This is a genomic window from Streptomyces sp. NPDC051322 (genome assembly GCF_040689485.1).
GTDB lineage: Bacteria > Actinomycetota > Actinomycetes > Streptomycetales > Streptomycetaceae > Streptomyces.
Window position 1 is genome coordinate 228,152 of sequence record NZ_JBFBAK010000007.1, and the last position, 57,671, is coordinate 285,822.

The 57,671-nt window shown below is 68.6% G+C and carries 43 protein-coding genes and 1 pseudogene (2 of these 44 running past the window's edge); 22 read left to right on the forward strand and 22 right to left on the reverse strand.

Features of this window, described 5'->3' with window-relative positions; genetic code table 11:
* A protein-coding gene (locus AB0436_RS18455) for a GH92 family glycosyl hydrolase (RefSeq protein ID WP_366468940.1) crosses the window boundary here: on the forward strand, nt 1-3,701 show its 3' portion. 124 nt of this gene lie to the left of the window's left edge; the window shows 3,701 of its 3,825 coding nt (coding positions 125-3,825); its start codon lies beyond the left edge, outside the window; its stop codon occupies nt 3,699-3,701.
* A 71-nt stretch (nt 3,702-3,772) separates the two neighbouring features.
* Here the strand turns inward: AB0436_RS18455 and yicI are convergent, their stop codons facing one another.
* Entirely contained in the window at nt 3,773-6,025 is a 2,253-nt protein-coding gene (yicI, locus tag AB0436_RS18460) for an alpha-xylosidase (RefSeq protein WP_366468941.1), read from the reverse strand.
* Nucleotides 6,026-6,247: 222 nt separating this feature from the next.
* Between yicI and xylA the strand changes: the two genes are divergently transcribed.
* The 5 genes from xylA (at nt 6,248) to AB0436_RS18485 (ending at nt 12,084) form a co-directional block, all read left to right on the forward strand.
* Nucleotides 6,248-7,417: a xylose isomerase gene (xylA, locus tag AB0436_RS18465; protein ID WP_366468942.1), complete on the forward strand. Its 1,170-nt coding sequence runs from the start codon at nt 6,248-6,250 to the stop codon at nt 7,415-7,417.
* Between the two features lie 192 nt (nt 7,418-7,609).
* Nucleotides 7,610-8,872 (forward strand): sugar ABC transporter substrate-binding protein, encoded by a 1,263-nt coding sequence (locus AB0436_RS18470; protein WP_366468943.1) that lies wholly within the window; start codon nt 7,610-7,612, stop codon nt 8,870-8,872.
* A gap of 13 nt (nt 8,873-8,885) precedes the next feature.
* A complete protein-coding gene (locus AB0436_RS18475; RefSeq protein ID WP_366468944.1) occupies nt 8,886-9,842 on the forward strand; it encodes a sugar ABC transporter permease in 957 nt (318 codons plus the stop codon).
* A gap of 5 nt (nt 9,843-9,847) precedes the next feature.
* Nucleotides 9,848-10,696, forward strand: coding sequence for a carbohydrate ABC transporter permease (locus tag AB0436_RS18480; RefSeq protein WP_366468945.1), 849 nt, complete (start codon nt 9,848-9,850; stop codon nt 10,694-10,696).
* A gap of 8 nt (nt 10,697-10,704) precedes the next feature.
* Nucleotides 10,705-12,084 carry a GH1 family beta-glucosidase gene (locus tag AB0436_RS18485; protein ID WP_366468946.1) on the forward strand — a complete coding sequence of 460 codons (1,380 nt, stop codon included), beginning with the start codon at nt 10,705-10,707 and terminating at the stop codon, nt 12,082-12,084.
* A gap of 67 nt (nt 12,085-12,151) precedes the next feature.
* On the opposite strand, the gene acnA is transcribed toward AB0436_RS18485, so the two are convergent.
* Nucleotides 12,152-14,866, reverse strand: a complete 2,715-nt coding sequence (gene acnA / locus AB0436_RS18490; RefSeq protein ID WP_366468947.1) for an aconitate hydratase AcnA — start codon at nt 14,864-14,866, stop codon at nt 12,152-12,154.
* A 299-nt stretch (nt 14,867-15,165) separates the two neighbouring features.
* On the opposite strand from acnA, the gene AB0436_RS18495 reads away from it, so the two are divergent.
* The 6 genes from AB0436_RS18495 (at nt 15,166) to AB0436_RS18520 (ending at nt 21,308) form a co-directional block, all read left to right on the forward strand.
* The gene (locus AB0436_RS18495; RefSeq protein WP_366468948.1) at nt 15,166-16,695 is read left to right on the forward strand and encodes a UDP-N-acetylglucosamine 1-carboxyvinyltransferase; all 1,530 of its coding nucleotides are present in this window, start codon (nt 15,166-15,168) and stop codon (nt 16,693-16,695) included.
* Nucleotides 16,696-16,758: 63 nt separating this feature from the next.
* Nucleotides 16,759-17,166, forward strand: a complete 408-nt coding sequence (locus tag AB0436_RS18500) for a VOC family protein (RefSeq protein WP_366468949.1) — start codon at nt 16,759-16,761, stop codon at nt 17,164-17,166.
* A gap of 208 nt (nt 17,167-17,374) precedes the next feature.
* Entirely contained in the window at nt 17,375-18,181 is an 807-nt protein-coding gene (locus tag AB0436_RS18505) for a lysozyme (protein WP_366468950.1), read from the forward strand.
* Between the two features lie 467 nt (nt 18,182-18,648).
* Nucleotides 18,649-19,362: a hypothetical protein gene (locus AB0436_RS18510; protein WP_366468951.1), complete on the forward strand. Its 714-nt coding sequence runs from the start codon at nt 18,649-18,651 to the stop codon at nt 19,360-19,362.
* 235 nt (nt 19,363-19,597) lie between these two features.
* Nucleotides 19,598-20,260 carry a HEAT repeat domain-containing protein gene (locus AB0436_RS18515; protein WP_366468952.1) on the forward strand — a complete coding sequence of 221 codons (663 nt, stop codon included), beginning with the start codon at nt 19,598-19,600 and terminating at the stop codon, nt 20,258-20,260.
* A gap of 7 nt (nt 20,261-20,267) precedes the next feature.
* The gene (locus AB0436_RS18520) at nt 20,268-21,308 is read left to right on the forward strand and encodes a HEAT repeat domain-containing protein (RefSeq protein WP_366468953.1); all 1,041 of its coding nucleotides are present in this window, start codon (nt 20,268-20,270) and stop codon (nt 21,306-21,308) included.
* Here the strand turns inward: AB0436_RS18520 and AB0436_RS18525 are convergent.
* The 9 genes from AB0436_RS18525 to AB0436_RS18565 all read right to left on the reverse strand — a co-directional run bounded on the left by AB0436_RS18525 (nt 21,286) and on the right by AB0436_RS18565 (nt 31,927).
* The gene (locus tag AB0436_RS18525) at nt 21,286-22,182 is read right to left on the reverse strand and encodes a sucrase ferredoxin (RefSeq protein WP_366468954.1); all 897 of its coding nucleotides are present in this window, start codon (nt 22,180-22,182) and stop codon (nt 21,286-21,288) included. The two genes, AB0436_RS18520 and AB0436_RS18525, sit on opposite strands and share 23 nt — an antisense overlap.
* Nucleotides 22,183-22,192: 10 nt before the next feature.
* Nucleotides 22,193-23,398 carry a cupin domain-containing protein gene (locus AB0436_RS18530; RefSeq protein ID WP_366468955.1) on the reverse strand — a complete coding sequence of 402 codons (1,206 nt, stop codon included), beginning with the start codon at nt 23,396-23,398 and terminating at the stop codon, nt 22,193-22,195.
* Nucleotides 23,395-23,658, reverse strand: a complete 264-nt coding sequence (locus tag AB0436_RS18535; protein WP_366468956.1) for a BatC protein — start codon at nt 23,656-23,658, stop codon at nt 23,395-23,397. Before AB0436_RS18535 ends, AB0436_RS18530 begins: the two co-directional genes overlap by 4 nt.
* Nucleotides 23,659-23,943: 285 nt before the next feature.
* Nucleotides 23,944-25,797: an RICIN domain-containing protein gene (locus AB0436_RS18540; protein WP_366468957.1), complete on the reverse strand. Its 1,854-nt coding sequence runs from the start codon at nt 25,795-25,797 to the stop codon at nt 23,944-23,946.
* Between the two features lie 69 nt (nt 25,798-25,866).
* On the reverse strand, nt 25,867-27,606 hold the full coding sequence (locus tag AB0436_RS18545) for a trehalase family glycosidase (protein ID WP_366468958.1): 1,740 nt from the start codon (nt 27,604-27,606) through the stop codon (nt 25,867-25,869).
* Between the two features lie 78 nt (nt 27,607-27,684).
* Nucleotides 27,685-28,509: a carbohydrate ABC transporter permease gene (locus AB0436_RS18550; protein WP_366468959.1), complete on the reverse strand. Its 825-nt coding sequence runs from the start codon at nt 28,507-28,509 to the stop codon at nt 27,685-27,687.
* Complete coding sequence (locus tag AB0436_RS18555; RefSeq protein ID WP_366468960.1) at nt 28,506-29,492, reverse strand: sugar ABC transporter permease; 987 nt, start codon at nt 29,490-29,492, stop codon at nt 28,506-28,508. The genes AB0436_RS18550 and AB0436_RS18555 overlap by 4 nt, the downstream gene beginning before the upstream one ends.
* Before the next feature lie 21 nt (nt 29,493-29,513).
* A complete protein-coding gene (locus AB0436_RS18560; protein WP_366468961.1) occupies nt 29,514-30,755 on the reverse strand; it encodes an extracellular solute-binding protein in 1,242 nt (413 codons plus the stop codon).
* 143 nt (nt 30,756-30,898) lie between these two features.
* Nucleotides 30,899-31,927, reverse strand: a complete 1,029-nt coding sequence (locus tag AB0436_RS18565) for a LacI family DNA-binding transcriptional regulator (protein ID WP_366468962.1) — start codon at nt 31,925-31,927, stop codon at nt 30,899-30,901.
* 478 nt (nt 31,928-32,405) lie between these two features.
* Here AB0436_RS18565 and AB0436_RS18570 point away from each other — a divergent pair, with 478 nt between their 5' ends.
* A complete protein-coding gene (locus AB0436_RS18570) occupies nt 32,406-36,077 on the forward strand; it encodes a LamG-like jellyroll fold domain-containing protein (RefSeq protein ID WP_366468963.1) in 3,672 nt (1,223 codons plus the stop codon).
* A 105-nt stretch (nt 36,078-36,182) separates the two neighbouring features.
* Here the strand turns inward: AB0436_RS18570 and AB0436_RS18575 are convergent.
* Nucleotides 36,183-36,374: pseudogene (locus AB0436_RS18575) on the reverse strand (carbohydrate esterase); the annotation flags it as partial.
* A gap of 276 nt (nt 36,375-36,650) precedes the next feature.
* Here AB0436_RS18575 and AB0436_RS18580 point away from each other — a divergent pair.
* Entirely contained in the window at nt 36,651-38,327 is a 1,677-nt protein-coding gene (locus AB0436_RS18580; protein ID WP_366468964.1) for a rhamnogalacturonan lyase B N-terminal domain-containing protein, read from the forward strand.
* Between the two features lie 34 nt (nt 38,328-38,361).
* Here AB0436_RS18580 and AB0436_RS18585 read toward each other — a convergent pair whose 3' ends face one another.
* From AB0436_RS18585 to AB0436_RS18605, 5 genes are all read right to left on the reverse strand, one after another.
* Nucleotides 38,362-39,552, reverse strand: a complete 1,191-nt coding sequence (locus AB0436_RS18585) for a mandelate racemase/muconate lactonizing enzyme family protein (protein WP_366468965.1) — start codon at nt 39,550-39,552, stop codon at nt 38,362-38,364.
* 43 nt (nt 39,553-39,595) lie between these two features.
* A complete protein-coding gene (locus AB0436_RS18590) occupies nt 39,596-40,885 on the reverse strand; it encodes an MFS transporter (protein WP_366468966.1) in 1,290 nt (429 codons plus the stop codon).
* Nucleotides 40,886-41,172: 287 nt separating this feature from the next.
* Nucleotides 41,173-42,027, reverse strand: coding sequence for a TIM barrel protein (locus tag AB0436_RS18595; RefSeq protein WP_366468967.1), 855 nt, complete (start codon nt 42,025-42,027; stop codon nt 41,173-41,175).
* Nucleotides 42,028-42,176: 149 nt separating this feature from the next.
* On the reverse strand, nt 42,177-43,097 hold the full coding sequence (locus tag AB0436_RS18600) for a sugar phosphate isomerase/epimerase (protein WP_366469115.1): 921 nt from the start codon (nt 43,095-43,097) through the stop codon (nt 42,177-42,179).
* Between the two features lie 5 nt (nt 43,098-43,102).
* Nucleotides 43,103-44,326 carry a Gfo/Idh/MocA family oxidoreductase gene (locus AB0436_RS18605; protein WP_366468968.1) on the reverse strand — a complete coding sequence of 408 codons (1,224 nt, stop codon included), beginning with the start codon at nt 44,324-44,326 and terminating at the stop codon, nt 43,103-43,105.
* Nucleotides 44,327-44,499: 173 nt separating this feature from the next.
* On the opposite strand from AB0436_RS18605, the gene AB0436_RS18610 reads away from it, so the two are divergent.
* The 5 genes from AB0436_RS18610 to AB0436_RS18630 all read left to right on the forward strand — a co-directional run bounded on the left by AB0436_RS18610 (nt 44,500) and on the right by AB0436_RS18630 (nt 50,043).
* Nucleotides 44,500-45,723: an ROK family protein gene (locus tag AB0436_RS18610; RefSeq protein WP_366468969.1), complete on the forward strand. Its 1,224-nt coding sequence runs from the start codon at nt 44,500-44,502 to the stop codon at nt 45,721-45,723.
* Nucleotides 45,724-45,957: 234 nt separating this feature from the next.
* On the forward strand, nt 45,958-46,914 hold the full coding sequence (locus AB0436_RS18615) for a hypothetical protein (RefSeq protein ID WP_366468970.1): 957 nt from the start codon (nt 45,958-45,960) through the stop codon (nt 46,912-46,914).
* 157 nt (nt 46,915-47,071) lie between these two features.
* Nucleotides 47,072-47,914 (forward strand): DUF1080 domain-containing protein, encoded by an 843-nt coding sequence (locus AB0436_RS18620; RefSeq protein ID WP_366468971.1) that lies wholly within the window; start codon nt 47,072-47,074, stop codon nt 47,912-47,914.
* 212 nt (nt 47,915-48,126) lie between these two features.
* On the forward strand, nt 48,127-49,500 hold the full coding sequence (locus tag AB0436_RS18625) for an MFS transporter (protein WP_366468972.1): 1,374 nt from the start codon (nt 48,127-48,129) through the stop codon (nt 49,498-49,500).
* A gap of 84 nt (nt 49,501-49,584) precedes the next feature.
* The gene (locus tag AB0436_RS18630; RefSeq protein WP_366468973.1) at nt 49,585-50,043 is read left to right on the forward strand and encodes a VOC family protein; all 459 of its coding nucleotides are present in this window, start codon (nt 49,585-49,587) and stop codon (nt 50,041-50,043) included.
* Nucleotides 50,044-50,461: 418 nt separating this feature from the next.
* Here the strand turns inward: AB0436_RS18630 and AB0436_RS18635 are convergent, their stop codons facing one another.
* The 4 genes from AB0436_RS18635 to AB0436_RS18650 all read right to left on the reverse strand — a co-directional run bounded on the left by AB0436_RS18635 (nt 50,462) and on the right by AB0436_RS18650 (nt 53,789).
* A complete protein-coding gene (locus AB0436_RS18635; RefSeq protein WP_366468974.1) occupies nt 50,462-51,385 on the reverse strand; it encodes an acetamidase/formamidase family protein in 924 nt (307 codons plus the stop codon).
* 64 nt (nt 51,386-51,449) lie between these two features.
* Nucleotides 51,450-52,283, reverse strand: coding sequence for an alpha/beta hydrolase (locus AB0436_RS18640; RefSeq protein WP_366468975.1), 834 nt, complete (start codon nt 52,281-52,283; stop codon nt 51,450-51,452).
* Between the two features lies 1 nt (nt 52,284).
* A complete protein-coding gene (locus tag AB0436_RS18645) occupies nt 52,285-52,683 on the reverse strand; it encodes a RidA family protein (RefSeq protein WP_366468976.1) in 399 nt (132 codons plus the stop codon).
* Nucleotides 52,680-53,789 carry an acyl-CoA dehydrogenase family protein gene (locus AB0436_RS18650; RefSeq protein WP_366468977.1) on the reverse strand — a complete coding sequence of 370 codons (1,110 nt, stop codon included), beginning with the start codon at nt 53,787-53,789 and terminating at the stop codon, nt 52,680-52,682. Before AB0436_RS18650 ends, AB0436_RS18645 begins: the two co-directional genes overlap by 4 nt.
* An 81-nt stretch (nt 53,790-53,870) precedes the next feature.
* Here AB0436_RS18650 and AB0436_RS18655 point away from each other — a divergent pair, with 81 nt between their 5' ends.
* From AB0436_RS18655 to AB0436_RS18665, 3 genes are all read left to right on the forward strand, one after another.
* Entirely contained in the window at nt 53,871-55,526 is a 1,656-nt protein-coding gene (locus tag AB0436_RS18655; RefSeq protein ID WP_366468978.1) for an AMP-binding protein, read from the forward strand.
* A gap of 86 nt (nt 55,527-55,612) precedes the next feature.
* The gene (locus tag AB0436_RS18660) at nt 55,613-55,960 is read left to right on the forward strand and encodes a VOC family protein (RefSeq protein WP_366468979.1); all 348 of its coding nucleotides are present in this window, start codon (nt 55,613-55,615) and stop codon (nt 55,958-55,960) included.
* Between the two features lie 57 nt (nt 55,961-56,017).
* Nucleotides 56,018-56,839, forward strand: coding sequence for a GNAT family N-acetyltransferase (locus AB0436_RS18665; RefSeq protein WP_366468980.1), 822 nt, complete (start codon nt 56,018-56,020; stop codon nt 56,837-56,839).
* Here AB0436_RS18665 and AB0436_RS18670 read toward each other — a convergent pair.
* On the reverse strand, nt 56,826-57,671 hold the final stretch of the coding sequence (locus AB0436_RS18670; RefSeq protein ID WP_366468981.1) for a bifunctional salicylyl-CoA 5-hydroxylase/oxidoreductase. 1,455 nt of this gene lie beyond the right edge of the window; 846 of the gene's 2,301 nt are visible here — the last part of the coding sequence; its start codon lies off the right edge, out of view; it ends in the stop codon at nt 56,826-56,828. The genes AB0436_RS18665 and AB0436_RS18670 overlap by 14 nt on opposite strands.

Consider the following 57,671-nt stretch of genomic DNA (forward strand, 5'->3'; position numbering starts at 1 on the left):
AGGAGTTCAGCTCCTCGTTCGAAGCCGACCAACCGCAGCCGGATTGGCGCAATACCGTAGACATCGGGCCGGACGGGAAGAAGCGCGCCTCCGGGATCGACGGCAACGTCACTTCCGGCATACCGGGCGATGTGACCGACCATGTCGTCGCGGTGCGCGCCAGCGACGAGAACGCAGGAAGCGGCGAGGGCAAGGGAAGCCTCGTCGACGGCGACTCGTCCACCAAATGGCTGGCTTTCCACCCGACCGCCTGGGTGGAGTTCGATCTCGACGAGGCGGTCAAGATCACGCAGTACGTGATGACGTCCGCCAACGATCACGACGAGCGGGACCCGAAGGACTGGACCCTGCAGGGGTCCACCGACGGGAAGGACTGGAAGACCCTGGACACCCGGCAGGGCCAGAGCTTCGACAAGCGTTTCCAGGCCAAGACGTACGACCTCACGGACGCGTCCACCGCCTATGCGCACTACCGGCTGAACATCACGGCCAACAACGGCGCGACGGACGCCACCCAGCTCGCCGACGTTCAGTTCTCGAACGGTGACACCAGCACGCCGGCGCCCCAGGATATGACCACCAGGATCGACAGCGGCCCGCTGTCCTCGCCGACCGCGAAGACCGGTGCGGGTTACACCGGAGTCCGGTCGCTGCGCTACGCCGGTACGCAGAAGGGTGACGGCCGGGCCTACTCATACAACAAGGTCTTCGACGTCAACACCCCCATCGTCCGTAATACCGAGCTGTCGTACATGCTCTTCCCCGAGATGAAGAAGGGCGATCTCAGCTACTCCGCCACCAATGTCTCGGTCGATCTGGCCTTCACCGACGGTACGTACCTGAGTGACCTCAAGGCCACCGACACCAACGGCGGACTGCTGACCCCGCAGGGGCAGGGGGCGGCCAAGCGGCTCTACGTCAATCAGTGGAACCAGGTCCGGGCGAACATCGGCCAGGTGGCAGCCGGCAAGACGGTCGACCGGATCCTGGTCGCCTACGACTCCCCCAAGGGCCCTGCGACCTTCCGGGGCTGGATCGACGACATCTCGCTCAAGGTGAAGGCCCCCGAGAAGCGGCTCAAGCATCTCTCGGACTACGCACTCACCACCCGTGGCACCAATTCCAGTGGGTCGTTCTCGCGCGGCAACAACTTCCCGGCGACCGCCGTCCCGAACGGTTTCAATTTCTGGACCCCGGTCACCGACGCCGGCTCCACCAGCTGGCTCTACAACTACGCGAGCCGTAACAACGACGACAACCTGCCCACCATCCAGGCTTTCAGCGCCAGTCACGAGCCGAGCCCCTGGATGGGCGACCGACAGACCTTCCAGCTGATGCCCTCGGTGGCCGCCGGCGTCCCGGACGCCTCGCGCACCCAGCGGCAGCTGCCCTTCAAGCACGAGAACGAGGTCGCGAAGCCCCACTACTACGGGGTCACCTTCGAGAACGGCCTCAAGGCGGAGATGACGCCGACCGACCACGCGGCGATGATGCGGTTCACCTATCCCGGTGACAACGCGTCCATGATCTTCGACAACGTCAACAACGACGGAGGGCTGACCCTCGACCCGAAAACCGGGTCGTTCAGCGGTTACTCGGACGTCAAGAGCGGCGGCTCCACCGGAGCCACCCGGCTGTTCGTGTACGGCGTCTTCGACACCCCGGTCACCGAGGGGTCCAAGCTCAGCGGTGGTGGCGGCGACAACGTCACCGGCTACCTGCGCTTCAAGCCGGGCAAAAACCGTACGGTCACGCTGCGCATGGCGACCTCCCTGATCGGCCTCGACCAGGCGAAGGCGAACCTGGCCCAGGAGCTCCCCGCGTCGGCCACCTTCGCGGGCACCGAGGCGAAGGCGCAGTCGCAGTGGGACAAAATCCTCGGCAAGATCGAGGTACAGGGCGCCGACCACGACCAGCTGACCTCGCTCTACTCCTCCCTCTACCGGCTGTACCTGTACCCGAACTCCGGGTCCGAGAAGGTCGGTTCGAAGGTCCAGTACGCGAGCCCGTTCTCCGCGCACACCGGTGAGAACACCCCCACCCACACCGGCGCGAAGGTCGTCGACGGTTCGGTCTACGTCAACAACGGCTTCTGGGACACCTACCGGACCACCTGGCCCGCGTACTCGTTCCTCACCCCGAAGAAGGCCGGGGAGATGGTCGACGGCTTCGTCCAGCAGTACAAGGACGGCGGCTGGATCTCCCGCTGGTCGTCCCCCGGCTACGCCGACCTGATGACGGGCACCAGCTCGGACGTGGCCTTCGCGGACGCCTATGTGAAGGGCGTGAAGTTCGACGCGAAGGCGGCGTACGAAGCGGCTCTGAAGAACGCGACGGTCGTCCCGCCGAGCTCCGGCGTCGGCCGCAAGGGAATGGACACCGCGCCGTTCCTGGGCTACGCGTCCACCGCCACCAACGAGGGCATGTCCTGGTCGATGGAGGGCTACGTCAACGACTACGGCATCGCCCAGATGGGCAAGGCCCTCTACCAGAAGACCCACGAGGCCCGTTACAAGGAGGAGTCCGACTACTTCCTCAACCGGGCGCAGAACTACGTCAAGCTCTTCGACCCCGAGGTCGGCTTCTTCCAGGGCAAGGACCTCAACGGGAAGTGGCGGCTGCCGGCCGACCAGTACGACCCGAGGGTCTGGGGCTACGACTACACGGAGACCGACGGCTGGGGCTACGCCTTCACCGCCCCTCAGGACTCCCGCGGGCTGGCCAACCTCTACGGCGGCCAGGCAGGTCTCGCGAAGAAGCTGGACACCTACTTCTCCACCCCGGAGACGGCGTCCCAGGAGTTCGCGGGTTCGTACGGCGGAATCATCCACGAGATGACCGAGGCGCGTGACGTACGGATGGGCCAGTACGGCCACAGCAACCAGGTCGCGCACCACGTCACCTACATGTACGACGCGGCCGGTCAGCCCTGGAAGGCCCAGGAGAAGATCCGCGAGGTGCTGGGGCGGCTCTACACCGGCAGCGACATCGGCCAGGGCTACCACGGCGACGAGGACAACGGTGAGCAGTCGGCCTGGTACATCTTCTCGTCCCTGGGCTTCTACCCCCTGGTGATGGGCAGCGGTGAATTCGCCATCGGCTCACCGCAGTTCACGAAGGCGACCGTCCACCTGGACAACGGCCGCGACCTGGTCGTGAAGGCTCCGAACAACAGCAACGAGAACATCTATGTGCAGAGCCTGAAGGTCAACGGCAAGACCTGGAACTCCACCGCCCTGCCCAACGACGTGCTGACGCACGGGGGAACCCTGGACTTCACCATGGGCTCCAAGCCGTCGAACTGGGCCACCGGCAAGAAGGCGGCCCCGGTCTCCATCACCAAGGACGACAAGGTGGCGACGCCGCGCGAGGACGCGATCAGCGGGCCCGGTGCGCTCTTCGACAACACCTCGGCCACCAGCGCCTCGTTCACCTCGGTCGACCTGCCGGTGAACTCCGCGACCCGTCCGGTGCAGTACACGCTCACCTCGGCGGACAAGGCGAAGGCGCCGGCCTCCTGGGTGCTCGAAGGGTCCAACGACGGCGCGCAGTGGACATCGTTGGACAAGCGCTCGGGAGAGGCCTTCTCCTGGGACAAGCAGACCCGGGTCTTCACGGTGGACCACCCGGGCACGTACACCAAGTACCGCCTGGTGAGCACGGACCCGGCGACTCTCGCGGAGGTGGAACTGCTGTCCTGATCGCACTGTCGTGAAGGGGGGCCGGTACGCAATGCGTACCGGCCCCCCTTCGTTCGTCCCGCCCCGGTGTGTCAGTCCTGCTCGATATCGAGCCGTTCGCCCACGACCGAGACCCGGTAGGGCCGGTCGGTGTCGGCGGTGACCCGGACCGTGCCCCCCGCGCGAACCACCCGGTAGGTCGCTGCAGTGGCACCGGTGAGGTCCGGGACCGTCACCGTACGGATGAAGTCACCGCTCCCCTCCGGGGCGAAGACCCGCAGCTCCGGACCATCGGTCCAGTCACCGTCGGGGCGCGAGACGTCCGCGCCCAGCGCGAGCACCGCGCCGGGGCGGACCAGCAGCGGCAGGCTGTCGAAGCCGTACGTATCGTCGCGCCAGGCCGGACCGGTGACGGTCTCGCCGGACAGCAGGTGGGTCCAGGTGCCCTCGGGCACGTAGTACTCGACCCGGCCTTCCTCGCTGAACACCGGGGCCACCAGCAGGTCCGGGCCGAGCAGGTACTGCCGGTCCAGGGTGCGGCTCGCCGGGTCGTCGGGGAACTCCAGCAGCATCGGGCGCATCACCGGCACCCCGGTGCGGTGCGCCTGCACGGCCGCGCCGTACAGGTACGGCATCAGCCGGTGCTTCAGCTCGGTGAACTGCCGGGCCACGGCCACCGCTTCGTCGCCGAACTCCCACGGCACCCGGTAGGACGACGAGCCGTGCAGCCTGCTGTGCGAGGAGAGCAGCCCGAAGGCCAGCCAGCGCTTGAACACGGCGGGGTCCGGGGTTCCTTCGAAGCCGCCGATGTCGTGGCTCCAGAAGCCGAAGCCGGACAGCGAGAGGGAGAGTCCGCCGCGCAGCGACTCGGCCATCGCGCCGAACGACGACCAGCAGTCGCCGCCCCAGTGCACGGGGAACTGCTGGCCACCGGCCGTGGCCGAGCGGGCGAACAGCACCGCGTCACCCGGCCCGCGCTCCTTCTCCAGGAGTTCGAAGACGGCCTTGTTGTAGAGGTGCGTGTAGTAGTTGTGCATGCGCTCCGGGTCCGAGCCGTCGTGCCAGACGACATCGGTCGGGATGCGCTCCCCGAAGTCGGTCTTGAAGCCGTCCACGCCCTGGTCGAGCAGCACCTTCAGCTTGCTCCGGAACCAGGCGGTCGCCTCCGGGTTGGTGAAGTCCACCAGGGCCATTCCGGCCTGCCAGCGGTCCCACTGCCAGATGTCGCCGTCGGCCGTGCGGACGAAGTAGCCCTTCTCGGCGCCCTCCGCGTAGAGGGCGCTCTTCTGCGCGATGTACGGGTTGATCCAGACGCAGATCCGCAGCCCCCTCGCCTTCAGCCGGGCCAGCATGCCGACCGGGTCGGGGAAGGTCTGCGGGTCCCAGGCGAAGTCCGACCACTGGTACTCGCGCATCCAGAAGCAGTCGAAGTGGAAGACGGACAGCGGGATCCCGCGCTCCTTCATGCCGTCGACGAAGGAGGCGACGGTCGCCTCGTCGTAGGAGGTGGTGAACGACGTGGTCAGCCAGAGGCCGAAGGACCAGGCCGGGGGCAGCGCGGGCCGGCCGGTGAGCGCGGTGTACCGGCCGAGCACCTCCTTGGGCGTGGGGCCGGCGACGACGTAGTACTCGAGCGTCTGGTCCTCGACGCTGAACTGCACCTGACCGACGGCTTCGGAGCCGACCTCGAAGGAGACCTTGCCGGGGTGGTTGACGAAGACGCCGTAACCGCGCGACGAGAGGTAGAACGGGACGTTCTTGTAGGCCTGTTCGCTGCTGGTGCCGCCGTCGGCCTGCCACATGTCGACGATCTGGCCGTTCTTCACATAGGGCGTGAAGCGCTCCCCCAGGCCGTGGACGGTCTCGCCCACCCCGAGTGACAACTGGGCGAACATGTGGTGCGCGCCGTCGGCCAAGGTGGCGAAGGCGGTCCCCTTGCGGCCGGCCGCCGTCAGCAGCGCCCCGTCCGGCCCCCGGAACTCCAGGGTGAACGTGCCCTCGGTGGGGAGCCGGAGGGTCAGCGGTCCACTGGTCAGCTCGGCGGCGGCGCCGTCCGTCCGGGTGGTCGCGGCGGCGGTCCCGGTGGCTCCCGGCAACTCGAAGTCGGGGCCGCGGTGGCGCCGGCCCGCGTGGTGGGTGACGCGCACCCCGATGATCCCCTCGGCGGGCGCGAACGCCTCCACCGTGAGCAGCGGCGCGTTCAGGGTGTCCCCGCGCCGTTCGACTCGCTGGACGGCGGCGTAGGCGATGAGACGGTCGGCTGCGAGCTGCAGGTCGCGGAGGTCGGTGGCGTACGAGGTGTGCACACCGTCGCGCATCTGCCAGAAGCCGTCGGTGAACTTCATGGGGGTCCTTAGCCGTTCGTTCAGGTGAGTACGCATTTGATCGTACACAAAACAAATCGCGGGACGCCGCAGGCAAACCCACCCGGCGAGCTGCCGGAACACAGAACGTGACCCGCGAATCACGGAGGGGGTCTAGAAACCGTCGAGCGAATGCAGTATTAGTACTGTCAGAAAACAAATCGCTGTGCAGCCGTCCCTTCCTTCGTCGACAAGAGGCAGATCATGTCGGATCGATTCACCCCCACCAGCGCTGACAGGTTCACCTTCGGTCTGTGGACCGTCGGGTGGCGGGGCAACGACCCCTTCGGTGAGCCCACCCGCGCCGCCCTGGACCCCGTCGAATCCGTCGAGCGGCTGGCCGAGCTCGGCGCGCACGGCGTGACGTTCCACGACGACGACCTGATTCCGTTCGGCTCGTCGGACAGTGAGCGGGCGGCGCTCGTCACACGCTTCAAGGACGCGCTGGACCGCACCGGTCTCAAGGTGCCGATGGCCACCACCAACCTCTTCACCCACCCGGTGTTCAAGGACGGCGGCTTCACCGCCAACGACCGGGACGTCCGCCGGTTCGCGCTGCGCAAGGTCATCCGCAACATCGACCTCGCGGCCGAGCTGGGCGCCGAGACCTACGTCGCCTGGGGCGGCCGCGAGGGCGCGGAGTCCGGTGGCGCCAAGGACGTACGGGTGGCGCTCGACCGGATGAAGGAGGCCTTCGACCTGCTCGGCGAGTACGTCGTCGACCAGGGCTACAACCTGCGCTTCGCGATCGAGCCCAAGCCCAACGAGCCGCGCGGCGACATCCTGCTGCCCACCGTCGGCCACGCCCTGGCCTTCATCGAGCGCCTGGAGCGCCCGGAGATGTACGGCGTGAACCCGGAGGTCGGCCACGAGCAGATGGCCGGGCTCAACTTCCCGCACGGCATCGCCCAGGCCCTGTGGGCGGGCAAGCTGTTCCACATCGACCTGAACGGCCAGTCGGGCATCAAGTACGACCAGGACCTGCGCTTCGGCGCCGGTGACCTGCGCCAGGCCTTCTGGCTGGTCGACCTGCTGGAGACCGCCGGTTACGAAGGCCCGCGGCACTTCGACTTCAAGCCGGTCCGCACCGACGGCTTCGACGGGGTCTGGGAGTCCGCGAAGAACTGCATGCGCAACTACCTGATCCTCAAGGAGCGCGCGCTGGCCTTCCGCGCCGACCCGGCCGTACAGGAAGCGCTGGCCGCCTCCCGTCTTGACGAGCTCGCGCAGCCCACCGCGGCCGACGGCGTCAAGAGCCTGCTCGCGGACCGCTCCGCGTACGAGGAGTTCGACGTCGCGGCGGCTGCAGGGAAGAGCATGGCCTTCGAGGCGCTCGACCAGCTCGCCATGGAGCACCTGCTCGGCGTCCGCTGACCGTCCCGGGGTGACCGGCGGCCCGGCCGCCGGACACCCCGCGGGCCGGGGCACCGCCCGGCCCACTCACCCTCGGCGTATGGACACCCTCCGCCTACGGACCTGCCGGATCCGTATCGGGCCGTGCGCCACCACCTCGTCGGGACAAGGCGTCCCCCCGGGCCGGCACCCCTCCCATGCAAGGGCACCACCGTGACAACTCACCCCCCGGACAGCACGCGCCCTCGGCCGCGCCGTCACCGCCGAAGGGTTCTCGTCCCGCTCGGTCTTGTCTCCGCGTTCGTCGCCGCCGCGGCTCTCTCCGGTTGCGGCCAGCAGCGCGACCCCGATGTGTACACCGTCCTGAACTCGTCGACCGACGAGTCCTACCACCGCTGGGACGCGGACACGCTGTCCCGGTGCAGCAAGCAGCTCGGGGTGCGGATCGAGCAGCAGAGCGTGCCGGCCGCGCAGGTGATGACGAAGGCGCTGCGGATGGCGTCCTCGAAGTCGTTGCCCGATGTGCTCCAGCTGGACGCGTCCGAGATGCCCACCTTCGCCGAGGCCGGCGGGCTGATACCGCTGAAGGATCTCGGCCTGTCCACCCGGGACGTCCCGGACGGCATCGTCAACTTCGGCTCATACAAGGGGACCTACTACGGCGCCGCCCGCACGGTGAACACCCTGGCGTTGTTCTACAACAAGGACATCCTCGCCAAGGCCGGTCTGAAGGTGCCCACCACCTGGGCGGAGATGCGGGAGACCGCGAAGCAGCTCACCCGGGGCAAGCGCTACGGCCTGGCCCTGAGCGCCGGCGGCGCGGAGGACGGGGTCTTCCAGTTCACGCCGTTCATGTGGTCCAACGGCGGTGACGAGACGAAGCTGGACAGCCCGCAGGTCGTCGAGGCGCTCGACTACTGGAAGAGCCTGCTGAAGGACCGCTCGCTGTCCAAGTCCACGGTGAACTGGACCCAGGCGGACGTCAACGACCAGTTCATGGCGGGCAACGCGGCCATGATGATCAACGGTCCCTGGCAGGTGGAGACGCTCAACACCAAGAAGAGCCTGCACTGGGGCATGGCGAAGATCCCGGTGCCCCGGGCCGGCGACGACTCGGTGGGGCCGCTGGGCGGTGGCGTGCTGACCGTGCCCAACACCGGGGACGGCAAGCGGCAGAAGATGGCCGCCCGGATCATCACCTGCATGTCCAGCGAGCAGGAGGAGATCACCTACGCGCTGAACAGCTGGATGGTGCCCGCCAACGAGAAGGCCGCAGCGGTCTGGCGCAAGAAGGTCCCGGAGCTGAGCTCCCTCGCCGACCAGGTCGCCACCGCCCGGTCGCGCACCGCCGAGCTCGGTGCCGGCTGGTCGTCGGTCTCGCTGGCGCTGCAGAGCGCCTTCCAGTCCGCACTCACCGGTGAGTCCAGTGAGGCCGCCCTCAAACGCGCCCAGCAGCGCGCCACGAGCGGGAACTGAGGTAACTGAACCCATGTCGACCACCACTGCTTCCGCCGCCGCGCCCCTGCCGCAGACGTCCACCGCCCAGAAGAAGGTGAGCCCGGCCCGCAACAGGCGCCGCAGGAAGCTCACCCAGTGGGGTTTCATCGCCCCAGCCGTCATCTTCATGGTGCTGTTCTTCGGCTACCCGCTCGTCCGCAACGTCGTGATGAGCTTCCAGGACTACTCGCCGTCCACGTTCTTCACCGGCAAGGCTCCGTTCAACGGCACCGCCAACTGGAGCGACGTCTTCAAGGACGAACTGTTCGGCAAGGCCCTCTGGCACACCATCGTCTTCACCATCGGCTCGCTGATCGGCCAGTTCTGCATCGGGCTCGGCCTCGCCGTCTTCTTCAGCCGGCGCTTCCCGCTGAATGGTCTGCTGCGGTCGCTGATCCTGCTGCCCTGGCTGGTCCCCATGGTCGTGTCCGGCGTCGTCTGGCGGCGCGTCTTCGACCAGGACACCGGCGTCCTCAACTCCTTCCTCGCCACCGTCGGCTTCGGTGGCCACACACCGTGGCTGACCAGCACCAGCATGGCGCTGGTCTCGGTGATTCTGGTCAACATCTGGATCGGCATCCCCTTCAACATGGTGATCCTCTACGGAGGGCTCCAGGAAGTCCCCAAGGAGCTGCACGAGGCTGCTTCGCTCGACGGTGCCTCCGCCTGGCGCACCTTCCGGTCCGTCACGCTGCCTCTGCTCAAGCCGGTGATCACCGTGGTGCTGGTGCTCGGTTTCATGTCGACGGTGAAGATTCTCGACCTGGTCCTCGCCCTCACCGACGGCGGACCCGCGGACTCCACCCAGACCCTGGGCACGCTCACGTACCAGAACTCCTTCGTCCAGCTGGACTTCGGCGCCGGCGCCGTGGTCGGCAACATCCTGATCCTGATCTCCGCCGTCTTCGCGGTGTTCTATCTGCGGGCCAACCGCAACGAGGGGAAGTGACCGGCATGGCGACCACTGCCCCCGCCGCCCCGCCGACGGACGGCAACAAGCCGAAGCGCCGCTGGGGTGCGACCGTCTTCGGCGTGCTCGTGCTCTGCGTGATGCTCTTTCCGCTGTACTGGATGGTCAACACGGCGCTGCAGCCCGCTTCGGGACTGCTCGAGGTGCACCCGGTCCCGGAGAGCCTCGACCTGTCGGGCTTCCGCTCCGCCCTCTCCGATCAGGGCACCCATCTGCTCACCTCGCTCGCCGTCGCCCTGGGCGCCGTGGTCATCTGCCTGGTGATCGCCGCGCCGGCCGCCTACGGTCTCTCCCAGTTCAAGCTGCGCGGCACCAGGACCATCGTGTTCGGAACCCTGATCACCCAGATGGTGCCCGGCATCGTCATCGCCAACGCCCTCTACAGCGCCTACGTGGACCTCGGCCTGGTCAACTCCTACTTCGGGCTGATGCTCGCGGACGCCTCGCTGGGCATTCCGTTCGCGATCGTGCTGATGCGCGCCTTCATGGTGGCCATCCCGCGTGAGGTCATCGAGGCGGCCGAGGTGGACGGCGCGGGGCGGTTGCGTACCTTCGTCCAGGTCGTGCTGCCGATGAGCCGCAACTCGCTGATCACCGCGGGGTTGTTCTCGTTCCTGTACGCCTGGAGCGACTTCATGTTCGCCCTCACGCTGAACACCACGGACGATGTCAAACCCATCACGCTGGGCATCTACCAGTATCTCGGCGCGCACGTCGGCGACTGGGGTTCGGTGATGGCCGCTTCGGTGCTGTCGGCGATCCCCGCGGCCGTACTCCTCGTCCTGTCCCAGAAGTACATCGCTGCCGGAATCACCGGCGGCTCGGTCAAGTAAGGTCCCGCATGCCAGAGCTGCCCGTCTTCCCGCCCGGATTCGTCTTCGGCGCGGCCACCGCCTCGTACCAGATCGAGGGTGCCGTGCGGGAGGACGGCCGTGGCCCGTCCATCTGGGACACCTACAGTCATCTCCCGGGCGCCACGGATCGCGGTGACACCGGCGATGTCGCCTGTGACCACTACCACCGCTACCCGGAGGACGTGGCGCTGCTGCGTGACCTGGGTGTGGAGTCCTACCGCTTCTCCGTGGCGTGGCCGCGTATCCAGGCCGAGGGCTCCGGGCCGGCCAACCCCAAGGGGCTCGACTTCTACTCCCGGCTGGTCGACTCGCTGCTCGAAGCGGGCATCGAGCCGGCTGCCACCCTCTACCACTGGGACCTGCCGCAGACGCTGGAGGACCGCGGTGGCTGGCGGGTGCGGGACACCGCGGAGCGGTTCGCCGAGTACACGGCGGTCGTCGCCGAGCACCTGGGTGACCGGGTGCCGCGCTGGATCACTCTCAACGAGCCCTGGTGCAGCGCCTTCCTGGGCTACGCGGTGGGCCGGCACGCGCCCGGCGCCAAGGAGGGCACCGGCGCGCTGGCCGCCGCCCACCACCTGCTGGTCGGCCACGGCCTGGCCATGAAGGCCCTGCGTGCGGCGGGTGTCCGCGAGGCGGGGATCACTCTCAACCTGGACCGCAACCTCCCGGCGAGGGACTCCGACGCCGATCTGGCCGCGGTGGTCCGCGCCGACACCCTGCACAATCTGGTGTGGACCGAGCCGATCCTCGCGGGCCGCTACCCGGCCACCGAGGAGGAGACCTGGGGCGAGCTGATCACCGCGCAGGGCTTCCGCCGGGACGGCGATCTGGAGCTGATCGCGCAGCCGATGGACTTCCTGGGGATCAACTACTACCGGCCGATCGTGGTCGCGGCCGCCCCGCACCGGGAACCCGATCCGGCGCGCCGGGTCGCCACCGACAACCGCTTCGCCGAGACGCAGTACCCGAACGTCCGGCGCACCGCGATGGGCTGGCCGGTCGTCCCCGAGTCCTTCACCGATCTGCTGACCGCCCTGAAAGCCGCCTACGGGGACGCGCTGCCGCCGGTGTACATCACCGAGAACGGCTCGGCGGAACCGGACACCGTCGACCCGGACGGCGCCGTCCACGACGCCGACCGGGTCGAGTACCTCCGGAGTCATCTGACGGCGTTGCGGGCCGCCATGGACGCGGGGGTCGATGTGCGGGGTTACTACGTCTGGTCGCTGCTCGACAACTTCGAGTGGGCGCTCGGTTATGCCAAGCGGTTCGGGATCGTCCGGGTCGACTACGACACCCTGGTACGCACCCCGAAGGACAGCTACCACTGGTACCGGCAGCTGATCGCGGCGCACCGGAGTTAGCCGCAGGCAACTGAACGACAGAGGGCCGCACCCCGTTACCGGAGTGCGGCCCTTCCGTGCGTGATCCCTACTTGCGGATCAGGCTGCGCAGCACGTACTGCATGATGCCGCCGTTGCGGTAGTAGTCCGCCTCGCCGGGGGTGTCGATGCGAACGACCGCGTCGAACTCCACGCCTGTGTCGGTGGACACCTTGACCGTGCGGGGGGTCACGCCGTTGTTCAGCTCGGTCACGCCGGTGAAGGAGAAGGTCTCCTGGCCGGTGAGGCCGTAGGACTCGGCGGTCTTGCCCTCCGGGAACTGCAGCGGCAGGACGCCCATGCCGATGAGGTTCGAGCGGTGGATGCGCTCGTACGACTCGGCGATGACGGCCTTGACGCCGAGCAGCGCGGTGCCCTTGGCCGCCCAGTCGCGGGACGAGCCCGAACCGTACTCCTTGCCGGCCAGGATGGTCAGCGGGATGCCGGCCGCCTGGTAGTTCTGCGAGGCGTCGAAGATGAACGACACCGGACCTTCGGGCTGGGTGAAGTCGCGGGTGTAGCCGCCTTCGGTGCCCGGGGCGATCTGGTTGCGCAGCCGGATGTTCGCGAAGGTGCCGCGGATCATCACCTCGTGGTTGCCGCGCCTCGAACCGTACGAGTTGAAGTCGCGGCGCTCGACACCGTGCTCCGTCAGGTACTTGCCGGCCGGGGAGTCGGCCTTGATCGCGCTGGCCGGGGAGATGTGGTCGGTGGTCACCGAGTCGCCCAGCTTGGCGAGGACCCGGGCGCCGGTGATGTCCTCGACCGGGGCGGTCTCCATCGTCATGCCGTCGAAGTACGGGGCCTTGCGGACGTAGGTGGAGTCCGGGTCCCACTCGAAGGTGTTGCCGGTCGGGATCGACAGGGCCTGCCACTGGGCGTCGCCCGCGAAGACGTCCTGGTAGGACTTGTTGAACATGTCCTCGCCGATGGAGTTGGCGACGACGTCGTTGACCTCGGCCTCGGTCGGCCAGATGTCCTTGAGGTAGACCGGCTTGCCGTCCTGGTCGGTGCCGAGGACGTCCTGGGTGATGTCCACCTTCATGGAACCGGCGATGGCGTAGGCGACGACCAGCGGCGGGGAGGCCAGGTAGTTCATCTTGACGTCGGGGTTGATACGCCCCTCGAAGTTCCGGTTGCCGGAGAGCACCGAGACCACGGCCAGGTCGTGGTCGTTGACGGCCTTGGAGACCTCCTCCGGCAGCGGGCCCGAGTTGCCGATGCAGGTGGTGCAGCCGTAACCGACCAGGTTGAAGCCGACCTTGTCGAGGTACGGGGTCAGACCCGCCTTGTCGAAGTAGTCGGTGACGACCTTGGAGCCGGGGGCGAGGGTGGTCTTGACCCACGGCTTGCGGGTCAGGCCCCTCTCGACCGCCTTCTTCGCGACCAGCGCGGCGGCGACCATGACGTACGGGTTCGAGGTGTTGGTGCAGGAGGTGATCGCGGCGACCGTGACGGCACCGTGGTCGAGGTCGTACGTCGTACCGTCGGGAGCGGTCACCGGGGTACGGCGGGTCGGCACACCGTTGTGGGTGGCCGGGGCGTCGGAGGCCGGGAAGGACTCCTTGCCCGCCTCCTCGTCGTCGGATACGTAGTTCCGGACGTCCTGAGCGAACTGCTGCTTGGCGTTGGCCAGGACGATGCGGTCCTGCGGGCGCTTGGGGCCGGCGATGGACGGGACGACCGTGGCGAGGTCGAGCTCCAGCTTCTCGGAGTAGTCCGGCTCGGCGGCCGGGTCCAGCCAGAGGCCCTGCTCCTTGGCGTACGCCTCGACCAGCGCGACCTGCTTCTCGTCACGGCCGGTCAGACGCAGGTACTTCAGCGTCTCGTCGTCGATCGGGAAGATCGCGGCGGTGGAACCGAACTCCGGCGACATGTTGCCGATGGTGGCGCGGTTCGCGAGCGAGGTGGCGCCGACGCCCTCGCCGTAGAACTCGACGAACTTGCCGACCACGCCGTGCTTGCGCAGCATCTCGGTGATGGTGAGCACCAGGTCGGTGGCGGTGGTGCCGGGGTTCAGCTCGCCGGTCAGCTTGAAGCCGACGACGCGCGGGATGAGCATGGAGACCGGCTGGCCCAGCATCGCGGCCTCGGCCTCGATCCCGCCGACGCCCCAGCCCAGCACGCCGAGGCCGTTGACCATGGTGGTGTGCGAGTCGGTGCCGACCAGCGTGTCGGGGTACGCCTGGCCGTTCCGCACCATGACGGTACGGGCCAGGTGCTCGATGTTGACCTGGTGGACGATGCCGGTGCCCGGGGGGACGACCTTGAACTCGTCGAAGGCGGTCTGGCCCCAGCGCAGGAACTGGTAGCGCTCCTTGTTGCGGCCGTACTCCAGCTCGACGTTCTGCGCGAAGGCGTCGTTGGTGCCGAACTTGTCGGCGATGACGGAGTGGTCGATGACCAGCTCTGCCGGGGCGAGCGGGTTGATCTGTGCCGCGTCGCCACCGAGCTCCTTGACGGCCTCACGCATGGTGGCGAGGTCGACGACGCACGGCACGCCGGTGAAGTCCTGCATGATCACGCGGGCCGGCGTGAACTGGATCTCCTGGTTGGGCTGGGCCTGCGAGTCCCAGCCGCCGATGGCCCGGATGTGGTCGGCGGTGATGTTAGCGCCGTCCTCGGTACGCAGCAGGTTCTCCAGCAGCACCTTCAGGCTGTAAGGGAGGCGCGCGGAGCCCTCGACCTTGTCCAGCTTGAAGATCTCGTACGACTCGTCGCCCACGCGCAGCGTGCTGCGGGCGTCGAAGCTGTTCGCCGACACGACAGTCTCCTTCATCAAATGTGCGCGTACTACCGCGCCGCGCCTCATTTTGCGGCCGGCGCCGCGGGTGCGCCTACGGCTCCTCGACCATCCGCTACAGTAAGGACTGGTTAGGTAACCCTTACTTTCGACGGCCGTCTGCGCCTTCGGCAGATATCTCGATGTCGAGATAACTCTAGTACACGACCGGCCGCAGGTCATGTGGGGACTGTCACTGCCCCTACCCGCCCCCGCCGCATCGTCACTCCAACAGCCCCCCCGACAAACTGTCATCTCATATCTGAGATAGCGTCTGCCCTATGGCAGACGACTACCTCGTACGCATCGGCAAGCTCATCCGTGACGCCCGCCAGCATCGGGGCTGGACACAGACTCAGCTGGCCGATGCGCTCTCCACCAGCCAGAGTGCCGTGAACCGCATCGAGCGCGGGAACCAGAACATCAGTCTTGAGATGATCGCCCGCATCGGCGAGGCGCTGGACAGTGAGATCGTCTCGCTCGGATACGCCGGGCCGATGCATCTGCGGGTGGTGGGCGGACGCCGGCTCTCCGGATCGATCGACGTCAAGACGAGCAAGAACGCCTGCGTGGCGCTGCTCTGCGCCTCCCTGCTCAACAAGGGCCGCACCGTGCTGCGCCGGGTGGCGCGCATCGAGGAGGTGTACCGGCTCCTCGAGGTGCTCAACTCCATCGGCGTGCGCGCCCGCTGGATCAACGACGGGAAGGACCTGGAGATCGTCCCGACCGGCCCGCTGGACATGGAAGCGATCGACGCGACGGCCGCCCGCCGCACCCGCTCGATCATCATGTTCCTCGGCCCGCTGCTGCACCGCCTGGACGCCTTCAAGCTGCCCTACGCGGGCGGATGCGACCTCGGTACGCGCACCATCGAGCCGCACATGATCGCGCTGCGCCGCTTCGGTCTGGAGATCAGCGCGACCGAGGGGCTCTACCACGCCCGGGTGGTCCGCGGCGCGGCACCCGACCGTCCGATCGTGCTGACCGAGCGCGGCGACACCGTCACCGAGAACGCGCTGCTCGCCGCCGCCCGCAATGACGGCGTGACGGTGATCCGCAACGCGTCCTCCAACTACATGGTCCAGGACCTGTGTTTCTTCCTGGAGGCCCTCGGCGTGAAGGTCGAGGGCATCGGCACCACGACGCTGACGGTGCACGGCACCCCGTCCATCGATGTCGACGTCGACTACTCGCCGTCCGAGGACCCGGTCGAGGCGATGAGTCTGCTGGCGGCCGCCGTGGTGACGGAGTCGGAGCTGACGATCCGCCGGGTGCCCGTCGAGTTCCTGGAGATCGAGCTCGCGGTCCTCGAGGAGATGGGCCTCGACCACGACCGAGGCGCCGAGTACCCGGCCGACAACGGCCGCACCCGGCTGGTGGACCTCACTGTCCGCCCCTCCAAGCTGGAAGCGCCGATCGACAAGATCCACCCGATGCCCTTCCCCGGGCTGAACATCGACAACGTGCCGTTCTTCGCGGCGATCGCTGCCGCCGCGCAGGGGCAGACCCTCATCCACGACTGGGTCTACGACAACCGGGCCATCTACCTGACGGACCTCAACCGCTTGGGCGGCCGGCTGCAACTCCTCGACCCGCACCGGGTCCTGGTCGAAGGTCCGACCCGCTGGCGAGCCGCCGAAATGATGTGCCCGCCCGCCCTGCGTCCCGCGGTGGTGGTGCTGCTGGCCATGATGGCGGCCGACGGCACATCCGTACTGCGGAACGTGTATGTGATCAACCGTGGATACGAGGAACTGGCCGAGCGGCTGAACTCGGTCGGTGCGCAGATCGAGATCTTCCGCGATATCTGAAGACCTTCACCCGGGACCAAGATCACCTGGTCCGGACGTCCGTACCCGAGAGCAAGGAAAGCCATGGCGACCGTGAGCGTCCGCTACATCGTGAACGACGTCGACGAGGCAATCTCGTTCTACTGCCGGCAGCTCGGCTTCAGCGAGGTGATGCACCCCGCTCCGACCTTTGCCATGCTCTCGCTGGGCGATCTCCGTCTCGTACTCAGCGCCGCCGGGGGCGGTCCCGGCGGCGGACAGGCCATGCCGGATGGCACGCTGCCACATCCCGGCGGGTGGAACCGCTTCACGATTGAGGTCTCGGACCTCACGGCAACCGTCGAGTCGTTGCGTGCGAGTGGTGCGCACTTCCGCAACAACATCGTGACCGGCGTGGGCGGCAGGCAGACACTGCTCGAAGACCCCTCGGGCAACCCCATCGAGCTTTTCGAACCGATCCTGCCGGAAGCCGAGCTCTCCTCGCAGGACTGACAGTTTCCGTCAGCGGCAGACCCTCCTGAACGTCTCCGCATCACGTTCTCCGCCGTTCCGGACTTCGGTCGCCGTCCACCGTTCGCCGTATCGGGTGACGTGAGCCGCGCCCTCCGCGCGTCTCTCGGTGCTTCCCAAGGACGCCCCGCAGGCTGGGGTTGATCCTTGGAGGCGTCTCATGTCTGTGCCCGCCCGCGCACCTCGCCATATGTCGAATGTCCTAGTCGCTCTGGCCGTGGGCATTCCTGCCCTTGCTCTCGCGTTCTCCAGTACCGCGGGCGCCGCCACCGGCGTTCCCGAGCCCGCTCGCCCCGGCGATGACTTCGCCGGCTCCCAGATCCTCAAGCACGAAGGCACGAGCAAGAGCGACGTCGCACTCACCGCCGCCCGGGGCACACAGGGCGTCGACGTCAGCAGTCATCAGGGCAACGTCGCATGGTCCACGCTGCGGAAGTCCGGCGTGCGGTTCGCTTACATCAAGGCGACGGAGTCCACCAGTTACAGGAACACGCACTTCACCCAGCAGTACAACGGGTCGTACAAAGCCGGGATCATCCGCGGCGCCTATCACTTCGCCACCCCCAACACATCCAGCGGCGCCACCCAGGCCAAGTACTTCCTCGCCCACGGCGGCGGCTGGTCCAAGGATGGCAAGACCCTGCCCGGCGCTCTCGACATGGAGTACAACCCGTACGGCGCCGCCTGCTACGGACTGAGCCACCAGGGCATGGTCAAGTGGGTCAGGGACTTTTCCAGGACCTACAAGGCGAAGACCGGCCGGGACGTCGTCCTGTACACCTCCACCAAATGGTGGAAGACCTGTACAGGGAACAACTCCGGATTCGGCAAGACCAATCCGCTGTGGGTGCCGCACTACGGTTCGTCCGTCGGAGTCCTGCCTGCGGGCTGGACGTACCAGACCCTGTGGCAGTACACCTCCACGGGAGCGACGGTCGGTGACCATGACCGGTTCAATGGGAGTCTCGACCGAATGAAGGCCCTCGCAAACGGCTGACCAGCCTCCCTCGAGCAGTTGGTAGGCGCCACGCGGCCGGTGTCCCCGTAGAACGGGACACCGGCCGCGTGGCGTCCATACCCCGGTAGATGGTCCGCACCGATACCTCCCCATGTCCAGTGCCGCAGCCGGCACCCCGCGGCGGCTTGGTTACACGAACATGGGGCTTCTTCCGGGCGGGCGAAGGGGGTTGAGGCGGCCATGAGTGCCGGCGCGAGCAAGGTGATGTCGCAGAAATGGGCGTGCGGCCACGCGATCGGGGGTTGTCGGCTCGCACGGAAAATTTTCCCGGTAGCAGGTGTTGCGCTTCGATAATTCGACTGTCATCGTCGGGCCCATCACCCGACTACGAGCGCCCGACCGACTCGGTCCCTGTGTCGAAGCGCTTCGACGGTCAGCGGTTGGACAGTCCCGCCACGACAGGATTCGCCGACCGCAGTAGTCAACGCAACGAAATGGAGCCCCCCATGCGCGCAACCCTCCGCAAAAGGCCTCGAGCGATCCTCCTGGGCCTCATCGCCTCCGCGGCCGCGGCGATCGGGCTGACCGCGGCACCGGCGTACGCCGCGACGTGGTCGTCCAGCGCCCAGTACGGCACGTGGTCCAACGGCGGCTACACGCTCTACAACGACGTCTGGGGCGGCGGCGCCGGCCCGCAGACGATCTGGGCCAACTCATACAGCAACTGGGGTGTTTGGGCGAACCACCCCAACACCGGCGGCATCAAGTCGTACCCCAACGCCACCCGTTACGTGGGCAAGAAGCTCAGCGCTCTGCGATCGGTCAAGTCCAGCTTCAACGTCAGCGTGCCCTCCAGCGGCGCGTACGAGACCACGTACGACATCTGGGACACCAACCACGCCTACGAAATCATGCTCTGGATGAACAAGACCGGCGCTGTCGGCCCGCTCGGTACCTCCCAGGGCAACGTCTCGGTCGGCGGCAGCACATGGACGGTCTATAAGGGAAGCAACGGCAGCAACGCCGTCTTCTCCTTCGTCCGCACCTCCAACACCAACTCCTCGACCGTCGACGTCCTGGCCGTCATGAACTGGCTCAAGAACAGCAAGCAGTGGCTCGGCGACGTCACCCTCGGCGACGTCCAGTTCGGCTACGAGATCACGTCCTCCTCCGGCGGCCTGAACTTCAGCACGAACTCGTTCTCGGTCTCCTCCTCCTGAACAGAGACCGCCCGTCCCCCGCACGCCGGCCGAACCCGGCCGCCCCCCACTGAGACGGATCGCGGCCCTTCACGTGAGCGCATCGCGCGAAGGGCCGCTTCGCCACACCTGGCCGGGAGCGACGGGATCGTGTTCAGCAAGGACGTCCCGCGGAGCGCCCGGTGATCTCGCAGCATGCGGCCGCTTGACCTTGACACAGTGACAAGGCTTTCACTGTGTCGAGGAGGTGATCCCGATGACCATGCCCGCAGAGGGAACGACCCGAGTTCTCCGGGGACTGGAGCACAGCAGCGCGTCGGTGCGGCTGCAGGCAGCGCTGGCGGCCGGCACGACCCCGGGCCCACAGTTCGTCGACAAGCTCATCGAACGATGCGCGATGGAACCCGCGTTTCCCGTGCGCGAAATGCTCACCTGGGCACTCACCCGCCACTCTGCATCAATAACGGTCCCCAGGCTCATCGACGAACTCCGCTCGGAGCGTGCGCAGGCACGAAGCCAGGCCTTGCACACGCTGTCGAAGATCGGGGATCGGCAGGCGTGGCCGGCGATCACACGGGCGCTTCTGACCGATGCCGACCACGAGGTGGCGCGGAGCGCCTGGCGGGCAGCAGTCGTACTCGTGCCCGAAGGTGAAGAACCCGCGTTGGCCGGGACGTTGGCGACACAGCTCGGGCGCGGCGAGCGTGCGATGCGGCTGAGCCTCAGCCGGGGGCTGATCGCGCTCGGTGAGGTGGTCATGCCGTATCTGCGCGCCGCGATGACGGATCTCGACCCTCGCGTACGTCAGCACGCGATCGCCACCGAACGGCTGTTGCACGACCCCGATGCCGGATTCGAGTTCGCGATCGAGGAGGCGAAGCGCAGCGTGGCACTCGAAAGAACGGGCCAGGAGGGGTGACCAGGCAGTGTTGATCGGTGAGGTGGCACAACAGTCCGGGGTCAGCGCCCGGATGCTCAGGCATTACGACTCGCTCGGCCTGGTGCGGCCAACGGGCCGTACCGAGGCGGGCTATCGCGAGTACTCCAGCGAGGACATCAGGCGGATCTTCCATATCGAGAGCCTGCGGTCCTTGGGGCTGTCGCTGCGTGACGCCGGGCGGGCGCTCGACGATCCCGGCTTCACGCCGTCGCAGCTCGTCGACGACCTCATCGGCCAAACCCGCGAACGCATTGCAACTGAGAGGGAGTTGCTCACCCGACTGGGCCGAATCGGTGCCACGGAACCCGCCGGCTGGGAGGACGTCCTCCGGATCGTCGCACTCCTCCAGGCGTTGGGGTCGCAGAGCGCCGGGAAACGCCAGCGCGCGGCCCTGTCCTCGGTCGGAGAGGTTCCGGTGCCGGTGGAAGCACTGGTCGAGGCGGTGTTGAGCGAGACGGACCCGAGCGTTGCCGGCGCCCTTCGATGGGCTCTGGCGCAATCGGGCGATGGCGGGTCGGCGCTGCTGGCAGAGGGCCTCGGCTCGCCCGTGGCCGAGGTGCGGAAACGTGCCGTCCAGTCCATCGCCGAGATGCCGGACGGCACGGCGACCGCACTGCTGCGGGACGCTCTCACGAACCCCGACGTCGTGGTTCGCAGATGCGCGGCTCTGGCGCTCGGGGCACGTGGAGGAGCCGACGCGGTTCCGACGCTCATCGACATGGTCGTCGAAGAGGCGAACGACGTCGATGCCGCCGATGCGCTGAGCGCGTTGGCGAGTGATCCCTCGCTGGCGGAAGAGATCGCCACCGGGCTCATCGGCTGCCTCGCCCACGACACCGCTGCCTCGTCTGCACGTCGGCGGCTGACCCAGGCGCTCGCGGATATTCCGGGGAGCACGGCGTCACGTGCCCTCGCGGATCTGACACATGACGAAGACCGTGCCGTCGCGCTCACTGCGACATACGTTCTCGGGCTACGCAACGCCCGACAACGGCCAGGGCTGGTCAGCCGACGCGGATCGAAGTGACCTCGTAGGCGACGGCCGAACTTGTCGCCGGTCCGCGGCAGGTGAGCTGACACGGCGGTGTGCGGTAGGCCCGTACCTCGACCTCGAAAGCCGTCGGGGGAGACGGGCGGCCGGTGATGCTGATTCGCCAGTGGTCGTTGTCGCGGAAAGTCGCGGCGACGGCGTAGTCATGCCGGCCTGCCGGGCCGAAGCGCCTGAGCACGGCTGCCACAGCGGCCTGTTGCGGCGGGAAGAGGTCCGTGTATCCGCGCAGGTGCTCCGCGTGAATACGGTCGGCCAGGTGCTCTTCGAGCGCTGTGACGGACGACCTGGCATCAAGGCCGCCGTAATAGACGCCGTCCGGCACCACGACGACGTTCGCGGCGAACCTGTCACCGCCCACGTGCGTGCATTCCCACACCAGGTCCGGCCAGCGCTCACTCAGCGTACGTCCCACCGGCCGTCCGCGCACGGCGCAGCAGGTGTCGTGCTGACCGTGTGCGCAGACCAGGACGACAGGCGGACAGCCGAGCTCTCCGGGGGCTCCGAGGGCTCCGGCGATCTCCGCCAAGTCCTCGTCACCGCTCCACGTCCCCCATTGCTGGCGGTGGGCGCCGGATGTCTCGTAGCGCAGCACGGCCCAGCGCCCGGGGCCCTCGGGCCTGCGGCGTCCGTGCCGTCTGACCAGGAGGATTCGGGCCCGCACCGCCCGGGCAGCGGAGAAGACGAGTGCTTTGGTTCCGGGCTCGAGATCGAGGCCGTCGAAGCCGTTGGCCGGCCAGGCGCCTCGGTACTCGATGAGGATCCAGACGAAGCCGTGCGGTGCTGTGCCCACCATCGGGTCACCACGGATCCGGGCGGCATCGGCGCACAGGAAGCGTTCTGTCGCTGTCACCGCGGCGAAGTCACCTTTCGGCGGGCACCAGTACGCCCGCGCGCAGCAGTCTCTCGACGAGTTCGAGGCCGAGATCACCGGCGGTGCGGACCTCACCGTCGAGCAGGCGGGTCACCGACGCGAGGTCGGTCTCCGGGAGGTCGAGCCGGCCTACGCGCGTGGTCAGACGGGGGCCCTCCAACCGCGCCTCCAGCGCCTCACGGAGCCGCACCGGCGACTCAGCACCGAGTCCGGCCACCGCCCTGAGCTGGGCCAGCGGTCCCAACGGCGCCGGGCGACCCTGGCCTCGCCGGGCGCGGTGGAGGAACGGAGCGGAATCGGCCTCTGTGACGGCGGCGACGAGGCGTTCGCGGACGGTGTCGATCTCGTCGGCCGGCCCGCCCACGCCCAGGGGCAGGGTGCTGCGCATCCGGGGATCGTCGCGCAGCATCGCGAGCGCGGACTGGGCCAGCTGTTCGGCCAGCGCGTAGCGGGTCCAGCTGTGGATTCCGAGCGTCAGGTGGATCGAGACCTCGCCCTGCGCCCGGGCGGTGTGCAGCCAGCCCCGCGGCAGGTAGAGGGCATCGCCGGGCTCGAGCACGGTGTCGATGGACGGCGCGCCCTTCGCGGCCTCGGCGACGGCGAAGCGGCGATCGGTCCATGGCTGATCGCGCAGCGGGTCGGGATGGACGGGCGGGTGGACGAGCCATCGCTTGGTGCCTTCGATCTGCAGGACGAAGACATCGTGGACGTCGTAGTGTGCGTCGAATCCGCGGTTCTGCGGCGGAGTGACGTAGGCATTGGCCTGCACCGGATGTCCCAGCTCCGCGCTCAGTCCGGCGCTGAGCTCCCCGACCGGCCCCCACGTGCGATGCAGGGCTTGCAGGACGAGGGTGGCGCCGTCGGCGAAGGCGCGCCACAGAGCGGTGTCGTCGAGCTGGTCGGAGATGGTGGCGCCGACGCCGGCGGGCGAGGTGAATGACGACTCGGGAAGTGTGGAGCCGTCCTTGGCGACGCGGAGGAAGGGCGTACGCAGGCCACGACGCGAGACCAGTTCGTCCACGGCGTCGGCGGAGAACAGGTCGGAGAAATCGCTGGCGCTGCGGGTGAGGAGCGGTGCCCGCGCCCAGACGTCACAGGAGAATTCCTGCCGGCTCAGGCCGATCAGGCGGGTCTCCAGAACCCCGGCGCCTGCTGGGGCACCGGCGTCCTGAAGCTCGGTCCGGGGGGTACTCAAGAGCGGCGGCCGGACTCCCCGGCGCCACCGTCCGCACCACCGTCGGCGCCACCGTCCGCACCGCCGTCAGCCCCACCATCCGCGCCGCCGTCAGCGCCGCCGTCGTGGACGCCGGGCGTACCGGCCGCACCGCCGTCCGCGGGGCCCTCCGCACCGCCATCGGCGCCGCCGTCGGCACCGCCGTCGTGGACACCGGGCGTACCCGCCGCTCCACCGTCCGCGGGACCCTCTTGCTCATTCGGACGCTCGGGATTGGTCATAGTTCCTCCTGAGAATCAAACGGCTGGGGCCGGCTCCCGTATTGGCGCCTGATTGTCAGACAGGGCGATCCCTCATGGGCACCGACCACCATCACCGTATCGCTCCAGGCCGAAAGCATCGATTCGAGCGGGGAGACCCGGGGCTGTGGGGCAAGGCTGGAACCAGCGGCTTCGCCCGGGTAGCGAGCGCCCGCTGCAGATGCGGACGACTGGCGAGCACGCCCGGGCGTCGGCGGCGATGCCGGACGGCCGGGCGTGTGGGTGGCTCGCGGGAGCTGTGGGCCGTCAGTCCTTGCCCTGCAGCCGCCAGATCTGGTTCTTTTTAGTGCCCAGTGCGCTCGCGGGGTCGCAGGTCCACTGGTGGATCTTCGCGCCGGCCGTGGTGGAGACGTCGCTGACGTCGACGCACTTGCCGCTGTGGACGGCGACCAATTGGTAGTCATGGCTGTTGCCGAGCGCGGTGACGGGGTTGAGGGTGAACATCTGGTTGGTCTGGCCGTTGCAGGTGTACTGGATGACGGCGGCTCCGTCGGCGGTGGAGGCGCCGGCGACGTCGATACACTTGCCGCTGAGCTCATTGACCACGGTGTAGGTGTTGGTCCGGCCTGCGACCGGCTTGAGGTCCACCATCTGCTGGTAGCCGCCCTCGCAGTAGTACTGCTGGTACTGGGTGCTGTTGGCGGTACCCAGGTTGGTGTCGTCCAGGCATTGGCCGCTGTTCTCGCTGACAGCGACCGTGGAGATGGTGGCGTCGGACGGCGGGAGGAGGGTGACGGTGTAGCCGTCCTTGGCGTTACTGAACGGGACGCTGAGGGAGGCGGCGTTGTTGCTGACCGTCAGGTTGGTGTCGGAGATGGTCGTCGGTCCGGTCACGGCTGCGCCGTTGTTGTAGGAGATGCGCTGGACGACGGCCCGGACCCGGCTGTTCTCCACCACGGAGGTGGTGTTGAGGCCGGTGAGGTTCACGGTGACGTTGCCGGTGTTGCCGCTGCTGCCGAGCAGGATTTTGGCGTTCTTGGCGGTGTTGTTCTTCGTGGCGAGTCCGTCGATGCCTGTGCCGGTGCTGAGGCTGACGATGTTGCCGGTCTGTGAGCCGTAGTAGCGGTACATGAACCACTCGCCCAGCGGCAGGTACTGGCCGGCGCTGTTCTTGGTGAGCAGGTTGGCCTCGTCGTCGTGCAGGTGGGTGCCGGAGGCCCAGTTGCCGCGCAGGCCGTCGGCACCTGCCCGCTCCAGCCGGCCGATGAACCAGGCACCGCCGCCCGGGGACTGCATGGACAGTGAGGCGTACTCGTTGATCTGGTACGGGCGGGTATTGGTCAGCCCCGCCGCCGCGATAGTGGAGTTGGCCCGGCCGACGTCGGTGACCGGGTCACCGGGCTCGTCGTGCCAGCTGTAGATGTCGGGGGCGACGTTGTTGGCCTTCACGTAGTTCAGGTACGTGGTCCACCAGGTGTGGGAGGAGTTCGGCTGGCCCGCGGTGCTCGGCCCGACGATGAGCTGGTTCGGGAACGCGGCCCGGACCCGGGCGTAGAAACGGGACCACATCTGCAGGTACTGGGCCTGGGACGGCGCCCAGAAGTTCTTGCCGTCGGGCTCGTTCCACAGGTCCCACTGGACAGTCATGTTGTTGGCTTTGACGTCGCTGACGAGCTGGGTGACGAAGTTGTCGAACTGCGTCCAGTCACCGTTGTCGCCCGGCCAGCCCTGGCTGGTGGTGGCGTCGGCGCCCCACAGGTCGTGCGGGAGCAGGACGAAGGTTCCGCCGAGGGCGGCGGTCCGCTTGTACTGGGCGAGGGTGGAGTTCCAGCGGGTCCGGTAGTCGGCGAGGCTGGTGCCGTAGCCGCCGCTGTTCAGCTGGGCGCCGCCGGCCCGCATGAAGTGCCACTTGATGTCCTTGAAGAAGTGGTCCTGCGGCAGTGAGCTGTCCGGCGTCATCCCGTAGATCATGCCGGAGGCGCGGTACGTCGGGGCGCCTCCGGCAGTGGCGAAGTTGACAGTGACGCTCGTGTCCGCTGCCTGCGACGAGGCGGCGGGCACCAGGGTCGTGGCCAGGGTGGCGAGGAGGACGGCGACAGATGAAACTGTTCGGTGTCTGGTGCGGATGGCGAATCTGGGAAGTCTTCCGAGAAATTTCATTGTGCGGCTCCTGGAGGAGAGGAGACGGACCAGGGCCCGAACGACCCCGGGGCTGTGGGAGACGGTTGGTCAGTGGACGTCGCGGTGGGCGTGGGCTTCGGCAAGGAGGAGGTAGCTGCTGGCGGTCCAGGTGTAGGCGCGGTCGCGCAGGCCCGTTCCGATGAGGGCGTCGAAGTTCTCGGCGAAGCCGTGGGTTTCGCACAGAGCGCGGAAGCGGGCACTGATGTCGTCCGCGAGACGGTGGTGGCCGGCGCGGCGCAGGCCGTCCTCGATGAGAACGGTGGCGGGAGCCCAGATGGGGCCGCGCCAGTAGCCGTCGGCGAGGTAGTGGGGGGAGGTGGTCAGTTCGGTGGCGAGGCCGTACGGGGTCAGGTGGGCCTTGATGTGGTCGGCGAGCGCGCTGCCGACCTCGCCGGGCAGGTGTTCGCCCAGCACGACGGGCATCAGGTCGAGGAGACTGGAGCTGCTCCAGGTGTCCCCGGTGGCGGCCCCCCGGGCGACGAACCGGTCGCCGGTCCATAGCTCGTCGAGCAGCGCCGTCTGGGTCAGCTCGGCTGCCCGCATCCACCGGCCCGCCTCGTCAGGCTTGCCCAACTCCCTTGCCAAGTGGGCGAGTTCGTGAAGCTGGAGAACGAGGAAGGCGGCCAGGTCGGCGGTCACGACCACCCGCTCGGGGTCAAAGGTGGTGGCGTTGTCCCAGCCGCTGTCATTGCCGTGCTGGTAGTGGGCGAGATCGGCCCCGGGGGCCCGGCGTGCGGTGAGCCAGAAGTCCGTCCAGCGCTCCAGCCGCTCGTAGGCCTCGGTCAGTTCGGCGCGGCTGGGCGGCGTCGGCAGCCGACGGCGCAGGTGGCCGAAGGCCCAGCCGTGGATGGGTGGTTTGACGAAGTTGTAGAGGACCTCGGAGTGGGTGACGGAGTCCGGCAGGGCACCGCTGTCGTCCTGGTGGTCGAACGGGAGGGCGAACTGGTCCCAGGCCAGTTCGGGGCATCCGGGCGCCAGGGCAAGGGCGTTGAAGCAGTGGTCCCAGCTCCAGACCTTGTCCATCCAGTGCTTGGACATCAGCACGGCAGGCCGAGTGACCAGGCCGGCCGGGCGCACGGCGGCCGACCAGACGACGTAGGCGGCGAGCTCGGCGGCCGGTGTGGCGGACGAGCGCCAGGGGGCAACCGTGTCGACGAAGTCCGCGAAGGAGCTCTGTACGGCCTCGACGATCGCGTCGAAGGCCGCCGAGGCCGTGTACGGGGGGCGTGAGGTCTCGAGTTCCTCGATCGCGATCTCCCAGGCTCCGTCCGCCTCCGCCATCACGACGAGGCCGCGGTCAGTGCTGTTGCCCAGGGCCTGGACTCCGGCTGTGCCGGCGACAGTGCCGGACACGACGGTGACCCGGTAACGGCGTCCGGTCTCGTACGACGTGAAGACGTGCGCGTCCGTTGCCGGGTCGTGGAAGAAATACGTCCCGCTGAACGGGGTAAGCGCCTGCGCGGCTGCGGAGACGCTGACACCCAGGCCGCTCCCGCGCAGGCGTACGGTGTCCGCCGACTCGTAGGCGAGATCGGCGCGTCCGGCCGCGCCGATCCAGCTGAGCAGGCCCGGTCTCGCCTCGACCCGTGTCTCGGCGCGGTCTCCCCTCGCCGGGTCCAGGGGGGTCAGGCGGAGCACAGCGTGCATGCCGTTCTGGTGCGAGACGAGGTGGAGATCATCGGCGTACGTCTTCTCCGCCACCACGGGCGAGATGCCGAACCAGGATCCGTGCGTGCTGAAGGGGATGTCGTGGACGGAGAAGGCGGGTCCGGATCGGGCAGCGGTCATGAAGGGTGACTCGTTTCTCGAGCAGGGAACATCGACCGGCTGACTCGCAGTTGATTCAGTCGTGCGGGGTGGAAGCACTCAGTCCTTGACGGCGCCCGCGGCCACACCGGCGGCGACATAGCGCTGGGCAAGGACGAGGATGACCGCGGTCGGCAGCGAGGCCACGACAGCGGTGGCCATGATGGCGTTCCACTCCTGGTTGTTGTTGCCGATGTAGTGGTAGATGCCGAGGGTGATCGGCTCGTGGGCGCCGCCGTTGACAAGGGTGTTGGCGAAGACGAAGTCGGACCAGGACCACAGGAAGGCGAACAGGGACACCGTGACGACGGCGTTGCGGCTCATCGGCAGGACGATCGACCAGAAGGTGCGCAGGGCCCTTGCTCCGTCCATCTTCGCGGCCTGAATCAGCTCGCCGGGGATGCCGGACATGAACGCGGTGAAGATGAGCACCGCGAAGGGAACGGCGAGGGTGGAGTCGGCGACGATGAGACCGGGGACGGACTGGAGCAGGCCGAGGCTGAGGTAGATGGCGTAGAAGCCCATCGCCATGATGATGCCGGGGATCATCTGGGCGACCAGCAAGAGGAAGCTCAGCACACCGCCGGCGCGTGGGCGCAGCTTGGCCAGGGCGTAGCCGGCGGGTGCGGCCAGCACCACGGTCAGGGCGACGGTACCGAGTGCGACGACGAGGCTGGTGCCGAGGTAGGGCAGCTGCTCGTCGAGGACGCTGCGGTAGCCGGCCAGGGTGCCGTGGACCGGCAGCAGGTCCGGCGGGCTCTTGCGCATGTCCTGGTCGCGGGTGAAGGACACGTTGAGCATCCAGTAGACCGGGAAGAGCATGCCCGCGGTGAGCAGCAGGCCGAGGGCCGTCTTCCACCACGTACGGCTGGTGCTTCGGTTCATGACAGCGCCTGCTTTCGCTGGACCTTCAGGTAGACAAGGCCGAAGACCAGGGCGGCGACGACGAGCAGGTTCCCGACGGCCGCGCCGGGGCCGAAGGCGGGCAGGAGGTTGCCGAAACCGAGCTGGTAGGACCAGGTGGCGAAGGTGGTGGACGATTCCGCCGGGCCGCCCTTGGTCATGATCCAGATGATGTCGAAAACCTTGAGCGTGTACACCAGGCCCAGCAGGAGGGTGATTGCGGACACCGGACGCAGCAGCGGGTAGGTGACACGCCAGAAGCGGTGCCAGGCGTTCGCCCCGTCCAGGGCCGCCGCCTCGTACAGGCTTGCCGGGATGGACTGCAGGCCGCTGTAGAGCACCACCAGGTTGAACGGGACGCCGATCCAGATGTTGGCGACGATGACCGAGGTCAGCGACCAGGAAGGTGAGCTCAGCCAGTTCACCGGGCCGATGCCGATGGCGTGCAGGACGGCGTTGACGATGCCCGACTCGCTGTTGAGCATCCACGACCAGGTGGAGGCCGACACGATCAGCGGCAGCAGCCACGGCACCAGGAACAAGGCGCGCAGGGTCGCCGACAGCCGGAAGTGCTGGTTGAAGAAGACCGCGAGCGCCAGGCCGATCGCGTACTGGAAGACCAGGCACATGGCGGTGAAGACCACGGTGTGGAGCAGGGCCGGGGAGAAGGTCGGGTCGTCGAGGACGGCCCGGTAGTTCTTCAGGCCCGTGAAGGGCGCGTTGCCCTGGACGAAGGAACGGACGGTGTAGTTGCGCAGGCTGAGGTCGAGGTTGCGGTACAGCGGATAGGCGTAGAAGAGGGCGAGGTAGAGGGCCACCGGGGCGAGGAATCCCCAGGCGGCCCACTGCGGGGAGGTGGGCCGGCGACGCTTTCCGGCGCGGGCCGGGGGTGGTGCGGCGGTGGCCGCCCCGTTCCGGGCGCGCACGGACCGGCGTCGGTCCGGCAGCTGTGTCATGTGGTTCATCTGCGGTCCCAGGGTTCCTGGCTACTTGACGGCGGACTGGGCCGCGGCCAGCGCGTCCTTGGGCGACGTGGATCCGCTGAGGGCGGACTGGACGGCCTTCCACAGCTGCTCGGAGATCTTGGGGTACTTGGTGCCCAGGTCGTCGCTGGTGCGGCCCTTGGCCGCCTTCACCGCGTCGACCCAGGGCTTCAGCTGGGCGTCCGCCGCCACCTGCTTGTCCTGCACCTCGCTGGTCGGGGCCACGTAGGACAGGGTGGTGTCGGTGTCGTACAGGTTCTGGTTGCTGGTGAGGCAGGTCGCCAGCTTCTGGGAAGTGGTGTAGCGGGCCGTGTCGTCCTGGACCGGGATGGTGACGAACTCGCCGCCGGTCGGGGCCGCGGCGCTGCCTCCCGCGGAGGCGGGGATGGGAAGGACGCCGTAGTCGAAGCCGGCCTTCTTGGCGTTGGCGAGCTGCCACGTTCCGTTCTCACTGAACGCGTAGTCGCCGCTCGCGAACTCCTGCCAGCTGGTCGTCTGGGTGTTGTTGAGCACCGAGTTGGGGGCGTAGCCCTTCTTCAGCCAGTCCTTCCACAGCGACAAGGCGGACACAGCCTGGGCAGAGTCGACTGCCGTCAGCTTGGCGCCCGCGCCCCAGAACCACGGCAGGAACTGGAAACTGCCTTCCTCCGTGCCGATCGCCGAGAAGGTGATGCCCTTCTTGCCAGCCTTCTTGACCTTGTCCAGCGCCGCCGTCAGCGACGTCCAGTCCTTGACCGAGGCGATGTCGACCCCGGCCTTCTTCAGCACCTTCTTGTTGTAGTAGAGGGCGAGGGTGTTGGCCCCGATCGGAGTGCCGTACGTCTTCCCTCCCGACTGGCCGGCCGCGAGCAGGTTGGGGTCCACCTTCGAGGTGTCCAACTTGGTCTCGTCGGTCGTGGTGAGCACTCCGGCCTCGGCCAGGGTCGACACCACCGGGTTGTCGACGATCAGGACATCCGGGGAGTTGCCCTGCTGGGCCGCCAGCAACGTCTTGTTGCCCAGGTCGCTGGTGTCGAAGCCGGTCCGCTTGATCTTCACGCCGGCCTCGGTGCCGCATTGGTCCAGCAGTTTCTTCCAGGCCGAGCCCTCAGCGAACTGCGGGTACGGGTCCCAGACGGTGTACGTGCCGTTGCCGGCGCCCTTGGCGTCAGTGCCGGCCGAGGAGGAGGAACAGGCAGTGCCGACGACGGATACGACGGCCGACAGGGCCACTGCGGCAAGGCGTCGTCTGGAGGAGCTGTGCATGGCGGGTCCTTCGTTTTTGGCACGGGGGTGCCGTGGGAGGGGTGACAGCGCGGAAGCGGGCGAGCCGGACGGCGAAGGAAGGGAGCAGAGATCCGGTGCTCGGTATACCGGGCGAAGAGGAGATCCCGGGGACGGTGAGGCGGTCAGGCTGCGGGGAACGGTGTACCGGTGGCCGGCCCGGTGCTGGCCCGCAACGAGATCGGCGGCGTGAGCAGGTGGTGCCGGGCGGGCGTGTCGGGACGGTCGAGCCGCTCGACGAGCAGGTCGATGGCGTGACGGCCCATCTCCTCCGCCGGTACGTCCGCCGCGGTGAGCTGGGGAGTCATCGTCTCGGCCCAGCGGCTCGCTACGACTCCGGTGACGGAGAAGTCGCGCGGCACATGGCGGCCCGCCTGCGCGAGTCCCCGGTAGAGGCCGCCCAGGGCAGCCTCGTTCAGCGTGACCAGGGCGGTGGTGGCCGAGTCGTCCTGCAGGATCTGTTCCAGGCAGGCCTGGCCGGAAGCGGCGTCGTCCTCGCAGCAGTACGTCCGCACGGTCAGCCCACGCTCGGCGGCGGCCTTGGTGAACCCGTCCAGTCCCCGGTGCGCGGACTCGTAACCGGCCCGCAGGAGTTGCTCGGGCCGGTTGACGAAGGCGACCGTGCGGTGGCCGAGGTCCGCGAGGTGGTGGACGCACGCCTCCACCAGCGCGGTGTGGTCCAGGCTGACCCACCAGCCGCCCTCCGGGTGGGCGGTGCGGCCGATGGTAACGGCGGGGAAGTCGAGCGCGGCCAGGTGTTCGACCCGGTCGTCCTCCAGCCTGATCTCCATCAGGATCGCGCCGTCGACCCGCCGCTCGCCCAGCAGCCGCTGGAAGGATCGGTCGCTGTCCACGCCGCTCGGCGACAGCAGCACGTCGTAATCGTGGGCCGCAGCGGCCTCCACCACACTGCCGATGAAGTCCAGTTGCATCCCGGTGTAGTGATTGCCGGCCGGCGGAAACACCAGGCCGATCGTGCTCGTCCGGCCGTTCGCCAGGGCACGTGCACTGGCGTTGGGCCGGTAGCCCAGCTCGTCGATGACCTGCTGGATCTTCAGACGGGTGTCGTCCGACACGGGGCGCTTGCCGCTCAGCGCGTAGGACACGGTGCTCCTCGAGACACCGGCCCGCCGGGCGATCTCACCGATGTTCACGGGGGAACTCCTTGCTCGAACCGGTGCAGTGCTGCGATAGGGAAGCAGGGCACCGGTCGCGTGGGTGCGGGGTGAGGAGAAGCGACTACCGGCTATCGAACCGGTTCGCGTGAAGTGAAGGTAGGAACAACTCGGACGGCTGTCAACACCTGATCCGACTCTTCTCGTAGTGCACCAGAAATCCTGGAGGACCACCCATCTCCTCGTGTCCCAGGTATTGCTGCGGTATTTCCGCGATGCTAGCTTCCTGCGAACCGGTTCGATGAAGCGATCCTTCCAACCGTGAGCCCGGTCGACGCACTCCCCAGAACCCGGGGTTTCCTCCCTGCCGTCCCGACACGTTCCGTTGACCGTGCAGCATTCGAACCGGTTCACCGTGCGGCCCCTCAGGCTCTCCTCACTGACCAACGGAATGCGGACGAGCGGCTGACCGAGGGGGCCGATCCGAGCCCGTCACTCAAGATTGAGGACGCCATCCATGCCATCCGCTGACAGTTCCGCCCGACGCCGAGCCCCGGCCGCCGTGGCCCTGGCCCTCGGCGCGGGCCTGCTGGCCGCGCCGGCCGCTCCTGCCCAAGCGGCCGACACACCCCAGCCCACCGCGCGCTACACCTTCGACCAGGACGACCTCGCGTCCGGAAAGATCAGCGACAGCTCCGGCAACGGCCTGACGGCGAGCCTGATGAACGGCTCCACCGCCCGGTCCGTCGCAGGCACGGACGGAGGCAAGGCGCTCGCCCTACCCGGCGGTGCACCCACCTCCGACGGCGCGTACGTCCAGCTGCCCCGCGAAGTGGTCGGCGACGCAACCGACTTGACGGTCTCCGCCCGGGTGAAGTGGAGCGGCGACAAGTCGCCCTGGCAGCGGATCTTCGATCTGGGCACCAACACCACCAAGTACCTCTTCGCCACCCCGTACAACAACAGCGGGCTGCTGCAGACCTCCGTGACCACCGGCGGAGGGGGCGCGGAAACGCAGGTCCGCGGCTACGCGATGCTTCCAGCGGACGATTGGCGGACCATCACCGTCACCCTCGACACCTCCGCCGACCGTCTCACCACCTACCTCGACGGCGTGGCGGTCTCCTCCGCAGAGACCACCATCACGGCGCGTGACCTGCTGGACGGTTCGGCCACAGCCGCCGGCTACATCGGCAAGTCCCTCTACCCCGACCCGCTGCTCAAGGGCGCGATAGACGACTTCACCTTGTGGCACTCGGCACTCAGCGCCGAGCAGGTGGCCGGTATGGTCGGGGCCGTGCCGACCGTCCAGGAGCTCTCGAAGACGTCCTTCGAGGCCCGTACGACGACCGGGACCGCCCCCTCCCTCCCCGCCGGAGTCCGATCCTCCTTCTCGGACGGCTACGACCGCGACGCGCCGATCACCTGGGATGCCGTACCGTCCGAGAAGTACGCCCGGCCGGGGACCTTCACGGTGGCGGGAACGGCAGCCGGACGCTCCGTGCAGGCGACCGTCACGGTGGTCCGCGAGGGCGAGCTCAGCATCGACCTCGGCTCGGACACGGGCACGTTCCACGGCGGCGCCTCCGGCACCCTGTACGGCGTGTACGGACCGGACGTCCCCACCAACAACCTCATCCAGGGCATGGGTCTGCGCACGGTCTCCACCAAGGCGCAGGACGGCCCGCAGCACCCGGGGGCCGACGCCCTGGACGTGGTCAAGCCGCTGGCCGACTCCACCGACGGTGACGTCTACATCTACATGACCGACATCCACCGCGGCTTCCCGTACGAGTGGCCGGGCGACACCCCCCAGGAGAAGATCAAGCTCTACGACGAAAAGATCGCCAAGCAGGTCGACCAGGTCCTCCAGCTGCCGAAGGAGTACCAGGACAACATCGTCTTCGTGCCGTTCAACGAGCCCGAGGGCAACATGTTCGGCACCGGTGAGTGGAGCTACGACAAGGTCAGCTGGCTCGACGACCCGGACGACTACTTCGCCGCCTGGGACGCCGCCTACAAGCTCATCAAGGGCAAGATGCCCAGCGCCCGCATCGCCGGCCCCAACACCAGCGTCCTCTACGACCAGGTGAAGGGCTTCCTCACCCACGCCCTGGCCGCCGACACCCTCCCCGACGTCATCACCTGGCACGAGCTGAGCCACCCGGAGGCGGTTCGCAGCAGTGTCGCCAAGTACCGGGCGTGGGAGAAGGAGTTGTTCAAGGGCACCGACAAGGCGGGCACCCAGCTCCCGATCAACATCAACGAGTACGCCTTCAACTACCACACATCGGTTCCCGGCCAGATGATCCAGTGGGTGTCCGCGATCGAGGAGTCCAAGGTGGACGCCGACATCGCCTACTGGAACATCGACGGCAACCTCTCCGACTCCGCGGTGCAGTCCAACCGCGGCAACGGCCAGTGGTGGCTGCTGCACTCGTACGCCTCGATGACCGGGGACACGGTGAACGTGACCCCGCCGTTTCCGGGCGAGAACTACACCATGCAGGGCGTCGGCACGCTCAACAAGGACAAACGGCAGGCTCGGCTGATCTTCGGCGGTTCCACCGGCAAGGGCCACATCACCTTCGACAACGTCCCCGAGAAGCTCTTCGGGGACAACGTGCACGCCTGGGTACGGGAGATCGAGTGGACCGGGCAGGTGGGCGACTCCGCCGGCCCGAAGCTGCTCTCGGAGCAGAACCTGAAGGTCGGTGACGACGGCAAGGTGGTTGTCGACTTCGGTGACGGCGCGCTGCCGAAGCTGAAGGAGTCATCGGCGTACGAGATCGTCCTCAGCCCGGCCGGTGAGGCGGCCGGCACGCAGACCCCGCCCGTGCGCTGGCAGGCCTCGTACGAGGCGGAGGACGCCGCCCACACCGGGTCCGGCTACTCCAAGAACGGCCCCGAGGGCTCGACGAGCGACGTGTCGAAGTTCTACACCTCCGGTGGCTACGACGTGGGCGGCCTGCGCACCGGCTCGGACGTCACGCTCGGCTTCACCGTGGACGTACCGCAGGACGGCACCTACGACCTGAGCGTCTTCGCCAACTCCCTCAACACCTTTGACAAGGTGAAGGACCAGGGCCCCACCAACGTGTTCCTGCGCGTGGACGGCGAGGCGGACAGCGAGCAACAGCTCTACCTGCCACTGGGCTACAAGTGGGTGGTCTGGGACCACACCGACACCAAGGTCCACCTCAACAAGGGCAAGCACACCCTGACACTCGCCGCGCAGAGCGCCGACGGCAAGCAAGCCACCCAGGGCGACGCCATAGTCGACCGCCTCACCCTCTCCCTCCCCCAGGCTTCGGCCGCCACCCAGGTGTACGAGGGCGAACTGGCCTGGCTGGACGGCGGGGCACAGCCCGTATACCAGCTGCCGAAGCGCGCCGCGGCACCCGCCACCGGCTCGGGCGCTGCCCGGCTGGCCAAGGGTCAGACCGCCACGTTCTGGGTCTGCTCCCCCGCCGACCGCGAGGCCACCCTCACGGTTGACACCCTCGGTGGGTCGGGCGCCCGACTCTCCGTCAACGGCCATGACGTCCTGCGCCTGGCCAAGAGCAGGAACAGGGTGGCGGTCTCACTTTCGGGCGGCCTCAACAAGGTGACACTGACCGGCGGATCGTCCACCACCCTCGTCGACCGCCTCAGGGTCACGCCCACCGAGGGCGCACTGCCGGCGCGTACATACGAGGCGCAGGACGCCCAGCTCACGGGCTCGGCCACACTCGCCCCCCTCTCCCTGGCCACCGACGGCACGGCGATCACCGGTATCGGCGGCGACCCGGGCAACGGCAACACCGCGACGTTCACCGTCCCCGCCGACCGGACCGGCCTGTACGCGCTGCGCATCCGCTACTCCAACCCCGAGCAGTCCGAAGCCACCCACTACAACCCGGACCCGCTCGCCCGTCACGCCGACATCACCGTCAACGGCAGTGACATGCGACGCGTGAGCTTCCCGCACACCTTCCATCAGAACAACTTCTGGGAACTGACCGTCCCGGTGCACCTCAAGAAGGGGCAGAACACGATCAGCTTCCGCTCCGAGGAACTCCCGAACTTCGACGGCACCACCTACGCCTCGGACACCTTCCCCGGGGTGCTGCTCCGCTCCCGCAACGCGCCGCTGATCGACCGGATCACCGTCGCGCCGTATGCGCGGGAGGTTGCGATGAGGCACTGACCGCCGGCTGGATATGACGCGCACGTAGGGCGGGGCAGTGGGGCGCCGCGCCCTACTGCCGAGGCCTGGGGCGCCCCGGTTCCGGTCGGGACGCCCCAGGAGTTTTCAGTCCTGCCGCACCAGGCCCTCGGGTACAAGATGCCGGGCGACGAGCTCGTCGCGTACCAGGCCGGCGTACACCGTCGCACCGTGCACCGAGGTGTGGGTGTTGTCCCGCTCCTCGTTGTAGAGATAGATCGCCTTGGGTCCCTCGACGCCGAGGGACTCGACGAGGGTCTTCGTCCTGGCCGTGAGGTCCGGGCCAAGGGCATGTCGCCCGCCGTGGGACTGCGCCTGTGCCGGCGCGACCGACAACACGGCGGCTGCGGTCAGTGCCCAAGCACAGGAATCATGAAACGTCTCATTACGGCTCCTCCACACCGGGACAAATCCGTCGGCCTGGACAGTACCGCCACCAGCAAGCGCTTTCTAGTAGGCCTTCCGAATCCGGTCGAGGCTCTTTCGTAAAAACGATTCAACTGCCAGTCTGCCAAGCACTCGTACCCCCACGCCCTCCCCGAGGAGGCACCCCACATGTCCGGATCCGCTCCCAGACCGGTCCGCCGTCGCACCTTCGTTCTCGGCAGCGCGGCCGCGGCCGGCTCGGCCGCACTCGCCGGTCCGCTGGCCTTTACAGCGCGCGCCGCGAGCTTCGGCTACCGGGACGACGGCTCGAACTACGTCATCGACACCGGCGCGGACCTGGTCTTCAAGGTCAGCAAAGCCAACGGCGACCTCACCTCACTCGTCTACCGGGGCGCTGAGTACCAGGGCTACGGCGGCAAGAACTCGCACGTCGAGTCGGGACTCGGGACCTCGACCGTCACGATCAAGCAGTCCGGTTCCACGATCCTGGTCAGCGTCGCGCACGGCACGCTCAAGCACTACTACGCGGCCCGCAGCGGCGAGAACAACGTCTATCTGTGGACCAACAAGGCCGACGCCTCGGTCAGCGCGACCCGCTACATCGTGCGCGTCAAGGCGGGCAAGTTCCTCAATGACGAGCCCGATTCCTACACCTACGCGCCGACCACCATCGAATCCGCGGACGTGTTCGCCAAGCCGGACGGCCAGACCCGTTCCAAGCACTACTCGAAGCACCGCGTCGCCGACTACGACTACATCGGCTGGAGCGCCGGCAACGTCGGCCTGTGGATGGTGCGCAGCAACCACGAGAAGGCCTCCGGCGGCCCCTTCTACCGCTCCCTGCTTCGGCACCAGAGCGCGGACGGCGGCGGACTGTACGAGATCCTCTACTACGGCGAGAACCAGACGGAGACGCAGCGATTCGGGCTCCAGGGCCCGTACGTCATCGCCTTCACGGACGGCGGCGCGCCCTCGTCGTCGCTGTACCACGGGAACCTCACGACGCCGTGGGCGGACTCGCTCGGCATCTCCGGGTATGTCGCCGCCGGAGGTCGCGGCAAGGTCGCGGGCGTCGGCATCTCGGGCCGCGACACCGCGTACCCGTACACGGTCGGGCTCGCCAACTCGGCGGCGCAGTACTGGGGTTCGGCCAGGTCGTCCGACGGCTACTTCTCGATCGAGGGAGCCCTGCCGGGGACGTACACCCTGACCATCTTCAAGGGTGAACTCGCCGTCCACACCACCTCGGCGACGGTGGCGGCGGGCAGCACGACGACCCTCAACACCATCACCGTCCCCTCGTCGAACGACCCGAGCAACGCGAAGGCGATCTGGCGGATCGGCGACTGGGACGGCACGCCGAACGGCTTCAAGAACGCGACGCTGATGACATACGCGCATCCGTCCGATGCCCGGGCCGCCGCCTGGACGGGCAACGTGGTGATCGGCAGCGGCAGTGAGACCTCGGCGTTCCCGGCGTACATCTGGAAGGACGTCAACAGCGGCCTGCTGGTCTACTTCAAGCTCAGCGCCGCCCAGGCCGCCGCCGCGCACACCCTGCGCATCGGCGTGACGACGGCCTACGCGAACGGCCGGCCGCGCGTCACGGTGAACGACTGGGTGTCGGCCATCCCCTCGCCGCCCACCCAGCCGGGCACCCGTTCGCTGACCGTCGGGTCGTACCGGGGCAACAACCACACGTTCACCTACAGCGTCCCGGCCGCAGCGTGGCTCACGGACCCCGGTCAGTACAACGTGCTGAAGATCGAGGTGGTGAGCGGCTCGGGGACGACCGCGTACCTCAGCGCCGGGACGTCCATCGACGCGCTGGATCTTCTCGCCTGACCACCTGCGAGCGGAAGGCGGGGAAGCGGCGCGCTCAGTCGAAGAAGTGGCGGTCCTCCTCCGCCAGATACCTCCGAGCCTCTTCGGGTATCAGGGTGACGCCGAGGCCGGGGCGGTCACCGACCTCGATGTGGCCGTCGCGGACGATGGTCCTGGGCCAGCCTTCGACGATGTCGTACCACCAGGCGTGCTCGGCGACGGGGTACTCGAAGGCGATGAAATTGTCCGGGAGTGTGGCGCAGACCTGGACGAGGGCTCCGAGGCCGATCAGGCCGTCGTACACCCCGTGCGGGGCCATCGAGACGCCGTGCAGATCGGCGTATTCAGTGATCCACTTGAGCTCGGCGATGCCTCCCACATCAGCCGGGTCGGGGCCGATCACGTCGACGGCGCGGGTCTCGATGAGGTCGCGGAAATTGTGACGCAGGTAGAGCTGCTCACCGGTGTGGATCGGGGTGGAGGTCGCCGTGGTCAGATCGCGGTACGCGGAGGGGTCCGTCCACGGGACGAAGTCACCTGTGAGCAGGTCCTCCAGCCAGACCACATTGAACTGCTCCATGCGCTGGGCGAATCGGATGGCGTCGGTGACCGTCCAGCCGGGCCCGCAGTCCAGGGCGAGCCCGATGCTGTCGCCGAGGACCTCCTTCATGGCGGCGACGCACTCCACCGTGTGCTCCAGACCGCGCTCGGTGAGCAGGCCGCGGTTGGGGTGCGGGGCGCCGGTGCGGACTTCTGCGTAGGAGTAGCCGGGGATCTCGCCCGCCATCGGGTCGTGGTACCCGATGGCCTGCTTGATCAGCGTGAAGCCCTCCGGGACCGTCTTGAGGTGCGCCATGAGGTCCGCGAAATCCTGCGGGTCGTTGCCCTTTCGGGGAACGCGGACACCGCCGTTGTAGACCCGGACCCGGTCGCGGACTTTGCCGCCGAGCAGTTTGTGCACCGGCAGGCCGGCGGCCTTTCCGGCGATGTCCCAGAGCGCCATCTCGATCGCGCTGACGACACTGCCCCAGGGCTTGTTGCCACCGCGCCGTCGGATGGTGAGCATGACCGATTCGACGTTGGTGGGGTCCTGGCCGAGTACGAACTCCGCGAAGTACGGGACGAACGCTTTGGCGAAGGGCTTGTACGACTCGATCTGGCCGTAGCCGTCGATGCCTTCGTCCGTGACGACCCGCACGACGGGACTGTTGCCCAGGAGGGCGCACTTCACGGCGGTGATCTTCATCATTTTCCTTAGGGGGTGACGCGGGAGCGGCGAGCAGGGCGGGTCAGTGGGTGGACGCGACGCTCCGGGGGGCGTCGGGCCCGGCTGAGCCGGGTGCGTCGTCCGCGCCTGCGGTGACCTGATCCAAGTCGGGGTCGTCCTTGCCGAGGAACAGCATCATGACGGTGGCGGTGACCACGGCCACGCCTCCCGCCGCCAGCCAGATCGGCCGCCAGTCGCTGAGTTGGGAATGGGCGGCATTGCCGATGACGCTGTTGTAGATCGAGCTGGCGACGACCGCGCCGAGCAGACTGCCCACACCGAGCTGGAAGAAGAAGATCAACCCCTGGGCCTGCGCCTTGAGTTCGGGCGCCACCATCCGGTCAACGTACATGTAGATCGTGACCATGAAGAAGTCGGTGGTGATGCCGTTCAGGGAGACGACGATCGCGGCCAGCCAGACCTGGCCGTGGGTCAGGACCAGGAAGATCGAGATGCGTACGATCCAGGTGGCAGCGCCGGTGAGCAGGATGCGGCGGTAGCCGAACCGCTTGAGCAGTCGCGGCAGCAGGAGCATGAACACGAACTCGGCGGCCTGGCCGAGCGACATGATCGAGGCGACGTTCTTTACGCCGGCCGCGTCCAGGTACGTCGAGCCGTAGTCGTTGTACGTCGATATCGGGACGAACGTCAGCAGTACGCAGATCATCAACACCAGGAATTTGCGGCGCTTGAGCAGCGGGAACGCGCTGATGCCGATGATGTCGCCGATGCGGAAGGTGCCGTCGCGCTGAAGCGGCGGGGTGTTCGGCAGGGTGAACGAGTAGAGACCGAGGACCACGGAGACGCCGGCGGCCAGGTAGAAAATGGTGGGCCGGGCGGACTGCCCGGTCTGGCCGACCAGGAGCCCCGCGGCGATCCACGCGACCGTGCCCAGGGATCGGATATACGGGAAGACCCGCATCCGGCTCTGGAGATGCGTGAAGGAGATGTTGTTCGGCATGGCCTGCGTCGGTTGGAAGAACAACATGAACACGAAGAGCAGGACGGTGAACAGCACCCCGTTTCCGTGCTCGACCGCCTGCGGCATGAGGGCCAGCAACACCGCCCCGGCCAGGTGCAGCACGCCGAAGACCTTCTGCGCGGGAAAGAACCGGTCCGCGAGCGTGCCCACGAAGAGCGGTGAAAGCACGGCGGCGATCGCTGAGACGATGAATACGTTGCCGATCAAGCTGCCGAGGCCGTTGTGGCTGAGGACAAGGCCCATGGTCGGCTTCCACGAGCCGAACGCGAAGTACTCAAGAGCCATCATGGAGCCCAGACGGGCATACAGCCCGGAGGGTGACGTGTGCATGGGTGGCCTCTCCATCGAGACATGATGATCGTGATGGGGTGGCGGTCGGTTCCGCCCTGACACGCCTTCAGCGATGTGGTGCCGGGGTGTGGCAGAACCGGCGCCACGGGTGTTGGGGTGTGCGGTGTTCCGGCGCCGTGGGGCGCGAGCGGGGGCGCCGCCGGGCCGGGGAGAGACTCACAACAGCGGTCAATCGGCCTGTCGAGCAGTTGCCGCACCGTGGTGCCGCCTGAGGCCGGGAGAGCGGTGTCGCTACGGGCGCAGCCGATCCATGCCGCGCGGGCGGCTCATCGCGTGTGTGCCCGGTCCTGTTCCCAGCGGGCGTGTCCGCGCTCGACGAGCGTACGGGCGTTGCCGGCGAGCAGCTCATACGGGTCGAGGTCGGTGCTGTCGATCTCGGTGACACACCAGCGCACGCTCCGGGGCACGTGCCGCAGCACTGCGTCCGGGTCGACGCGGCCGGTGCCGATCGGGGTCTGCGGCTGCCACGGCTCGGCCGGGCCGTCCTTGACGTGCAGGGCCAGGGTGCGCTCACCGAGGGCGGTGAGGACAGCGACCGGGTCAGCGCCGGCTGCCACGGTCCAGTAGACGTCCAGCTCCGCGCGGAGCGCGTCGCCGGCGCGGGACCAGAAACGGTCCCAGGCGGTGGTTCCGTCGGGCAACCGCACCCACTCGAACCAGTGGTTGTGGTAGCCCAGGCTCAGCCCGTGCGCCGCCAGTTCCTCGGCCGCCGCGCCCAGGCGGGCGGCGAACGCGTCGAGGTCGGCCGGCCCGTCGGGGCCGGCGGTGACGGTGAAGGTGTCCTCATCGAAGTGGACCGGCCCGCTGACCATGTGCGGGTGCGGGACGAACACCGTATCGGCGCCCAGCACCCCGCACTCATCGACGAGTTCGCCGAGGTCGGCGGGCAGACCCGCGTGCACGGCGGAGACGGCGAGGCCCGCGCCGTCCAGGGCTGCGCGCAGGTTCCTGACCTCGGCCATGCGCTCGGCAGCGGACCCGTCCGGGGAGCACAGGCCGAACGGCTCCACGTGGCGGAAGCCGATCCCGGCGAGGCGGGTCAAGGCGGCGGCGCGGTCGGCAGCGAGCTGTTCACGGATGCTGAAGAGCTGGACGGACAGGGGAGCGGGGGTGGCGGGCATGGGTGTTCCTGACTTGGGGGCGGCGGTCGGGGACGCGGGGCGGCAACGGCCGCAGGGGAAGCGGGGTATGGGGGAAGCGGGTGTGGGGCGGTACTGCGGTCTCGGCCGACGCGGGACCTGCGGGAACGGCGGCCGGACCTGTCAGGCCGTCAGTCGACGATGAGCGGTCGCAGGGTCCGGTGGGCGATCCGCAGACCCTGGGTGACGCGTTCAGGGTCGCCGCCCCACACCGGGTCCTCGTGTTCGACGGAGAGTGTGCCGGTGAAGCCGTGCTCGTAGAGCCGGTCCACGACGCGCCGCCAGTCCACCTGGCCCAGGCCGGGGACGCGGTAGCGCCACCAGCCCATGTCCCAGGGGTTGCCGCCCTTGTCGATCTTGCCGAAGAAGCCGTAGCGCCGGCGAGCCGCGGGGTCCAGTTCGACGTCCTTCGCCTGGGCGTGGACGATGCGGTCCGCGTAGGGAGCGATGGTCTCCACCGGGTCGATGCCGATCCACGTCAGGTGGGACGGGTCCCAATTGAGGTAGAGGCCGAGGGAGAACATCCACTCCCACAGTTCCGGGGAGTAGGCCAGGTTGCCGGGGTAGCCGTCCGGATGCCAGCCCTCCATGACGCAGTTCTCCACGATGATCTTCACATCGCGTTCGCCGGCATACTCGACGAGTTCGGGGAAAATCCGCTCGGCTTCGGTGAGGTTGTCGGCGACCGACTTCGTCCAGTCACGGCCGATGAAGGTGCCGACGTAGGGCACGCCGAGGGCCTGCGCGGCGTCGATGGCGTGCTCGAGGTGGGTGCGGATCTCCTCGCGGCGCGCCGGATCGGGGTGGAGGTTGTTCTCGTAGTAGGCGAGCGCCGACAGCTCCAGGCCGTGGCGGGCGAACAGCTCGCGGGTCTCCTCGGCCTGCCGGGGGCCGAAATCGGCGACAGGCAGGTGACTGGCCTCGAAGTCGCGTCCGCCGGTGTCGGGCCAGACCGCTACCTCGAGGGCCTGATATCCCGCCTGGTCCGCCCAGGCGGCGATCTGGGCAAGGTCCCACTGGGGCAGGCATGCGGTCAGCATCCCGAGTTTCATGATCGTCACGCTTCCACCTTCATCCAGGCGTTGTCACGGGAGGAGCGCAGCACCGCGTCGACCAGGTGGGCCGAGCGCAGGCCGTCGGCGAACGTCGGCAATCCGTCACGACGTTCGGGGATGAGATCGCCGCGGACGGCGGCGTAGGTATCGGCGACGAACGCCTCGAAACACTGGGCGTAGCCCTGTGCGTGGCCGGCGGGCAGCAGAGACAGACGGCGCTGCTCGGCCGAGCCGTGTTCGGGGTCGCGCACCAGGATGCGTTGGCCGTCGGCTGCGCCGAGCCAGGCCGTCTCCGGATTCTCCTGGTCGAAGACCGCGCTGCCGCGGGCGCCGTCGAGTTCGAACCACAGTCGGTTCTTGCGGCCGGCCGAGACCTGGGAGACCACGGTCGAGCCGAGGAGGCCGCCGCCGGTGCGCAGCAGGAGGGCCGCGGAGTCCTCGGTCTGCACTGGCACCCGCGCGGCAGCGGGGGCGGCGGGGCCCGAGAAGCTCGGCGTGTCGGTGGCCGGGCGGGTGGGGACGGCCACCGAGGTGTGGGCCATGACCTCGGTGAAACGCTCGCCCGATACCCACTCCACCAGATCGCACCAGTGGGAGCCGATGTCGGCGAACGCCCTTGATGGGCCGCCCAGCTCTGGATCCACCCGCCAGCCCGAGGCGTCCGGGGAGAGCATCCAGTCCTGCAGGTAACTGCCGTGCAGGAGGTACCACTCACCGAACTCGCCGGCCAGGCGACGGGCCCGGAGCTCGCGGACCAGAGGGTGGTAGCGGTAGACGAACGGCACGGTGGCGACCAGGCCCCGCGCCTCGGCGAGTTCCGCCAGCTGCCGTGCCTGCTCGACCCCGATACCCAACGGCTTCTCGCACACGACGTGCCGGCCGGCGCGCAGCGCGGCCTCGGCGTAGCGGGCGTGGGTGGCGTTGGGGGTGCAGATGTGCACGACCTGGATGCGGTCGTCGGCGAGAACGGCGTCGAGGTCGTCGTAGGCACGCTCAACGCCCCACTGCGCGGCGACCTCACGCGAGCGTTGCGGCGTCGAGGCCAGGACGCCGACCACGTCGGCGCCCGCCAGAAGCGCCGAGCGCCGGTGCACTGCACCGATCATTCCGGCACCGATGACGGCCACGCCGAGAGCAGATGAGCCGAGCGGTGCGGATGGCGCGGCGGGCAGCGTGCGGGGGTGTCCCGAAGCGCTTTCTCCGCTCGGAGCGCTGGGTTCGCTCACCCGAGGACTCCTCCTTTGTAGTGGGTCACGTGGTAATGCGGTCACGGTGGGTGTCTCACGCCCGGTTTTCGTCTGATGAAAGTTAAGTCGGCCCGATTTACAAACACAAGAGCATTAGTTTATGTTCTTTCTAGACGTTAATAGAGTGAAAAACGCATGCCAGGAGGATGAACGTGGTGCAACCGGTACGCCTGACCCTGCCGCAGGTGACCGGGCGGACCGAGGGGAGCGTGGTGCGCAGCTCGCTGGCCCGTCTGATCGCCTCCGGCGCCGCCTCCTCGCGGGTGGCGCTGGTGCGCACGACCGGTCTGTCCCGCACATCGGTCAACACCCATCTGGATCCCCTGCTCGCGGCCGGCGTGGTGATCGAGGACGGGCAAGCGATCAGTGAGGGACGCGGTCGCCCGGCGCACCGGCTCACGCTCGCCCCGCGCGCCGGCGTGGTGGTGGTCGCCGACGTCGGCACGCAATCGGCGCAACTGGCGGTCGCCGACCTGGACCAGACTCAGCTGGCGCGCCGGAAGATCCCCCTGGAGGTCGCCCTGGGCCCGGTCGCCGGCCTCGAGGCACTGAAGCAGGGCCTGCTCGACGTCCTGGCCTCGGCGGACGTGGAGCCGACCGCGGTGCGGTGCCTGGTGGTGGGGTTGCCCGGACCGGTGGACGCCGAGTTGGGGCGTCCCGTGCGGCCGCCGATCATGCCCGGCTGGGACGGCTTCCCGGTCGGTGACACGCTGCGCGAGCGGTTCGGCTGTCCGGTCCTGGTCGACAACGACGTCAACCTGATGGCGCTGGGCGAGGCGCGCGCCCGGCCGCCGGAGGAGTCGCCGCTGCTCTACATCTCGATCGGCACGGGAATCGGCGGCGGCCTGGTGGCCGCGGACGGCACGCTGCACTGCGGCGCCGACGGCGCGGCCGGCGACATCGGGCATGTGCGGGCGGCCGGCGCGGACGACGTGGTGTGCGTGTGCGGCAACGTCGGATGCGTCGAGGCGATCGCCTCCGCCGGCGCCCTCCTGCGCCAACTGCAGGCCCAGCGCCAGGATCTGTCGACCATTGAGGACCTGGCCGACCGGCTGCGCACGGGCGATCCGGGCGCGGTGCGGGCCGTGCGGGCGGCTACCGAGCCGATCGGTGAGGTGGTCGCGGCCCTGGTGCACTTCTACAACCCGCGGACCATCGTCATCGGCGGTCTCATCAGCGCCGCCAGCGACGATCTGCTGGCCGGCGTCCGCAGCGTCGTCTACCGGCGGGCCCTGCCGCTCGCCACCCGCAACCTGCTGCTGAGCCACAGCACCCTGGGCGACGGTGCGGGGATCGCCGGCGGCGTGGCGGCCGGCATCGAGGCGGTGCTCGCGCCCGACCACATCGACGCGCTGCTCGGCATCGCCTCCGAGTGATCCCCGACGCCCTGTACAGGGCGTTTTCGTGGCAGCGCTGTCATGAGTGACTTGACAGCGCTGCCATCAGCCGCTAATCATCGGGATGTCTCATTCCCCCGGTTTTCGTTCACACCGGCCCCGTCGGCGCTCCCGCCGGCTTACGGCCCGCCTCAGTGCGCAGCCGCCCCCGGCGTCCCCAAGGGACCGCCCGGCGCGGCCGCCCGAGGAACGAACGAGAGAACGGGAAAAATCATGACCGACAACCAGGTAACCGGCCCGGCGGGCACCACACCGCAGGGCCCGGCCACCGAGGACACCGGTATGCGTCCGCGGGTGCTGGAGCCCGGGCAGCGCACGTGCGTGTGGGTCGCCTCCGCCGACTCCGACACCACGGAACTGGTGTACGAGACGTCCGAGACTCTTCTGGAAGCCCCCAACTGGAGCCCCGACGGCAAGAGTCTGCTGCTCAACGGCGACGGCCGACTGTGGCGGTTCGACCTCGGGCAGCGGTCCGGGCAGCCGGTGGAAATCCCCCTCGACGGCGTCCCGCCGATCAACAACGACCACGTCGTATCCCCCGACGGGACTCATCTGTACCTGTCGGGCATGGACGGCCATCTCTACCGCGTGCCGCTGACCGGCGGCACCGGCACCCGCCTGACTGACGACGACGGGACGCTGCACTTCCTGCACGGGATCAGCCCGGACGGCCGTACCTTGGCCTACGTGGAGATTCCACGCGGAGTGGACGGTGTGCCCGGCCGGCTCGCACTGATGCCCGCCGACGGCGGCCGCGGCCGTGTCGTGAACACCGGCGAGGGCCACATCGACGGCCCGGAGTACTCCCCCGACGGCGCGTGGATCCTCCTCAACAGCGAGGCGTTCGCGACTGAGCCCGGCCACGCGCAGATCGTCCGGCTGCCCACCGCGGGCGGCCCGCTCGAACGCCTGGTCGCCTCCCGGACCGTCGACTGGTTCCCGCACGTCTCCCCAGACGGCCGCCTCGCCACCTACGTGGCCTTCCCCGCCGGCACCCTCGGTCACCCGGAGAACCGCCACGTCGCCGTGCACGTGGTCGCGACGGACGACTGGGGGAAGACCCTGCGCACTTTCCCGCTCTTCGGCGGCCAGGGCACCCTCAACGTCAACAGCTGGGCGCCCGACAGCCGGCGCTTCGCCTTCGTCTCCTACCCGATGGCGGACCGCTGACGATCGCGGACCGTCCGGCATGCCTCATGGCCGATTCCGCAGAGCGCGGACGTTCTCGCGCCGCCGGCCGACCAGCGTGTCCCCACCCCTGACCGGGCCACCCTCCTCAGGCCCGCGCCCCCACCTCCGACATACCTTTGCTGAAAGGCGGTCCCCGATGACCGACGACAACAGCTTCCGCAGCGTCTTCGACGGGGAGACCCTCAAAGGCTGGAACGCCGTACCGCGCAGTTACGGCACCCAGTGGCCCGGCGGCCCGCACGTACTGGACGACGGCAACTTCCCTCCCGACTATCAAGTGCACGCCGACGCCCACCCGGCCAAATGGACCGTCGAGGACGGCGCACTGGTCGGCCGGCAGGACCCGCCCGGCAGCGGCTACGGCGGCTACCTGGTCGGTGAGGAGTCCTTCGGCGACTTCGAGCTGGTGCTCGAAGCCAAGCCGGACTGGCCCGCCGACAGCGGCATCATGATCCGCCGCCGACCGCACTCCTGGGAGGGCCTGCAGATTCTCCTCGACCACCGCAGGTCCGGCTCGATCGGCGGGTACTACGGCAACGGCATCGGCGCCTTCCACGCCGTCCCGTTCGCCCTGGACGCCGCATTCGATGCGCAGCACACCCCAGTGGGTCTGCGCGAGGATGATCCGGCCACCAGCCTCGAGCCGTTCACGCCGGACAAGCGCGCCATGCTGACCCGCTCCTGCGGCATCGACGAGTTCCTCGCCGTCTGGCGCTGGAACGACTGGAACGAGTTCCGCATCCGCTGCGTCGGCGACATGCCGCTCGTCACCACCTGGATCAACGGCCTGCTGGTCGCCGAGATCGACCTCCGGACCCTAGACGCGCCGCACTACGACGCCGAGGCCGTGCACGCGATCCTCGGCTCACGCGGGCACATCGCGCTGGAGGTGCACGACACCGACAAGCGGATGGGCCTCGATCGCTGGGGCCCGGAATCTGCCTGCCGCTGGCGCAATCTTCGCGTCAGGGAGCTGTAACCGCGGCGCGGGCGCCGGCCGCCCGCGCCACCCCTGCACCACCTGGCAACACCGCACCTGCCGCCGGCGCCAGCCGGCAGGCCGACGTCACGCCGGTCCTCCGGCGGACCCCGGGCGAGTCCCCGGCGCCTGCACGGCTCCGGCCCCGCCGCCTCCAGGGCCCAAGGCCCCCAAGCCTCCACGATGGCCTTATTCCCGACGGAGCACCATCGATGAACAAATCCACCGGTCTGTACTCCCGCCTCGGCGTCATGATGGTCCTCGAGTTCCTGGTCTTCGGTTCCTGGTTTCCGACGATCGGCCTCGTGCTCAGCAACCACGGTCTGAGCAGCCTCATCGGCCTCGTCTTCGTCTTCTCGTCCGTCGCCGCCGTCATCTCCCCGATGTTCGTCGGCGCGCTGGCGGACCGCTTCTTCCAGGCCCAGAAGGTGTTCGGCGTCCTTCACCTGGCGGGCGCCGCCGTCCTGCTCTGCCTCCCCAGCGCGGTGAAGTCCGGCAACGACACGCTCTTCCTCGTCCTGCTCTTCGTCTTCACCATCTTCTTCCAGCCGACCCAGGCGATGCCGAACAACATCGCGTTCGTCCACCTGAAGGACCGGCACGACGTCTTCCCCTACATCCGCGCGCTCGGCACCGGATCGTGGATCGTGGCGGGCCTGATCGTCGGTCAGACAGGCCTGTCGGCAAGCTCCGTCATCTTCTACCTCGCGGCGGGCTGGGCCCTCCTGCTCGGCGTGTACTCGTTCACCCTGCCCGCCACCCCGCCGCAGCAGCGCAACGTGCGATTCCGGCCCGGCGACGTCATCGGAAGCGGCGCGTTCACCCTTTTCCGGCAGCGCCGGTTCGTGGTGCTGATGGCGTGCATGCTGCTGATCTCCGTGCCGATCTCGATCTACAACGCCTACGGCTCCACCTACCTGGCTGCCGCGGGCATCAAGAACGTCGCTTCCGTCATGTCTCTCGGGCAGGCGTGCGAGCTGGTGTTCATCCTGCTGCTGCCGCTGCTGCTGCGCACCATCGGCTACCGGGGCGTGCTCGCCGTCGGACTGATCTGCTGGGTCGCCCGCTGCGGACTGTTCATGTACATGGACGGCGGTCACCGCTGGCTGGCGTACGTGGTCGTCGGCATGCACGGGGCGTGCAATGACTTCTTCATGATCACGGCCTGCATGTACGTGGACCGGATGGTGGCCCCGGCGCTGAAGGCGCAGGCGCAGGCACTCTTGTTCTTCCTGAGCATCGGTGTCGGGCAGGGCCTGGGCGCGCTCGTCGCCGGCTTCATCTACAACGGCGCGATCGGCAACCATCCCACCACCGAACTCGGCTACTGGAACGCTCTGTGGGGCATCGCGACGGCGGTCTCGCTCCTGACGTTCGTGGTCTTCGCGGTCCTGTTCCGCGAGCGGCGGGCCGACGGGCCGACGCCGCCGGTCGAGCCGGGAACACCCGAGGCGGCCGGCCCCGACGCATCCGAAGCGGTCGAAGCGCAAGCCGCCGTCCCGGTCGGCTCCGCTGCCGCGGTTCTGCCGGAACCCGCAGAACCCTCAACGCCCGTAGCCGCACGGGACTTTCTGCCAGAGACGTGAGGAGCCGCACCCCCGCGCCGTCGCCATCCGCGAGTCGCCTGTCTCCCTGGCTGCCAGACGTACCGAAGGAGAAAGAGTCAGACCATGAAGAATCCCATTCCGCTCAACGGCTTCATCCAGATCGCACTGGTCGTCGACGACATGGACCGCGCTCTCGACGCATGGTGCCAGCTGCTGGATGCTCCGCGGCCGGACGTCCGCATCACAAAGCCCGAGCCGAACCCGAACGAGACCTACCGCGGGCGAACAGCTTGCTACGGACTGAAGTTCGCCGTGATCACGTGTGAGGAGCGCGGTTTCGTCATCGAACTGCACGAGCCGGACGAGAACCCTTCCACGTTCAGGGAGTTCCTCGACAAGCACGGCAACGGCGTCCACCACATCGGTTTCCAGGTGGGTGAGGCACGCGACGCGGTGGTCGGCGAACTCGAAGACCTCGGGTACGTGCTGCGCAACGTCGGCCTCTACCCCGGCGGCAGCTGGACCGTCGTCGACAGCGAAACGACCCTCGGTGTGAATCTCAACGTCAAGCCGCGCCCGTGAACGTCTGACCGCGGGGGCGCAACCCCGCGGTCAGACGTAGGGCGCGAAACGGACACTCAGTCGCGTCGACCCCGGGGGCAACGGTGTCAACGAGTCGCGGGAGCCGGCTGCCAACGGCCACCGGACGGTGGCGGTGCTGCCCTGACGGCGGCGCGGACCAGCGCGCCGAGTCTGCTGTCGGTGAGAAGCACCCGCCGCCGTGCTCGTTGGCACATCGTCCGTTTGACCTCCGCTTCCGCGACCTCCGGAACTTCGACGTGGTGGTCACCGACACGGCGATGGAGGAGGAAGTCGCCGCGGACTTCGCCGCGGTGGGGCCACGCGTCGTGCGTGTCTGACACCGGTCTGTCTGACACCGGTCTGTCTGACGGCGTGTCTGACAACGGTGGCCCCGACCGGTTGCTCAGGTGGGGCCGGCTCAGGCCGCGTCGAGCAGCGCGCGCTCGAGGTGCGCGGAGACGACCCAGTTGGGGGCGTCCACCACCTCGGAGATTTTCAGATCGGCGGCGACGCTCGCCAGCAGATACGTGTCCTGCGGGGTCAGCCCGGTGCGGGCGGTGATCTCCTCGATCAGTGCCCGGACGGCGTCCTTCGCCGCCGCCATCAGGTCGGGTCCGATACCGGTGGTCGCCAGCGCCGCGCCGGTTCGGGCGGTCCTCGCGTCGGTTTCGATGACGGGAGTGCGCGGGGCCACTCCCTTGCGTACGTCCACCCGGAGCCGGACGGTTGCCGCCGTCTCGATTCCGGTGCCGCAGACCTCGCCGTCGCCCATCGCCGCGTGCGCGTCCCCGGCGGACAGCAGCGCGCCCGGCACACCGACCGGCAGGATCAGCCGGGCGCCGGGTCCGATGTGCCGGATGTCCATGTTGCCGCCCCAGCGGCGGGGCGGGATGACCGAATGCGGCCCTGGTTCGGGCGGGGCCACGCCGATCGTGCCGACCATCGGTACTACGGGGATGCTCAGGCCCGGCAGTAGTTCGGCATAACCGTTGGCGATGCGGGAGATGCGCAGATAAGGGTCGGGGTAGTCGTCCGCGAGCAGCCCGAAACCGGGCAGGCAGGCCGTCCAGCCCCACTCCCCCACCCGTATGTCGAGGATGTCGACGACGAGTGCGTCGCCGGGCTCGGCCCCCTCGACGTACAGCGGGCCGGTCACCGGGTTGAGGCGGCCGAAGTCGAGCTTGGTCAGTTCGGCGGCGGACGAACCCGGTCGAAGCTGTCCACCGCTCGCGTCCTGGAACTCCAGGACCCCTTCGGCGCCCGGAGCGAGGGTGGCGACGGGGGCTGTGGCACGGTCCCAAGCGTGATGTATCCGGTCGCTGTGGACGCTGAATCCAGACATGAAGAGCGGGTCCTCCGGGGGGAAGTCGGGTGCGGGTACGGGTGCGGGTGCGGGAGTGGGCTGCTCAGGTCGTGTCGGCGATGAACTCCCGCAGCGTGAGTGTCAGTTGTTCCGGCTGGTCCTCGGCGATCAGTGTGCGGCTGTCGTCGATCTCCACCAGTCTGCCCTGCGGCAGGAGTTCGGCCAGCCTGCGGCCGTGTGCCCGTGGCATCATGCGGTCCTCGGTCGCCCAGACCACCAGGGCCGGCTTGTCGAACTTCCGCAATCCGTCGGCCGCTTCGAGCAGCTCCGACTTACGCACGCCCAGCGTGTAACGGCGGAAGTCGGCCCGGATCGCCGGGTCGGTGAGCAGCGGGTGCAGCCAGCCGTCCACGATCTCGTCCGGCACCGGCCGCTTGGTGAGCGCGCCGACACCCACCGGTAGGCGGCGGAGCGGTTTGAGCGCGAGCGTGCGGGCCAGGAAGGCGATTCCGCCGGGTACCCGGCAGGCCACCCCGATCAGCTTGCCCGGGACGCCCGGCGGGTAGTTGTCGAAGGCCTCGCAGGAGATGAGGACGAGTCGGGCGAGGCGTTCCGGATGACGCGCGGCGACGGACTGGGCGCGGCCGCAGTCGCTCTCGACGAGGGTCACGTCGGTCAGGTCGAGACGGTCGAGGAACTCGGCGATGAGCTCGGCCACCGAGTCCGGGGTCAGCGGCACCTCAGGGCGCATCGGCGTGCGGTGCGAGCCGTACGGCAGGGTCGGGGCGAGCACCCGGTGGTCGGACCGAAGGTCCGCGATGACCGCGCGCCAGACGGTGGCGTCGTGGACGAGTCCGTGGAGCAGGACCACCACGGGGCCGGGACCCCCGGTGTCCTGGTAACTGACGGTGCCTGCGGTGAGCTCGATCTCGGGCATGTCAGGACAGTACGGCGACACCGTCGATTTCCACCATGGTTTGCTCGTCCCAGAGCCGCGTGGCGCCGATCACGGCCATGGCCGGATAATCACGGCCCGCCAGTTCGCGCCAGATGCGGCCGAGTTCGGCGGCGTGGGCGCGGTAGTCCGCGACATCGGTGGCATAGACGGTGACCCTTGCCAGGTCGGCCGGGACGCCGCCCGCCGCGCGCAGCGCGGTGAGCAGATTGGTCAGTGCCCGCTCGAACTGGTCGGGCAGAGTGCTGCCGACGACCTTGCCGTCGCCGTCCAGCGCGGTCTGCCCGGCCAGGAAGACCAGCCTGCTCCCGGTGGCGGCGACGGCGTGCGAGAAGCCGGTGGGCGGCGAGAGCTCCGGAGGGTTGACGCGGTCGAGGCTCATCCGTACAGCTCCTTGGCGATGATGGTGCGCTGGACCTCGGTGGCGCCCTCATAGATCCTGGGCGCACGGACCTCGCGGTAGAGGTGTTCCAGCAGGTGGCCGCGTTGCAGCGCGCGGGCGCCGTGCAGTTGGACGGCGGCGTCCACGACGTACTGTGCGGTCTCGGTGGCGAACATCTTGGCCATCGCGGAGCGCTTCGCGATTCCGCCGGCTCCCGCGTCGTACGCGGAGGCTGCCGCATACACCAGCAGCCGCGCCGCTTCGGTCCGGGTGGCCATCTCGGCGACCTGGTGGGCGACGGCCTGAAGGTCCTTCAACGGGCCGCCGAACGCCGTACGGCTCGCGGTGTGCGCGAGGGTGGCGTCCAGCGCCGACTGGGCCATCCCCACGGCGAAGGCACCGACGCTCGGGCGGAACAGGTTGAGGGTGTTCATGGCCACCCGGAAGCCACGGTCGGGCTCACCGAGCAGGTCGTCGCGGGTGACCGGAACGCCGGCGAAGGTCAGCGCTCCGATGGGGTGCGGAGAGAGCATGTCGAGCGCGCTGCCGGTCAGCCCCGGCCGGTCGGCGGGGACCAGGAACGCGCTGACACCGCGGGCCCCGGCGCCTTGGGTGGTGCGGGCGAAGACCGTGTAGAAGTCGGCTTCGGGAGCATTGGAGATCCAGCGCTTCTCGCCGGAAAGCCGCCATCCGGTGGCGTCCGGTTCGGCGGCGAGCGCGAGGGCCGCCGCGTCGGATCCCGCGTCCGGCTCGCTCAGCGCGAAGGCCGCCACCGCGCGGCCCGCGATCACCTCGGGGAGCAGCCGCTTCCGCTGCTCCGGGGTGCCTGCCTGCACCAACGGGTAGCTGCCCAGGCCCTGGAGAGCGAGGGCGGTCTCCGCCTCGGTGCAGCCGTAGGCGAGCGATTCCCGCATCAGACAGAGGTCCAGCGCGCCGGCTCCGAAGAGCCGCTCCAACAGGCCGGCTGCACCGAGGGCGGCAACCAGGGGACGGTTGATCCGTCCCGGCTCGCCCTGCCGGGCGAGTGGATGCAGCTGCTCGGCGGCGAGCGTCCGCAGCTCCTCGCACCATCGCTGCCGGCCCTTTTCCAGCGCGAATGCGGGCATCGACGATCCCCTCTATCGTGAACCGTTGACTGTCGTCACGCAAACGATACGCTCCATATGCGACAAGGGGGCGATCCCGTCATGGAGCTGAAAACATCAGCGCACGTCGACACCTTTCCCCGCGAGCAGCTGCCACCCGCTCACCAGTGGCCGAAGCTGCTCCTCGACCCTCCCCAGCGTGCGGAACGGGCGGGCCCGGACGGGCCCGCTGCCGACGGGGCTCCTGCGGACGGCACGTATCCGAACCGGCTCAACTGTGGAGCCGAGCTCCTCGACCGGACCATCGAGCGCTTCGGTGCGGACCGCCCTGTCTTCCGTACCGGCGCGGGCGAGGTGTGGACGTACGGCGAACTCCGCGCCGAGGTCGGACGGATCGCCCATGTCCTCACCTCCGACCTCGGGGTCGTGCCGGGAAACCGGGTGCTGTTGCGCGGGCCGACCACGCCGCATCTGGCGGCCTGCTGGCTCGCGGTGATGAAGGCGGGCGCGGTGGCGGTGACCGTGCTGGCCGCGCAGCGTTCTCACGAGCTGGCCACCATGTGCGAGATCGCCCGGATCAGCCACGCGCTGTGCGACATCAGGTCGGTGGACGATCTGGCGAAGGCCGAGGTACCGGGGCTGCGGATCACCACGTACGGCGGTGAGGGGCCCGGGGATCTGCTGCGGCTGGCCGCCGCCAGGCCCGACGACTACCCGGCCGTCGAGACCTCGTCCGACGATGTGGCCCTGATCGCCTTCACCTCGGGCACGACCGGGCGCCCCAAGGGCTGTATGCACTTCCACCGGGATGTGCTGGCGATCGCCGACACCTTCTCGCGGCACCTCCTGAAACCTCAGCCGGACGATGTCTTCGCGGGCAGCCCGCCGCTCGGGTTCACCTTCGGCCTCGGCGGCCTGGTCATCTTCCCGATGCGGGCCGGCGCGTCGTCCCTGCTCCTCGAACAGGCCGCTCCCCGGCAGTTGCTGCCCGCACTCGCCGAGCACCGGGTGACAGTGCTGTTCACCGCGCCGACCGCGTACCGCACGATGCTCGACGACGTCGGGGCCCACGACCTCTCCGCCCTGCGGCGCTGCGTCTCGGCCGGCGAGAACCTGCCCGCGTCCACCTGGCAGGACTGGTACGAGCGGACCGGCCTGCGCATCATCAACGGCATCGGAGCCACCGAACTGCTGCACATTTTCATCTCCGCGGCGGACGACGCGATCCGCCCCGGGACGACCGGGCAGCCGGTCCCGGGCTGGCAGGCTCGGGTGGTGGACACCGCGGGCCGACCGGTACCCGACGGCGAACCCGGTCTGCTGGCGGTGCGCGGGCCGGTGGGGTGCCGCTATCTCGCCGATGAGCGGCAGAGCGAGTACGTGAGGGACGGCTGGAACCTGACCGGCGACGCCTACATCCGGGATCCGGACGGCTACTTCCGCTATGTCGCCCGGGCGGACGACATGATCATCTCTGCCGGATACAACATCGCGGGTCCCGAGGTCGAGGACGCGCTGCTGCGGCATCCGGATGTGATGGAGGCCGCCGTGATCGGCAGGACGGACGACCGGCGGGGGCAGGTGGTGGCCGCCTATGTGGTGCTTCGGGAGGGTGCGGAGCGGCACGCGGAGGCGCTGAAGGAATTCGTGCGGGGCGAGCTGGCGCCCTACAAGTGCCCGCGCGAGGTGGTCTTCCTGGACGCGCTGCCGCGAACGCCTACCGGGAAACTGCAGCGGTTCCGACTGCGCGAGGAGTGATGCCGGGCGGTCGGCGATGAGAATTCCGCGCTGCGCAGGTCTGCACTGGTAAAGGTGCGGATGCACAGCGAAAGGCGGTCCCGCCCATGTCTTTCACACATGTTCTCGCGGTGGCCCCGGTGACCGACATCGGGACCGCGGTGGCCTGGTACGAGCGGCTGCTGGGAAGGCCTGCCGATACGCGGCCGATGCCCGGGCTGGCCGACTGGCATATCTCTCCGAGCGGGTGGATCCAGGTGTTCGAGTCCCCCGAGCACGCGGGATCGACCCTGCTCAACCTGGTGGTCGACGACCTGGACGCCACCCTGTCGAAGCTTGCCGCTGTCGGAATTGCCGCCGGTGCGATCCAGCCGGGCGGCGTGAACGTGCGGTTCGCCGCCGTCCACGATCCCGACGGCAATCGGGTCACCCTGCTCGAGAACCCGGTGTCCTAGTCCGTCGGCCGTGACAACTCACGTGCCGGTCCCCCACCGGATCCGGCATGCTGAGGCATGACCTGGACCTTCACCCATGACCTCGACGCCTTCCTGGCCACTGCGGGCCCCGCGCTCGCCGCTCACCCCGCAGAGAACACCGTGCTGCTGACCGTGACCGAAGGTCTGCGGCGCCGGGGCCTCCAGGTGTACGGCGATGGGTCGCCGCTCTTCGGCTGGTGGCGTGCGGCGAACGGTGCGGTGAGCGGGACCGTGGCATGGACACCGCCGTATCCCCTGCAGGTAGGCGTGAGCCCCACCGAGGCGGTCCGGCCCCTTGCCGATGCGCTCGAGCAGTTGGACGTGACCGTCGTCAACGCCGAGCGGTCGGTCGGCGCAGCACTCACCGCCCGGTGGCCCACCGCAGTCACCGAGGAGCAGCAACTGCTCTACCGACTGGGTGATTTGACGCCGCCCCAGCCGATGCCTTTGGGCGCGCCCCGCGACGCTGGTGCGGGCGATCGGGCGCTGCTGATGGAGTGGTACACGGCCTTCGGCAGGGAGACCGGGCAGCCGGCGCCGGCGGAAGGGGCGGTGGACGACCGGTTGTCGTACGGCGGACTGGTCCTCTGGGAGATCGAAGGCTGTCCGGTCTCCCTGGCCGGGTGCACCCGGCCGACCGCCGGTTCGGTGCGGGTCGCTCCCGTGTACACCCCGCCTGAGCAGCGCGGACGGGGCTACGCGGCGGCCGTGACCGCCGAGGTCAGCCGGGCGGCGCTGGACGCCGGCGCCGCCGAGGTGCTGCTCTTCACCGACCTCGCAAATGCCACCAGTAACGGCGTCTACCGGCGCATCGGATTCCGCCCGATCGCCGACCGCGTCGTCGTCAGCCGAGGCTGAGCCGCGGCTTGGGTGCGTCGGTTCTGCCTGTCTGCGGCGGACGGCTGCCGGACCGGTAGGGCAACGGCCAGGGCGCGGCCGGACCCGCATAGCCCTGCTCCGCTGCCGCGTGCAGCGTCCAGTGCGGATCGTAGAGATGCGGGCGGGCCAGCGCGCACAGATCGGTGCGGCCCGCCAGCAGCAGGGAGTTGACGTCATCCCAGGAGGAGATGGCGCCGACCGCGATCACCGGTACGTTCACCTCGTTGCGGATGCGGTCGGCGTACGGAGTCTGGTACGAGCGGCCGAAGGCCGGCTGCTCGTCCGCGACGACCTGGCCGGTCGACACATCGATGGCGTCCGCGCCGTGCGCCGCGAAGGCGCGGGCGATCTGCACTGCCTCGTCGGCCGTGTTGCCGCCCGGCGCCCAGTCCGTCGCCGAGATGCGGACCGTCATGGGTCGCTCGGCGGGCCAGATCTCCCGGACGGTGTCGAAGACTTCCAGCGGGAAGCGCAGGCGGGCGCGGAGCGGCCCGCCGTAACCGTCGGTGCGCCGGTTGGTGAGCGGGGAGAGGAAACCGGAGAGCAGATAACCGTGCGCGCAGTGCAGCTCGAGCAGGTCGAAATCGCAGCGCAGCGCATGCCTGGCGGAGACGGCGAACTGTTCGCGGATCTCGTCGAGCCCGGCCCGGTCGAGCACACCGGGCACCTGGCTGACGCCTGGAAGGTAGGGGAGCGGGGATGCCGCCGAGAGCGGCCAGTTGACGCCGTCGGGCAGCGGCTGGTCCATGCCCTCCCACATGAGCCGGGTGGAGCCCTTGCGGCCCGAGTGGCCGAGTTGGACACCGATGGC

Excerpts from the sequence above, each read along its gene's own strand:
- yicI (WP_366468941.1), bottom strand. The coding sequence starts at position 6,025 with ATGAAGTTCACCGACGGCTTCTGGCAGATGCGCGACGGTGTGCACACC.
- xylA (WP_366468942.1), top strand. The coding sequence starts at position 6,248 with ATGTCGGATCGATTCACCCCCACCAGCGCTGACAGGTTCACCTTCGGT.
- AB0436_RS18475 (WP_366468944.1), top strand. The coding sequence starts at position 8,886 with ATGTCGACCACCACTGCTTCCGCCGCCGCGCCCCTGCCGCAGACGTCC.
- AB0436_RS18480 (WP_366468945.1), top strand. The coding sequence starts at position 9,848 with ATGGCGACCACTGCCCCCGCCGCCCCGCCGACGGACGGCAACAAGCCG.
- AB0436_RS18485 (WP_366468946.1), top strand. The coding sequence starts at position 10,705 with ATGCCAGAGCTGCCCGTCTTCCCGCCCGGATTCGTCTTCGGCGCGGCC.
- AB0436_RS18495 (WP_366468948.1), top strand. The coding sequence starts at position 15,166 with ATGGCAGACGACTACCTCGTACGCATCGGCAAGCTCATCCGTGACGCC.
- AB0436_RS18500 (WP_366468949.1), top strand. The coding sequence starts at position 16,759 with ATGGCGACCGTGAGCGTCCGCTACATCGTGAACGACGTCGACGAGGCA.
- AB0436_RS18505 (WP_366468950.1), top strand. The coding sequence starts at position 17,375 with ATGTCGAATGTCCTAGTCGCTCTGGCCGTGGGCATTCCTGCCCTTGCT.
- AB0436_RS18510 (WP_366468951.1), top strand. The coding sequence starts at position 18,649 with ATGCGCGCAACCCTCCGCAAAAGGCCTCGAGCGATCCTCCTGGGCCTC.
- AB0436_RS18515 (WP_366468952.1), top strand. The coding sequence starts at position 19,598 with ATGACCATGCCCGCAGAGGGAACGACCCGAGTTCTCCGGGGACTGGAG.
- AB0436_RS18535 (WP_366468956.1), bottom strand. The coding sequence starts at position 23,658 with ATGACCAATCCCGAGCGTCCGAATGAGCAAGAGGGTCCCGCGGACGGT.
- AB0436_RS18540 (WP_366468957.1), bottom strand. The coding sequence starts at position 25,797 with ATGAAATTTCTCGGAAGACTTCCCAGATTCGCCATCCGCACCAGACAC.
- AB0436_RS18545 (WP_366468958.1), bottom strand. The coding sequence starts at position 27,606 with ATGACCGCTGCCCGATCCGGACCCGCCTTCTCCGTCCACGACATCCCC.
- AB0436_RS18550 (WP_366468959.1), bottom strand. The coding sequence starts at position 28,509 with ATGAACCGAAGCACCAGCCGTACGTGGTGGAAGACGGCCCTCGGCCTG.
- AB0436_RS18555 (WP_366468960.1), bottom strand. The coding sequence starts at position 29,492 with ATGAACCACATGACACAGCTGCCGGACCGACGCCGGTCCGTGCGCGCC.
- AB0436_RS18560 (WP_366468961.1), bottom strand. The coding sequence starts at position 30,755 with ATGCACAGCTCCTCCAGACGACGCCTTGCCGCAGTGGCCCTGTCGGCC.
- AB0436_RS18570 (WP_366468963.1), top strand. The coding sequence starts at position 32,406 with ATGCCATCCGCTGACAGTTCCGCCCGACGCCGAGCCCCGGCCGCCGTG.
- AB0436_RS18580 (WP_366468964.1), top strand. The coding sequence starts at position 36,651 with ATGTCCGGATCCGCTCCCAGACCGGTCCGCCGTCGCACCTTCGTTCTC.
- AB0436_RS18585 (WP_366468965.1), bottom strand. The coding sequence starts at position 39,552 with ATGAAGATCACCGCCGTGAAGTGCGCCCTCCTGGGCAACAGTCCCGTC.
- AB0436_RS18590 (WP_366468966.1), bottom strand. The coding sequence starts at position 40,885 with ATGCACACGTCACCCTCCGGGCTGTATGCCCGTCTGGGCTCCATGATG.
- AB0436_RS18595 (WP_366468967.1), bottom strand. The coding sequence starts at position 42,027 with ATGCCCGCCACCCCCGCTCCCCTGTCCGTCCAGCTCTTCAGCATCCGT.
- AB0436_RS18600 (WP_366469115.1), bottom strand. The coding sequence starts at position 43,097 with ATGAAACTCGGGATGCTGACCGCATGCCTGCCCCAGTGGGACCTTGCC.
- AB0436_RS18615 (WP_366468970.1), top strand. The coding sequence starts at position 45,958 with ATGACCGACAACCAGGTAACCGGCCCGGCGGGCACCACACCGCAGGGC.
- AB0436_RS18620 (WP_366468971.1), top strand. The coding sequence starts at position 47,072 with ATGACCGACGACAACAGCTTCCGCAGCGTCTTCGACGGGGAGACCCTC.
- AB0436_RS18625 (WP_366468972.1), top strand. The coding sequence starts at position 48,127 with ATGAACAAATCCACCGGTCTGTACTCCCGCCTCGGCGTCATGATGGTC.
- AB0436_RS18630 (WP_366468973.1), top strand. The coding sequence starts at position 49,585 with ATGAAGAATCCCATTCCGCTCAACGGCTTCATCCAGATCGCACTGGTC.
- AB0436_RS18635 (WP_366468974.1), bottom strand. The coding sequence starts at position 51,385 with ATGTCTGGATTCAGCGTCCACAGCGACCGGATACATCACGCTTGGGAC.
- AB0436_RS18640 (WP_366468975.1), bottom strand. The coding sequence starts at position 52,283 with ATGCCCGAGATCGAGCTCACCGCAGGCACCGTCAGTTACCAGGACACC.
- AB0436_RS18645 (WP_366468976.1), bottom strand. The coding sequence starts at position 52,683 with ATGAGCCTCGACCGCGTCAACCCTCCGGAGCTCTCGCCGCCCACCGGC.
- AB0436_RS18650 (WP_366468977.1), bottom strand. The coding sequence starts at position 53,789 with ATGCCCGCATTCGCGCTGGAAAAGGGCCGGCAGCGATGGTGCGAGGAG.
- AB0436_RS18655 (WP_366468978.1), top strand. The coding sequence starts at position 53,871 with ATGGAGCTGAAAACATCAGCGCACGTCGACACCTTTCCCCGCGAGCAG.
- AB0436_RS18660 (WP_366468979.1), top strand. The coding sequence starts at position 55,613 with ATGTCTTTCACACATGTTCTCGCGGTGGCCCCGGTGACCGACATCGGG.
- AB0436_RS18665 (WP_366468980.1), top strand. The coding sequence starts at position 56,018 with ATGACCTGGACCTTCACCCATGACCTCGACGCCTTCCTGGCCACTGCG.